Consider the following 47,053-nt stretch of genomic DNA (forward strand, 5'->3'; position numbering starts at 1 on the left):
CGTGCTGCTCTCGGCCCTGGCGGTGAGCACCGAGCACCTCGGCTTCGCGTTCACGAGCTCGGTGCTGCAGTCGCATCCGTTCGACTTCGCCCGGAAGGTCTCGACCCTCGACCACCTCTCGAAAGGGCGGATCGCCTGGAACATCGTCACCAGCGCCCTCGACGGCGCGGCCCGCAACTTCGGCTACGACCGGCTCGAGGAGCACGACGAGCGCTACGCCTGGGCGCAGGAGTACCTCGACGTGGTCTACAAGCTGTGGGAGGGCTCGTGGGACGACGGTGCGCTCCTGCGCGACAAGAGCGGCTCCTTCGCCGACCCGTCGCGCATCCACCGCATCGACCACGTCGGGAAGCGCTACCGCGTGCAGGGGCCGCACCTCTCGGCTCCGTCGCCGCAGCGCACGCCCGTGCTCTTCCAGGCCGGCTCCTCCCCCGCGGGCCGGCGCTTCGCCGCGCGGAACGCGGAGGCGCAGTTCGTGTTCTCGGGGTCGCCGGAGAAGACCCGCGAGCTGATCGAGGACACGCGGGCCCTCGCCGCGGCGGCCGGTCGCGGAGCGGGCACCCCCTCCTTCTACCTCGGGCTCTCCTTCATCACCGGCGACACGGAGGAGGAGGCGCGCCGCGCTGAGCGCGAGATCGACGAGTACCTCTCCTCCGACGCGTTCCTCGTGCACTCGAACCTCGGCTTCGACCCCGCGACGGGCGAGAAGCTCGACCCCGACCTGCCGCTCTCGGCGATCGAGACCTACGCCGGCCAGAGCCACCTGCAGTGGATCCGCGACGCCTCCCCCGACCGCGAGCCGACCGTCCGCGATCTGGCCCGGCTCTCGGCGAAGCTGCGCGGACGGGTCGTCGGCACTCCCGAGCAGATCGCCGACCACCTGGCGGGCTGGCGCGACGCGGGGATCGACGGGATCAACGTCGTCAACTGGATCCTGCCCGGCAGCTACGAGGAGTTCGTCGACCGGGTGATGCCGGTGCTCCAGGAGCGGGGCCTCGCGCAGACCGAGTACGCCGAGGGGACGCTGCGCCGCAAGCTGTTCGGGACGGACGAGCTGCCGGCGACGCACCCGGCGCGGGCGTACCGCGGGGCGTTCGCGGGCTGAGCCGTCGCGGGCCGGGCTCTGCGCGTCCGCTGCCCCTGCACGGGCCGCTCGCCTCGCCCCGCGCCCTCCGTCGGGCGGGGGATGCGAGGGCGGGTGCGGCTCCGTAGCGTCGAGGGATGATCCAGACCTGGGGAGTCCTGACCGCGCTGTACGGAGTCGTCGTGACGGCGGTCGCGGTGCTCGCGATCGTGCTGCTGGTGCTGCTGTGCCGCCTGGTGCTCGCCGCGCGCGAGAACCTGCAGGCCTCGACGCGGCTGCGCGAGCTGCAGATCGAGCGGATGCTGCTCGAGGACGAGTAGCGGGCCGCGCGTCGCCGGCCGCGACCAGGTCTCCTCGGCGAGGAGCACTCGCGGCCGACGACGCGCGGGCCGGTCAGGGCAGAGCGGGTCGCGCCTCCGGGCGGGGCGCCCGCGGGATGAGCAGGCCGAGGGCGACGGCGATCAGCGCTCCGATCGCGCCGATCACGAACGTGGTCTCGAAGCCCTGCGAACTCGGCAGCTGCACGTCGCCGACCGACACGGTCAGCTGCGCGAGCACGCCCGCGGTCACGGCGGAGGAGAGCGTCGTGCCGAGGGTGCGCATCAGCGAGTTCAGCCCGTTCGCGGCGGCGGTCTCCGAGGCGGGGACGGCGTGCATGATGAGCGTCGGCATCGCGGCGTAGGCGAGGCCCAGGCCGACCCCGATGAGGGCGTTGATCACCAGGATCTGCCACACCTCGCCGCCGAACGGGAGGATCAGCAGGTACGAGACCGCGATCAGCCCGGAGCCGGCGATCAGCACGAGCCGCGGCCCGGACTGCGCCGAGAGGCGGGCGGCGAGCGGGGACGTCGCCATCATCGCCAGGCCCGAGGGGGCGAGCACGAGGCTCGCCACGATCAGGCTCAGGCCGAAGCCGACGCCCGACGCGGCGGGCAGCTCGAGGCGCTGCGGCAGGGTGATCTGGGCGCCGAAGAACGCGAAGCCGACCGCGACCGAGGCGAGGTTGGTGAAGAGCACGGCGGGGCGGGCTGCCACCCGGAGGTCGACGAGCGGGCTCTCCTGCCGCAGCTCGTACCAGCCCCAGAGGAGCAGGACGGCGATGCCGCCGAGGCCGGAGCCGAGGATCGCGGGGCTCGTCCAGCCGGAGTCGTTGCCGCGCGAGACGGCGATCAGCACGCCGCTCAGTCCGAGGGCGAGGCCGATCGTGCCGACCACGTCGAAGGTGCCGGGCGAGCGCAGCGTCGACACCGGCACGACCAGGAGGACGAGGACGATGTCGAGGACGCCGAGGCCCGCGGACATCCAGAACAGGACGTGCCAGTCGGTGTTCTGCGCGATGAGGGCGCTGAGCGGCAGGCCGAGCGCGCCGCCGATGCCGAGGGTCGCGCTGACCAGGGCGATCGCGCCGGGGAGCCGGTCGCGGTGGAGGGTGTCGCGGAGGATCGAGATGCCGAGCGGGATGACGCCCATCACCGCGCCCTGGAGGGCCCGGCCCACGACCAGCGTCCACACGTCCCCCGCGAAGGCGCACACGATCGAGCCGATCACGAGCACGACCAGCGCGGCCACGGCCATCCGCCGCTTGCCGTAGAGGTCGCCGAGGCGGCCGGAGACCGGGGTGAGGATGCAGGCGCTCAGCAGCGTCGCGGTGATCACCCACGCGGTCTCGGTGCGGTCGGCACCGAGCAGCGTCGGCAGCTCGGACTGGATCGGGACGACCAGCGTCTGCATGAAGGAGGCGCTCATCCCCGCGAAGGCGAGGACGGCGGTGATGAGGCGCGGGTCCGGCGAGCGGGTCAGGGAGCGTCTGTCGGAGTCGGGCACGGCTGTCCTTCGTGTCGGCGGCGGACGCGCACCCGGACCGCGGCGGCGGGCGGGCCGTCGTCGGCGGGATCGTATCGCTCGGCTCTGCTTTCGACCGGCTCGGGCCTCAACAGCACGGGCCGCCGCTTTGTTCCCTCCTCCTCCTTCCCGCGCGCGTCGGGCAGGACGAGGATGGGCGGATGATCGACATCGAGAGCTGGATCGCCGGCTACGAGAAGTCCTGGGCCACGGACGACGCGGCCGACGTGGCCGCACTGTTCACCGAGGACGCCGAGTACTTCACGGCGCCGCACCGCGACGCGATCACTCCGCGCGACGCGATCGTCGAGTGGTGGCTTGCGGAGGAGGAGCCGGCCGACCCGACGTTCGCGTGGGGCCTGGTCGCGCTGACGGAGGAGACCGCCGTGGTGGAGGCGCGCACCGTCTACCCGGGCGACCGCACCTACCTGAACCTCTGGGTCATCCGCTTCGCCCCCGACGGGCGGGCGCGCTCGTTCACCGAGTGGTACATGGAGGAGCCGGCCGACTCCGTGTCCTGACCCGCGCGGGTCCTCATCGAGCGGCGAGGAGCGCTCAGCGGCGCCCGGTCAGAGCTGCGCGGCCGCGAAGGTGTCGCAGTCGATGGCGTCGCCCTCGAAGCCGGCCTGGAACCAGCGCTGGCGCTGCTCGGCAGAGCCGTGCGTCCACCCCTCCGGATCGACGGTGCCGGTGGCCTGCTCCTGGATGCGGTCGTCGCCGACGGCGGCCGCGGCGCCGAGCGCGTCCTGGTACTCCTGCGCCGTCACCGGCTTGAGGTAGGGCGTGCCGGTCTCGTCGGGCACCGTCGAGGCGTCGCCCACCCAGGCTCCGGCGAAGCAGTCGGCCTGCAGCTCGAGGCGCACCGAGTCCGACTCGGGACCCGTGCCGGAGCGGTCCGCCGACTCCATCGCGCCGGTCAGGTTCTGGATGTGGTGGCCCCACTCGTGGGCGAGGATGTACATCTGCGCGAGCGATCCGCCCGAGGTGTCGAACCGGGTGCGCAGCTCGTCGAAGAAGTCGGTGTCGAGGTAGATCGTCCGGTCCGGCGGGCAGTAGAACGGGCCGACCGCGGCGGTCGCGCTCCCGCAGCCGGTGGTGGTGCTGTCCTCGAACAGGTCGACGCCGGTCGGGGTCGTGTAGGCGACTCCGAGGGTCGGCGTCTGCTCGCCCCAGTAGCGGTCGAGCGACTCGGCCGCACCCTCGAGGCGGCAGTCGACCTGCGTGTTCGCGTCGGCGCCGCTGTCGCAGGCCACCGCGGTGGAGGTGACGCCCTCCGGCGAGGACCCGCCTCCGCCGAACACCTCGCCGAGGCCCGAGAGGTTCACGCCGAGCAGCTGCGAGAGCAGCGCGAGCACGACCACGCCCACCGCGCCCCCGCCGACGGCGATGCCGGTGGTGCGGCCGCGGCGGCGGACCTTGCCGCCGCTGAGCTGGGAGTCGTCGTTGAAGGTCATGCCGACGAAGCTAGCGCTCCGCGGACAGGCTCCGCTCGGGCTTGCGGTCAGCCCCAGCGCGACTCGCTGGCCGAGCGGATGATCTCGAGCAGCGCCTCGCGCAGGGGGCCGTGCTCGAGCGAGCCCGGGAACATGTCGACCTCGAGGCGGTGCGCCCGGCGCCAGGCTTCGCCGCCCGCGTCGGTGAGCGCGACGAGCTGCCGGCGGCGGTCCGACGGATCCGTGGTGCGCGAGACGTGGCCCTCGCGCTCGAGGCGCTCGATGGTGCGCGACATGGTCTGCACCTCGACGTGGGCCGCAGCGGCCAGCTCCTTCTGCGCGACGGGACCCGCCTGCAGGAGGTGCAGCACGATCAGGCCGGCGTGGGTGAGGCCGATCTCGGCGAGGGCGCCGTGCCAGGCGTGCTCGACCATCCGGGAGGCGGTGGAGAGCAGCCGGCCGGTGGGCCAGTCCTCCATCCCGGAGGCGTCGTCCGCGCGCATCTGATCAGGGTAGACCCGCTCCCGGGACACGACGGCACCGGGCGCGGGACGCTCAGGCACGGGCGCCCGGGCATCCCGGCCGCGAGGCGCGGACCGCCCCGCCCGTCAGGACGCGAAGCGGTCCGTCGCCTCGATCAGCGCGTCGAGGATCCCCGGCTCGTCGAAGGCGTGGCCCGCGTCGGCGATCATCCGGAAGTCGGCCTCGGGCCAGGCCCGGTGCAGGTCCCAGGCCGTGAAGGCCGGGGTGCACATGTCGTAGCGGCCCTGCACGATGACGGCCGGGATGTCGCGGAGGACGCCGGCGTCGCGTATCAGCTGCCCCTCCTCCAACCAGCCCCTGTGCACGAAGAAGTGGTTCTCGATGCGGGCGAAGGCGAGCGCGAAGACGGGATCGGACCAGTCCGCGATCAGCTCCGGCTTCTGCAGGAGGGTGATGGTCGACGCCTCCCAGGTGGTCCAGGCGACACCGGCGGGGCCGTGCACGGCGGGGTCCGCGTCGTGGAGCAGGCGGTAGTACGCCTCGATGAGGCTGCCCCGCTCGCCGGCCGGGACGACGGAGGTGTAGCCCTCCCAGAGGTCCGGGTAGACCGCGGCGGCGCCTCCCTCGTAGAACCACTCGAGCTCGGCGCGGCGGAGGGTGAAGATCCCGCGGAGGACGATCTCGCTGACCCGCTCGGGGTGGGTCTCGGCGTAGGCGAGGGCGAGGGTCGAGCCCCAGGAGCCGCCGAGCACGAGCCAGCGCTCGACGCCGAGGTGCTCGCGGAGGCGCTCGATGTCGGCGACGAGGTACCAGGTGGTGTTGGTCGAGAGGTCGGCCTCCGGCTCGCCGGCGTGCGGGGTGGAGCGGCCGCACATCCGCTGGTCGAACAGCACGATGCGGTACTTCTCGGGGTCGAACAGCCGGCGGTGGGCGGGCGAGGTGCCGGCTCCGGGGCCGCCGTGGAGGAACACGACGGGCTTGCCCTCGGGGTTGCCCGAGACCTCCCAGTAGAGCGAGTGGCCGTCGCCGACGTCGAGCATGCCGGAGTCGTGGGGCTCGATCTCGGGGTACAGAGTGCGCATGGCCCGCACCCTACCGACTGTCAGGGTCGCGGTCCGCGAGGCGGGCGGCCCGGCACCGGAGAGGGCGGGAGCGCCCGCGTCCACCCGGCGCACCCGCATCCCGCGGTCGTTACTGTGGAGCGGACCTGCACGCCCCCGTCGAAGGAGCCCCCATGCCCACCACTGTGCGCGGCGTCATCGCCCGGTCGAAGGGCGCTCCCGTGGAGCTCGTCGACATCGTCGTCCCCGACCCGGGCCCGGGCGAGGCCGTGGTCGACATCGAGACCTGCGGTGTCTGCCACACCGACTTCCACTACCGCGAGGGCGGGATCAGCGACGACTTCCCCTTCCTCCTCGGTCACGAGGCGGCCGGACGGGTCAGCGCGATCGGAGAGGGAGTCACCCACGTCGCGGTCGGCGATTTCGTGGTCCTCAACTGGCGCGCGGTCTGCGGCGAGTGCCGGGCCTGCACCCGGGCCGAGCCCTGGTACTGCTTCGACACCTTCAACGCGACGCAGCGGATGACCCTGGAGGACGGCACCGAGCTCAGCCCCGCCCTCGGGATCGGCGCCTTCGCCGAGAAGACCCTCGTGCACGCGAAGCAGTGCACGAAGGTCGATCCGGAGGCGGACCCCGCCGCGGTGGGCCTGCTCGGCTGCGGGATCATGGCCGGCCTCGGCGCGGCGATGAACACCGGGAACGTGACGCGCGGCGACTCCGTCGCGGTCATCGGCTGCGGAGGAGTCGGCACGGCCGCCGTGGTCGGCGCCGCTCTCGCGGGCGCCGGCACGGTCATCGCGATCGACCGGGACCCCAAGAAGCTGGTCGCGGCCGAGAAGCTCGGCGCCACGCACGTCATCGACTCCAGCGGCCTCGACGAGGCGGGCGTCGTCGCCGCCGTGCAGGCCCTGACGAACGGCTTCGGAGCGGACGTCGTCATCGACGCCGTGGGCCGCCCCGAGACCTGGCGCCAGGCGTTCTACGCCCGCGACCTCGCCGGGACCGTGGTGCTGGTCGGGGTGCCGACTCCCGGGATGACGCTCGAGATCCCCCTGCTCGACGTCTTCGGCCGCGGCGGCTCGCTGAAGTCGAGCTGGTACGGCGACTGCCTGCCGGAGAGGGACTTCCCGATGCTGACCGGCCTCTACCTCCAGGGCCGCCTGCCCCTGGACGAGTTCGTGAGCGAGCGGATCGGGATCGAGGACATCGAGGAGGCCTTCGCCACGATGGCCGGCGGCGACGTGCTCCGCTCAGTGGTGGTGCTCTGATGGGCGCGCGGATCGAGCAGCTCGTCACGAGCGGCACCTTCAGCCTCGACGGCGGCACCTGGGACGTCGACAACAACGTCTGGATCGTCGGCGACGACTCCGAGTGCGTCGTCATCGACGCGGCCCATGACGCGGACGCGATCCTCGCGGCCGTCGGCGAGCGCCGGCTCCTCGCCGTGCTGCTGACCCACGGGCACGACGACCACCTCGACGCGGTCGAGGTAGTCCGCGCTGCGACCGGCGCCCCGGTGCTGCTCCACGAGGCCGACCGGATGCTCTGGGACGCCGTGCACCCCGGCACGGCCCCGAGCGGCGCCCTGGTCGACGGACGGATCGTGCCCGTCGCCGGCGTCGAGCTCGAGGTGCGGCACACCCCGGGCCACACCCCCGGCGCCGTCTGCTTCGTCGCCGAGGCGCTCGGCACGGTGTTCACCGGCGACACGCTCTTCCAGGGCGGGCCGGGGGCCACCGGCCGCTCCTACAGCGACTTCCCGACGATCATCGACTCGATCACGGAGCGCCTGCTGACGCTGCCCGCCGCGACGGTCGTCCGGACCGGCCACGGCGACTCGACGACGATCGGAGCTGAGGCGCCGCACCGCGAGGAGTGGATCGCGCGCGGGCACTGACCCGGGCGGGGCGGGCTCAGAGGCGGCCGGCCCGCCCGGTGCGGTGTTCTGCTCGCCCGAGTTGCCCGACGGGTGTGGGAGTTTCGCAACTGATGGTCGTGCTCTCTTGTTACCGTGAACAATCGCCGGTACCGTGCGGAGACCACACCGCAGGCGGGATCCCCCGTCCGCCCACCGGTTCGCTGCAGAACCCGAGAGGACACGTCGACGATGACGTCACGACCCCCGGGCGGAGGCAGGCGCTCGCGCCTGCTCGCCGCCACCCTCGCCGCCTCCGCGACGATCGCCCTCGCCGCCGGCTCCGCCGTGCCGGTCGCCGTCGCCGCGACAGCGGCGACCACCCCCGCGCAGAGCCTGCTCGCGGACTTCACCTTCGACACCGCCCCGAGCGGAGGCGCCTTCACCGACCGGTCGACCCGCGCCGCCGTGAAGGGGACGCCGACCCTCGTCGCCGGGCGCACCGGGCAGGGCAGCGCCGTGTCGCTGTCGTCCTCGTTCTGGCTCGATCTCACCGCGACCGACGGGCAGCCGCTGCTGAAGGGGCGCGACTCCGTCACCCTGTCGTACGACTCCAAGCCCGCCGCCGCGAACAACGTCGGCTGGTCGGTCTTCGCCGCTCGCTCGGCCGCGACCCAGGACTACGCCCAGGAGAAGTATGTCGGCGTCCTCGACAGGACGACCGGCATCACCGTCGAGCGGTACGCCAACAGCGGCGCCCGCGACGCGTCGGGCAACCTCACCGGCCCGAGCAGCACGGAGTGGAAGCACGTCGATCTCGTCCTGAGCGCCGGCACCGCCCGTCTCTACGTCGACGCGAAGCCCGTGGCCGTCACGACGGCCGGTCCCTCGCTCGCGACGGTCCTCGGATCGACCGGCGGAGTCCTTCAGGTCGGCAAGGCCAACTGGGGCGGCGGGGAGTACTTCACCGGACTCCTCGACAATCTGCGCGTCTACGACCGCGCCCTGACCGGGGCCGAGCTGGGCGCGACGAGCAGCACCGTGGCGACCGACCTGCGCGCCGCACTCGACGTCCCCACGACCGTGCTCGGCGACCTGCCCGCGCAGGTGCTCGGGAGCACCGTGACCTGGACCGCCTCCGGCGCCGGCGCCGCGCGCGTCTCCTCCACCGGCGCCGTGGACCTCGCGGGCCTCACCGCTCCCGTCGCCGTCCGCCTCCAGGCAGCCGTCGCCGGGCAGACCTACGCGTGGGACAGCACCCTCGCCGTGCCCGGCGGACGCATCGCCACCTCCGTCAAGACCGTCACCACGACGAACGGAGTGAAGGACGACCCGCTGGCCTACAACGACGACCGTCGCGCGGACTCGCTCTTCACGGCCGCACTGCCCGCCGGCGCGACCGCCTGGGAGCCGCTGAACCGCTCGCAGTCGATCCTCTCCGTCCTCAAGGACGGCGATCAGGCGCAGCGCCCGAACGCCCAGATGGGCTCGCCGCTGCTGTTCCGCTCGAAGGACGGCTCCCTCGGCGCGGTCTCGTCGCAGAACAACGCGACGGACTCGGTCTACCTCTGGAGCTCCACCGACGGCCGCACCTTCCGCGACCAGCGCGTCCTCCGGGTCGCGCCGGGCTCGGTCGTGACCGACCCGCGGATCGTCTTCGACTCCGCCCTCGGCGTCTACAAGCTGTTCTGGACCGACCTGCTCACCACCGAGGGCCGCGTGACGCTGTTCACGGACCTGGCCTCCGGCACCGCTCCCGGAGCGACCACCCGCGCCGACGCCCGCGTCCCCGGTGTCCAGGGCTCGGGTCTCCCCGCCTGGTTCACCCAGGGCCAGGCCGGCGAGACCGCGCTGACCTCGACCGAGTTCGGCACGTTCTACCGCGAGTACGTCGACCTGAAGAACACCGGCGTGAAGGCGCTCAGCGGCTCCGTCGACTCCGGCGCCGGATCCGCGGCGATCGCCGCCGCGCTCCCGGGGCAGGCCGTGATGGAGTACAACGACGGCTCGACCAAGTCGCTCAACGTCGACTGGCAGGACGACCTGACCACTGCCGTCGACACCTCGCGTCCCGGCACCTACCGGGTCACCGGCTCCGTCCAGCAGGACCCCGAGGCGATGGTCAACGAGGCCCGCGCGGATCCGCACGTCTTCTTCAACGAGGACGACGGCTACTACTACCTCACGGGCTCGCACTACGGCCAGGACTCGCTCGGCCCGATCGAGGAGAGCTCCAGCTACCGCAAGATCGGCCTCAAGCGCTCGAAGACCATCGCCGGTCTCGACTCCGCTCCCGAGCAGATCGTGATCGACCCCGACGCCGGCACGCCCGGCCGACAGAGCCAGTACCCGAACACCTTCTACGGCTGGGGCGGATACATCTGGGCGCAGGAGTTCCACAAGATCAACGGCACCTGGTGGATCGTCGCCGGCATGAACAAGGGCTACGCGCCCGTGGGCGGCTGGTGCGACAACACCGTCCTGATCCCCTACACCGGGACCGACGCCTCGATCGCCGCGGGCGGATTCCTCGACCAGACGAAGTGGGGCGAGCCGGTCGTCCTCGAGGGCGCGGCCTTCGACGTCAGCTACATCGAGCGCCAGGAGAACGGCGCCGCCCAGGGCTACTGGGTCCTGCCCAACGGCGGCACGCTCTCGCTCGCCAAGGCGACCATGGGGCCCAAGGGCACCGTCCCGCTGATCTCCGGTGCGGTCAGCCGCATCTACGGCGAGAGCCAGCCGTGGGAGTCGGGCAAGCGCTCGCCGACGCCGTCCGACACCACCGAGGGAAGCGACCAGGGCATCGTCGAGGCGCCGTTCATCGTGTCGAAGGGGGGACGCCTGTACCTCACCTACTCGGGTGGAACGGTCGACAAGTACTACTCGCTCGGCCTGCTCACGGCCGACGCGAGCGCCGACCTCCTCAACCCCGCGACGTGGACGCAGACCGCGTTCCCCGTGCTGGACACCGAGGACACCTACCTGGGCCGCCTCGGCGCCGACGAGACGCAGTACTTCTCGCGCCAGCAGGCCGGCACCGGGCACAACTCGTTCGTCGAGGACGAGTCGGGCAACCTGCTCCTCGCCTATCACGCCCGCCCCTACCCGGACCCGCACACGGCGACCGACCCGCAGAACGCGGGCGGCCTGTTCGACTCGGACCGCAACACCTGGTTCAAGGGCGTCAACATCCGCGCGAGCGGCCGACTCGACCTCTCCCTCTCGAAGGAGCAGGAGGTGGCCTCGGCCAACCGCACCGTCACGGCGACGATCACCGTGAAGGCGCCGGCTGTGCCCGTCACCGCCACCGCCGCGGCTCGCTGCGTCGCGGGCAAGGTGGTGGTCACCCTGACCACCGTCAACAGGGCCGCGGCGACCGCCGACCTCCGCTGGAGCACCCTGTGGGGCGCGAAGACGCAGCAGATCGACGCGGGCCGGACCGCCTCGCTGGCCGTGACCACGCGGGCCGCCTCGGTCACCGCCGGGACCGTCCAGGGAGTCGCCACCGTCGGCAGTGCCTCCGCTCCCGTGAGCGCCGCCTACCCGGCGCTCCGCTGCGGATGACCTGACCCGCTTCCGCGAACGACGACGCCCGGCCGTCCCTCACACGAGGGCGGCCGGGCGTCGTCGTTCCGATCTGCGGTGATGTGCCGAACGACCGGGTCGCGACCCTCGATGATCTCTCGGCGGTGCCGCCGGCATCGCGGGAGGAGACCCACCGGATGAAGCGGCAGCGTCGCACGACCGCACCGTTGCGATCCACGAGTCACTCCTCATCGGGGGGGAGGTCGTCGCTCGACGAGGTACGGGGTGTCGTGAATCGGACTCGAATGGGCGAGCCGATCTGTCGCTTCTGCACGAACCGGCCCGCCCCTTCGGCATCGTCTCACTGGACGAGAGCGTCCTCCGCCTCGTCCCAGGCGCGGTCGAGGTCCTCCTTCCTCCCTCGGATGAGGAGGAATCCGATGGCGACGGGGGAGAACGCCGTGACCGCGACGGTCAGGGCGAGGTTCGCGAGCCCGGCCCCAGCGGTCCCGTTCCGAGAACGATCTGGAAGTGGAACGCGAGAGAGAGGACGGCCCCGATCATGACGGCGCCGTCGGCGGCATGAATCAGGATCGCGCCACCTCGCGCACGACGCAGGGTGAAGGGGCGGCAACGGCCGGCGTGGAGTCGCCGGAGCCCTGAGCGGTGACTGGTGCTCCGCGGGGGCGTCGTCACGGGCGAGCCGTGCCTGAGCGCGCGCCGGCGGCGAGCTCGCACAGCTCGTCGGGATTCGCGTCGGCAGTGCCTCCGGCTGCGGTCGGCCTCGTGATCCTGAGCGGGTGTGACGCGGTCACGAGCGAGGGGACCGCGAGGCCGGGACCTGCCTGCGACCCGGCGCGTCGGACCCCCGGATCGACGCCGAACAGACTCGACGCGCCCGCGCAGGCGCTCGGCTCGTCAGCGGGACAGCAGCGCGACGTGGATCTCCTCGGCGAGGAGGTCCAGTGCTCTGGCGTGGGAGGCCAGGAAGGCCCGGCCGTCGCGCGTGATCGAGAAGCGCTCGATGCGCTGCAGCGGGGTCCTTCGGCCTCTCTCGAGGAGCACCAGACCGTGGCGTGAGAGCCGGAGGAGGCGCTTGCGCACCTCGACGACATCGACACGGTCGCCGGAGCGGTGGTCGAGAACCTGTCGGAGGCGGGACTCGTCGCGGTTCTCGCCGGTCGCGAGCGCGATCAGGATGAAGACGTCGGTGCTGCAGTCGAGCCCGCAGGCTCCGCAGCGGTTCGTGCACCGCGCAGGGCGTGCGAGGGACACGAGGAATCGATCGAGGCGCATCACGGGTGTCTCCTGGGGAACGGCGGTCTCCTGCTGCAACGGGAGGAAGGGGCTGGGCCGGTCACCGCCGGCGCGCGTCCGGGAGTCGCCTCATGAGAGCTCCACGCATCAGCGATCGGCCCGGACAGCAGAATCCGGCCCGATCACCATCCCGGTCTGCAGCCGGTGGTGAGGTCGGCTCGGCGGGATCGTCGGGCGATCAGGGCCGTGGACCCACCCGTACCGCTCAGGGGGACTCAGGAGAGAGGGAGGGCGTTGCCGTTGATCAGCAGGAGGTCGTGTCCTCCGACGGCAGCTGTGCTCCCGGCCGCTCCGTCGTCCTTCTCCTCGGCGAGGGGGTGCGACTGCACGACCTTCGTCAGCACGAGCCCGGTGGTCGGGACGGTCCTGGTTCTCACTCTGTGGTGCATCTCGTCGGTCGTCCTCCAGAGGTGGCGGCGCTGCAGGTCGGGCGCAGTGCCGGTCGGGGCGGGACAGCGGAGGAGCGGGCGATCGTGGCGCCCGCTCCCCCGCCTTCTCAACGGCAGCTGCGTGCCGAGTAGTCGACGCTCGTCTGGGTGCTGATGGTCTTCCCGTCGACGACGGCCCTCCCGGTCGCGGCCACCGACCCCGCGGGGATCGAGACCGCGCGGGTGGTGACGGCGCTCGAGGCGGACGCTCCCGGCGCGACTCCGGTCACGGTCTTCGAGCCGAAGGCGGTGACCGTCGTGATGTCCATGATCGAGCGGCTGTCGTTCTTGACCGCAGTGGTCAGGACGACCTTCCCGCTGACGCAGCGGGTCGACGCCGTGGCTGTCACGGTCAGCGGCGACGTGACGGTGACCTTCGCGGTCACAGTCCGGTACGCGGGTGCGACCTCCTCCGTCGGCGTCAGATCGAAGACCGGCCGGCCGTCGGCGGCGTAGTGGATGCGGGCGAGACGGGTGTCGCGGCCGTCACCCCCGACTCCGTTGCCCCAGGTGTGGTAGACGTACAGGTCGTTGCCGTCCTCGTCCTGGGTCACGGCTCCGTGACCGGGACCTTGCTCGTAGGTGCGGTAGTCGACGACGCCGTCGGGCATGGGGACGCTCTGCAGGAGCGGGGCGTCGTACTTCGTCCAGCTCGCGATGTCGGTCAGGTCGCTGCCCTCCTCCGCCCAGGCGCCGCCCACGATGTACTTCGGGCTGACGGCGCTGCTGGAGTAGACGAGCGTGATCCTCCCGTTCCGCTGGATCGCGAACGCTCCCTCGGCCAGGCGGTCCTCGAACGTCAGCGAGGGCACGATGATCGGGGTCGGCTCGCCGATGACGCGGGTGGGGTTCGCGGGATCGACCTTGGCGATCCAGGTCGCCGGGTCGCTCGCTCCGTTGTCGACGTAGCGCTGGGACCAGGCGTAGTACGCGGTCCCACCGGACTCGAAGTAGCTCATGTCGAGGCTGATGTTGCGGCCCGTGCCGGGGCGTGCGAGGGCGCTCCCGTCGCTCTTCAGGACGGCGCGCGGCGCGCTCCAGTCGGAGGGGTTCGCGGGGTCTCCGCCGTCGCGCAGCTGCATGATGTGCGCCTGCACCGTGAACCACTGACCGCCCTGGTTCGACTGGTCGTTGTCCGGGTTGAAGCACGGGGCGAACAGGATCGAGAGCTTGCCGCCGATCTCGTGGATCTCGGGGGCCCAGTAGCAGCCCGCGATCACCTTGCCCTCGGCGGTGCGGTCCATCCGCGTGGTGCGGTTGAGGAGGTCCACCTCACGGGCGCGTCCACCGTTGTCGTCGCTGAGCTGGTCGATGCTGTCGGCGACCCGGATCGGCAGGTGCTGCGAGGCGACGTTGTTGTTGTTCGTGTCGTCCGTGGCGGTGAAGAGGTACTGCGTCTTCCCGTTGCGCTCGTAGCGGTGGATCGTCGGATCCGCGCGGTTGTAGGCGAACGGCTCGTTGTACTGCCGCTGGCGGACGGTCCCGGAGAGGTCGTACGTTCCCGGGCCCTTCGCGGCGAGGTCGGCGAGCTGCTGCTGGTTCCAGTCGATGCCGAGGCTGCCGGTCGAGCCGTCGTTGTACGAGAGCTGCGCCTTCACTCCGGACAGGGCGGAGGTGTCGCCCTGATCGATCGTCTGCGGTGCGACCGAGGATCCGGTGTTGACCGTGCGGCCGAACCTCTTCGCGAGCGAGTCGGCGACGGAGCCGGAGACGGTCAGCGCGCCGCCCGGCAGAGCGTCCGCGACGCGGCCCGGGACTCCGGAGAGGTCGGGAGCGGCGACGGTGGCGGGGCTTCCTCCGAGGACCGCTCCGCGGTTCCCGTCGGTCACGACGACGCTGCGACGGCCGCCGTCCTTCGGCCAGAACGCCTGCGCACGGAGCTCGGTGCGGGCGAGATCCGTGACGGTCGTGTACTTCGCAGCCCCGGAGGAGTCCGTCCAGGAGACGAGGTAGCGGTTCTGGTCGGTGTCGTAGACCGCCTTCGGCCCGACGACGCCGCCGGTGGTGCCGAGGTCGATGAGGCCGAGCTCGGTGAAGTCGGACGCGGTGGCGTCCGTGGCCTTGAAGACCAGAGCGCTCGAGGTCCCGGTGCCGTCGGACGCGCCCGACTGCAGGACGCGGGTGGCGATCACGCCGACGGTGCCGTCGGCGAAGGTGAACAGCGCGGGGTTCGCGAGGCCGCGGGCGTCGGCCTTGTCGGTCCCGGAGAAGACGCCGTCGGCGAAGAGGACTCCCGAGTTGCCCGAGAGCGGTGCCGCGTCGGCGACGGACGAGCCCAGCGCCAGGTGGAGACTGCGGGCGACCGTGTCCTGGTTCGCCTTGTCGTCGCCGGTCGGCGTCCGGGTGTACGACACCACGGTCTTCGCCGTGGAAGCGCTGAGGACGGTGGTGCGGAAGGTCTTCGTCAGCGTGGTGGTGCCGACCTTCACGGAGGCGGTGAGCGCGAGCGCCCGGTCGGTCGCCGTGTCGTTCACGAGGCGGCCGCCGGACAGGCCGGCGCCGTCCGCACTCCACGACACGGTGTAGCCGGCGACCGTGGGCAGAGCGGTTCCGGAGGCGACGGTCGGCGGGACGACGAGGGCGGTGCGCAGGCGCGCCGTGGCGTCGGCCTCGGTGTCCGCGGCGACGGTGACACTGCGCGCGGTGCCGGTGGCGGCGGATCCGGCGAAGGTCGCGGTCGGGGTCAGGGTCACGGTGGCGTTCGCCGATCCGGGTGCCGGGCGGCGCACGGAGCCGTCGGTGCCGATCACCGCGGGGTCGCTGCTCGCCCAGGTGAGGACGGAGCCGCCCGCGCCGCGGGTCGGCAGGGGGAGGTCGCTGGTGACGGGTCCGGTGACGGCGATGGTCGCCGCGGCGGCGTCCGATGCGGCGATCGCGGCGGCGGCCGGAGCCGCGTCCTCGCGCACCTGGTCCTGGGTCAGGGCGGAGGAGTAGACGTGCACGTCGTCCATCGCCCCGGCGAAGAGGGGGTCGGGGCCGTAGAACGACTTGCCGAGGAGGCCGGAGAAGGCGGAGGTGCCGACAGTCGCCGCTCCGGTCGCGGAGGTCGGGGTGGTCTGGGCGAGCCGGCCGTCGACGTAGGTCGAGACGCTGACGCCGCTGCGCAGGACCACGGCGACGTGGCTCCAGCGACCGGTGGCGGCGGGACCGGAGTCGGCCGCACGCTGCTCCGAGCCGTTCTTCACGGCGCCGATCAGGTTGCCTCCGCACTGGGGCGTGGTGAAGAGGTACCGCTCGGTCGACTGCCCGAGCGCGTACGCCCAGCTGCAGCTCTGGTTCCCCTCCCAGCGCAGCCAGGCCGACATGGTCACATCGGTGGTGGCCGCCGTGGTCAGTCCGGGCGCGATCTCGGCGTAGGCGGCGGAGCTGCCCGCGGCACCGCCGGGGAGGCGCAGTGCGCGGTCGGTGCCGCCGCGCGGACCGGCGACGGTCGTCGCTCCGGTCCCGCGCACGGTGGCGGAGCGGCCGGCAGCGGAGTCGGTCAGGGTCGTGCCCGCGCCCACGGCGGAGCCGACAGCGGCGGACGAGGAGAAGTCGTAGGAGAGGACCGGGCTGGGCACCGCGGCCTGTGCGGGTGCCGCGCCGAGCGCAGCCCCTCCCGCTGTCAGGCTCGCGGCGACCAGGAGGGCCGTCGTGCGTCGGAACCGCATTGTTCGTCTACTTCCGTGGGAGAGGTGGATCCGGGGAGAACGGACACGGGGTCCGTGCTCCCTGCTCCGGTGGCCGGAGGCCCCGGAGCGAGAGGAGATCAGGGGAGGGGCGGCTCGGAGCCGCCCCTCCCCCTGTCACCGGCCTAGCGGCAGGTGAGCGCCGAGTACGGCGCGGCGGCCGTCCTGGTGCCGTTCGCGTCCTTCGAGGCGACGCTCACCTCGCCCGCGGCGACCGAGGTCGCCCGGGTGGTGAAGGCGGCGGACACGGACTTGCCGGGAGCGACCCCGGTGAAGGTCCTGCTCCCCCACTGCGAGCCGACGGTCATCTCGACCGTGGAGCCGCTCGTGTTGGTCCCGGTCGCGGTGACCGTCACCTTGCCGGCGACGCAGCGGCTCGAGGCCGAGGCCGTCAGCGACGGTCCGGGAGGAGCCGTGGCGGTGATGGTGGCGATGGCCGGAGTCGCCGCCGAATTGGCGAGCTGTCCGCGCACCTGCACGGTGTCGCCGGCCTTCTTCAGCGAGCTGAGATCGGCCGTCTCCCACGTCACGGCGACCGTCTCGCGGTGGCCGTCCTTGAACGTCGCGCCCACCGTGGCGGGCAGGTCGACGGTGGTCGATCCGGCCTGCACGGTCCGCGCCACGGCGTCGATCGAGGTCACCAGGAGCGACGGGTTCCACTTCGCGGCCAGCGCGTCGCGCTCCTTCGCGGTGATGGAGACGACGGATCCGTGGCGGGGCGACGTCGGCAGCGAGAAGCTGCTGGGGATCGTCCACTGGATGTCGCCCTCGAGCGAGTTCGTGCCGAGCGGGATGTAGCCGCGTCCGCCGTAGTTGTCGGTCCAGAGGAAGTACTTGTAGCCCGCCCGGTCACCCTCGTTGGTCTTGAAGATCTCGGGACCCTCGACCTCCGGCGTTCCGGCGGTGCGGCCGATGCAGGTGTCGATCAGGCTCCACGCGCCGGAGGCGGTGGTGGCCCGCAGGTTCGTCGACTTCTGTCCGATGATGTCGGGCGAGGGGCAGCCGCTGGTCTCGGTCGCCTTCGTGAAGCGGTAGTAGGTGTCGCCGTCCTTGAGCATCGTGGCGTCGATCAGCCCGTTGCGGCTGTTGAGCGAGGGGACGTCGGCGGCCTTGAACCAGACCTCGGGGGTGGTGAACTCCCGGAAGTCGCGGGTGGTGGAGGTGAGGATCTGGGGTCCGTTGCCGTCCTCGACGTTGCGGGTGCTGTCGGTGAAGAGGGCCGAGGTCCAGTAGACGACGTACGCGTCGATGGTGGGGTCGTAGGTGGCCTCCGGCGCCCAGGTCATGCCCGCGTTCGGCAGGTTGACCTCGACGTGGCGCTGCTGGCCCCAGTTGACGAGGTCCGTGGACTCCCAGATCTCGAGGTAGCGGCTGCCGCGGTTGGTCGAGCCGCCGAAGCCGGTGGTGCCGACGGAGAGGTCGGTGGCCATCAGGAAGAAGCGGTCGCCCTCCTTAGAGCGGAAGATGAACGGGTCGCGCAGGCCCTTCGTGCCCAGGGTCGAGGTGAGGATCGGCTGCGCGTCGTTCAGGGTCTTCCACTTGAGCGAGTCGTTGCCGTCGGAGGTCGCGAAGCGGATCTTCTCGCCCTCGATGCTGTCGCCGGTGAAGTACGCGAACAGGTACGCGTCGAGGTCGCTCGCGGCGACGGGGGCCGCGGCCGGAACGGTGCGCGTGAGGGTCCGGACGAGGGGCGTGGTGCCGGGGACGGTGATCGTCGCGGTGAGGGTGACGGTGGTGTCGGTGGACGGACGCGTGAGCGAGCCCTTGGCGACGACGTTCGGCGCGGTGCCCTTGTCGGCGGAGGTGATGACGGCCTCGTTCGACGAGGTCCAGGTCACCACGGCGCTGGCGCTGTTCGCGCGCGCGGCGGTGGTGGCGACGTCGGCTCCGGTCGAGGGCAGGTTCAGGCTGCCGCGCACCGGTCCGGCGAGGGCGGGATCGTTGGCGATGCCGTCGGCGACGGCCCGGGCGAGCTCGGCCTCGGCGCTGTCACCGGCGGCGTACGCCGGGACGGAGACGGTGGTCGCTCGGCCGACGACGGTGATGCCGCCGTGGACGGCGGTCGGGGTCAGCGTGACGGTGGCGTCCGGGCTGCCCGCGGCGGGCCGGGTGACGACGCCGCTGGTGCTGACGACGCCGGGGGCGCTCGACGTCCAGGTGATCGTGGAGCCGTTGGCGCCGGTCGTGGGGAGAGTGAGGTTCGAGGTGACGTTCGAGGTGTCACCGAGCGAGACGGCGGCGTCCTGGTTCGCGAGCACCGAGTGCACGGACGCGGCGCTCTGCTGCACCTGGCCGGCGGTGAGCGCGGAGGTCCAGACCTGCATGTCGTCGATCGCGCCGGCCCAGTAGGCGTCCGCGCCGTAGAAGGACTTGCCGAGGAAGCCGGAGAACGTGGAGGTGCCGATCGCCGAGGCGGCGGTGAAGGTCGTGCTGCCCTGGCCGACGAGGGTTCCGTCGAAGTAGGTCGAGACCGACTGGCCGCCCTTGACGACGACCGCCATGTGCACCCAGCGGTTCGCGGCGACCGGAGTGGTGCCTGCGGCCCGCACCTCGGAGCCGCTCTTGATCGCGCCGAAGCCGGCCGGTCCGCACTTCGTGGTGGAGAGGACGTGGGAGTCGACGCTGGAGCCGAGCGTGAAGGGCCAGGTGCAGTCGGGAGCACCGCTCCAGCGCAGCCAGGCGGACATCGTGACGTCCTGCGTGCCGGCGGGGATCAGGCCCGGGGCGATCCGGACATGGGGGGCGGCCGACGTGCTGGATCCGCCCGGGAGCGAGAGAGCACGGTCGGTGGAGGCGCCGGAGGGGCCGGCGACGCTGGTCGCGCCGGAGTTGATCAGGGTCCCGGGGTGGTTGCCCGGAGCGGAGTCGGCGACGACGGCTCCGTTGGCGAGCGTCGCGCCGATGCCGTCGAACGAGTACTGCAGCGCGGGAGCGGGGACCGTCTCGGCGGCACCGGCGGCCCCGATCGGTCCGAGGACGCCGCCGAGGCAGGCGATGGCGAGCGTCAGCGCGGCGCCCGCTCGAGGGAGGCGTGAGCGCCGGGTGCGCTCCTGCCGGGGGGTTCGTGACATGGGGGGTCCTTCAGGTGAGGGGTCGGAGGGGGAGGACGGAGCCCGCGCGATCGGCCGGCGGAGTGGTGAGTCCGGCGTCCGTCTGGCGGGGAGGGAATCGCCGGAAGGCGGCCCGGGACGCGGGCCTGGCGACCCGTGATCGGGAGGCGGAGGTCGACGTGGGTGCGAGGACGAGACGTCGCGCGCTGCGGGCGCCGACCGCGGTCACCGCGTGGGAGGTGTCGGCCGGGCCGACAGTCATCGGGGCCGGGCGTGGGCCTGCGGCGGGAGGGTGCGGCGGGAGGGTGGTGCTGTCGTCATCATCGACGTTCCTCTCAGGTTCGCCTTCGAACCGGTCGGAGTGGGACGCGAGGCGCGAGGACGCGCTTGCCCACTTCAGGTGTCACCGTACCGACTTTTGTTAACGGTAACAATGGCGGATTCCCGGGCGATGCCGCAGCGACGGCGGGTGTGAGCGCTCTCTCCCTGCGAGCACGGGGATCCGCGTGGACGGATCACCCTCGCCCGGCGGGGCTCGGACCGGATCCGCTCGAGACCGGCACTTGACACCGGCTCCGCGACCGGTCGATGGTTGTCCACGTCAACATGCAGGTCGTGATCAGCTTCCCATCCCACTCGGAGCGTCGGCGCTGACGCGTCCCGCGGCGGGACGACCGGATCACCATCCCGGTCGCTCCGGCGCATCCTCTGCCGTGCTCCGACCCCTTCGGACACGGCTCCTTCCTGCGACCCTCACCCGCGTCCCTTCGGGGACGCCGGATGTCTGTGAAAGGCACCCATGTCCCGGACAACGAAGTCCCACCCCTCCAAGCGCCTGATCGGCGCCCTGATCGCGGCCGTCGTCGGCATCACGACCTTCGGCATCAGCTCGCCCGCCTCTGCAGCCACCGCCCCGGTCGGCCTCGGATCGGCGCAGGAGATCCGCAACCAGCACAGCAGCATGTGTCTCGACGACTTCGACTTCGGCACTCAGCCCGGAGCCGAGGTGCGGCAGTGGAGCTGCACCGAGGGGAGTAACCAGCGCTGGCAGGTCACCGACCTCGGCACCGGCTACGCCGAGATCAAGAACACGTTCAGCAACCTCTGCCTCGACGACTTCGACTTCGGCACCACGCCCGGTGCGGAAGTGCGCCAGTGGAGCTGCAACGGCAGCACCGCGCAGCAGTGGCGGATCACCTCCGTCGGCGGGGGCTACGCCGAGATCGCCAACCGCCACAGCAACCTCTGCCTCGATGACAAGGACTTCGGCCAGCTCGACGGCTCCCCCGTCCAGCAGTGGACCTGCACCGGCTCCAAGGCGCAGCGCTGGGCCCTGACCGACCCGACCGTGCAGAAGATCACCTACACGCTGAACCGCTCGGCGACCCCGACCGCTGACGAGGCCGACGCCTACACCCGCATCACCGCCGCCATGGACCGCGCCGTGGCCCGCTACAACCGCCTCAACAACATCTCCCGCCACCTGACCGTCTCCTACAGCCCCGGCACGCCGACGGCCGACGCGAACATCTACGGTCAGATGCGCTTCGGCTCGAACCGCACCTACATGGTGGAGGGCACGGCGCTTCACGAGATGTCGCACACCGTGGGCGTGGGCACGTCGTCCGGCTTCACCTCCAACTGCCAGAACAACGGCTGGGTCTCCTCCCAGGCACTGCTGCGCACCTGGGACGGAGCGGGCGCGACCCTCAACTGCTCCGGGGTCCACTTCTACCCCTACGGCCTCAACTACAACACCGAGTTCAGCGAGCTGAACTTCGAGCGCCACACCAAGCTGGTGCAGTCCATGCTCAGTGACGGCATGTAGCCGTCACTCGAGGCACGCCCGAACGAGCACCCCGTCGCCCCTCGCGGGCGGCCGGTCCGGCGGGGAGGGGAACCAGAGCCCCCCTCCCCGCTGGCGCCGGATGCCCGGACGCCTCCATCCGGAGGCGCTGGGCAGCGGAGCGCTCGGGAGTCGAGGAGGGCCCCTCGACCGGGTGGTCGCAGCCGACGTGCCGGACGCCGCACCCTGGGGAGGGGGCGTCCGGCACGTCTTCCTCGTTTCCGCTCCGTCCGGTCCGCCGGACGCCACGGAGGCGCAGGACGGGCGGACTCTGCGGGCGCTAGCGGTTCTGCTCGAGGGTGGTCGGAGCGGTCCGATCCGTGTCCGGCGCCTCGGTGCCGACCGGTTCCGCCTCTCCGCTCGCCGCGGCCTCCCGCAGGTACTGCGCCGACATGACGCGGTAGGAGCGGGTGAGCATCGCCGCGCCGGCCGCGATGATCATGACGACTCCGCCGACCAGGAACACCAGCGCGATCCCCCGGCCGATGCCGTCGCCGAGCAGCCCGCCGAACGCCGAGCGCCCGGCCGGCGACTCCATGTACGGGATGAGCGCGAACTCGGCGATCGGGGCGATGAGGAACGACGTGATCGGAGCGGCGGCCGACTCGAACGCCGCCGCGAAGCCGAAGACGCGCCCCTGGGTCTCGAAGGGGACGACCTTCTGGATCACCGTCTGCTCGGCGGCCTCGACCGCCGGGATCAGGGTCATGTAGATCCAGATGCCGCCGGCGTAGAGCCACCACCAGTCGCGGAGGGTGAAGACCGCGCCGATCAGGCCCATCGCCATCACGAGCAGCAGCATCGTCCGGATCGGGTTCCTCCCGAGGCCGAACCTCGCGACGAGCAGACCGCCGATGACGAAGCCGGTCGCCGTCACTCCGAGCACCACGCCCCACAGCTCGACCGGGAACAGCTCGAGGCCGTACGGGTCCATCAGCGCCATGTAGACGCCGCCGATCAGGTTGTTGAACGTCGAGAAGACGATGAGCGCGAACAGCCCGGTCGCCGCCCGCACCGCGGTGATGCTGCCGCGCAGATCGATCAGCGGCGCCCTCTCCCCCGTCGGCGCGGGCCGGTCCTCCGGGATGCGCAGGAAGAGGAGGTGCAGGAGCGCGGCGGCGGAGAGGCCGATCGCGATCACCAGCGTCCACCCCATGCCGAGCAGGCCGATGGCGAGCCCGCTGAAGACGCTCGTCACCACGAAGGCGAGGCCCTGGACCGTGCCGACGAGGCCGTTCGCGCGGGCGTGCCCCTCCACCGGGACCAGCAGGGTCACCGTCGTGGAGAGGGCGATGTTGCGCAAGTTCTCGATGACGGCGCCGAAGAGGATCGTGCCCGAGAACACCCAGAACCAGGGGGCGCGGAAGTCCAGGAGCGCCGCCTCGGGCAGCGCGAGGAAGAGACCGCCCGCGACGCCGAACGACACGAGCGTGACCGCCCCGGCGAAGACCATGACGCGGAACTTGCGGTGCCTGTCCACGATCGTGCCGAAGGCCATCGCGAAGACCGCGACGAGCAGCATGTAGGCGCCGCCGATGATCCCGGTCGCCAGGACGGAGCGCGTCTCGAGGTACACCCAGAACGTGAGCGCGAACCAGAGGAAGCTCGTCGTCACGTTCGCGACGGCGGTGTTGAGGAGGATCTGGTGGAAGTAGCGGAGCCTCGTCGAGGCGTCGACGGCGGCTCCGGGCACGGGGGCGGTCGAGGACACGGCTTCCCTCCGCTCGCGACGGCGCCGTCGGTCCCGCGGCGGGAGTCGAGGGTCGTCGCAGCCACTGTAGGACCGCGCCGTCGGCGAGTCGAGAGGGGCCGGGCGTCCGGCGGGGATGCGCTGCCGCCGCCCGCGCGGAACGAGGGCGCCGCCGCCCTCCCGGCATCGTCCGCTCCTCCTGGACGTGTGCTCCGTCGGCGCCGCGGCCTCACCGGAGGCATCCGAAGCGCCGACGAACCGGCGGTGCGGATCCGGGCGGGCGCGAGCGCCGCGCACAGCGCGACGCCGGCCCCGCGGGAGGGAGCCGGCGTCGTGCCGTCGCGGTTCCGGCTACTCGAGCAGCTTGCCCGCGGTGGCGACCTCGCCGCTGATCAGCGCCTGGATCTCCTCCGGCACCGCGGGGATCTCCTCGCGCGTGATCCCCGTGGAGGGCGACCAGACGAGGTTCACCTGGAGGGCCGGGTCGATGTCCGGGTAGTCGCTGCGGTTGTGGCAGCCGCGGCTCTCCCGGCGCTCGAGCGCTGCCTCGAGGGTGGCCCGCGCGGCCATCGCGGCCGACTTGAGGTCGAAGGCGTGGGCGAGGTCCTGGAAGCCGGCGATGTCCGGGTGCACGCCGATGTCGGCGATGCGCGCCTCGATCGCGTCCAGCTCGGCGAGCCCGGCGAGCAGGCCCTCCTCGTCGCGGACGACTCCGGCGTGCTCGGTCATCGTGTTGCGGATCGCGCGCTGCAGGGCGCGGACGTTCTCGGTGCCGTCGGCCGCGAGCAGGCCGGCGATCTCGTCGCGGGCGACCTGGACGGACGCGGCCGAGCGCGTCTGGGCGGTCAGTGAGGCGGAGTACTCCGCCGCCGCCTGCCCGACGATGCGGCCGAACACCAGCAGCTCGATCAGCGAGTTGCCGCCGAGGCGGTTGGCGCCGTGCAGTCCACTGGAGGCCTCTCCGATCGCGTAGAGCCCGGGGACGTCGGTGCTGTGGTCGTCCGAGCGCACCCAGACCCCGCCCATCGAGTAGTGCGCCGTGGGCGCGATCTCGATCGGGTCCTTCGTGATGTCGAGCATCTGCAGCTCGAGCATCGTCTGGTACACCCGCGGCAGCCGGGTCATGATCGTCTCGCGCGGCAGGTGCGAGACGTCGAGCCAGACCCCGCCGTTCGGCGTGCCGCGACCCTCCTTGATCTCGGTGTAGCAGGCGAGGGCGACGCGGTCGCGGGTCGAGAGCTCGAGGCGCTCGGCGTCGTACTTGCCCATGAAGCGCTCGCCGAGGCCGTTGCGGAGGATGCCGCCCTCGCCGCGCGCGGCCTCGGAGATCAGCGTCCCGGCCGCGTTCTCGGGCTCGATGATGCCCGACGGGTGGAACTGGACGAGCTCGGGGTCGCGCAGGCGGCCGCCGGCCTCGACGGCCAGGCGGAACGAGTCGCCCGTGTTCTCGTCGCGGCGGGAGGAGGTGCGGCGCCAGATGCGGTTGTGCCCGCCCGCGGCGAGGATCACCGCATCCGCGTGGATCAGGTAGCGGGTGCCGTCGACGAGGTCGAAGCCGTAGGCGCCGAACACGGCTCCGTCCTCGTTGACGAGGATGCGCGTGACGTACACGGTGTCCAGGATCGGGATCTCGAGTTGGGCGGCCCGGTTGACGAGCGTGCGCTGGATCTCGAGGCCGGTGTAGTCGCCCGCGAAGGCGGTCCGGCGGTAGGTGTGCGCGCCGAAGAAGCGCTGCGAGATGCGGCCGTCGTCCTCGCGGGCGAACGGCATGCCGTAGCGCTCGAGGTCCTGGATGCCGCGGGCGGCGTTGGAGGTGACGATCTCGACCGTGTGCGGGTTGGCGAGCTGGTAGGACTCGGTGATGGTGTCGGCCGCGTGCTGCTGCCAGCTGTCGTCGGGGTCCATCGTGGCGAGGGCGGCGTTGATGCCGCCGGCGGCGAGGGAGGTGTGCGCGTCCGACTTCGAGCGCTTGCCGAGCGCGAGGACGTCGACGCCCGCCTCGGCGAGCTCGATCGCGGCGCGCAGGCCCGATCCGCCGGTGCCGATGACGAGGACGGAGGTGGAGATCCGACGCTCCGGTGCGGTGGTCTCTGAAGTGGTCATGCCTCCACGCTAGGCACGGCGCTTCGATTACTCCAATGCATAATGCTGGGCACGGCCATGCGCATAGGGTATGCATGTGGATCTCGAGCAGCTCATCGGATTCGTCGAGGTCGCCCGCCTCGGCAGCTTCACCCGCGCCGCCGAGGAGCTGCATCTCGCGCAGCCCTCGCTGAGCCGCCGGATCGCCGCGCTGGAGCAGGACCTCGGCTCCGAGCTCTTCCACCGGGCGCGCTCCGGCAGCACCCTCACACCGGCCGGCGAGCTGCTGCTGCCGCTCGCCCGGCGCATGCTCGCCGACGCCGGATCGGTGCGCCGCGAGCTGGCCGAGCTGGCCGGGCTCGAGCGCGGCCGGGTGCGGTTCGGCGCGACGCCGACGCTCTGCATCAGCCTCGTCGCGGAGGTGCTGCACGCGTTCCACTCCGCGCATCCCGCCGTGGAGCTGCACCTCGCCGAGGACGGGTCGCGGAGCCTCTTCGACCGGCTGGCACGGGGCGAGCTCGACCTGGCGCTGGTGACGACCTCGACCGCGGCCGCTCCCGGCGCCTTCACGGTGACCCCGCTGCTCGTCGAGGAGCTCGTCGTGGTCTCCTCCGCCGCGGAGCCTCCCCTCGCCGCGACCGGCGCGCTCGATCTGGCGGCGGTCGCCCGCCTCCCGCAGATCGTCTTCAACTCCAGCTACGACCTGCGCCGCACGACCGACGCCGCGTTCGCCGCCGCGGGCCTGGAGCCGGACGTGGTGCTGGAGGGCGCCGAGATGGACGCGGTGCTGCGCTTCGCCGAGCGGGGCCTCGGCGTCGCGGTCGTCCCGGCGATGGTGCTGCAGGGGCGCCCGGGCCTGCGCTCGATCCGCATCGAGGAGCCGACGCTCGAGAAGCCCACGCTGACCCGGACGATCAGCCTCGCGCGCCCGGCGGACCTCGCGCCGACCGCCGCGGCGCGGGTCATGCAGCGCACCATCACGGCGACCGCCCGCGCCTTCGCCGCCCAGGCCGGCGGCACGATGCGCCTGGCCGACAGCCGCTGACCGAGCGGGGGTCTAGAGGCGCCGCTGCTCGACCAGCAGGACGGCGGACATGCTGATCGAGCAGCCCCGGAGGGCGTATCGAGATCCCCCCGCACGCGCAGGAGCGCCCCCGGCCCCGCAGGGCCGGGGGCGCTCCCCGGTGGTTCAGCCGTGCGCTACGAGCACGGGCGCGCCGCGTACGGAGCGCTCACCTCCGTCTCGACGGGGGCGCCGTTCATCGTGGCCGTGGCCTCGACGGTCACCGCACCGGCGGGCAGGTTCGCCTGACGGGTGGTGAAGGCGTGCGACACGGTCTTGCCGGGCGCCACCGAGGTGAACGACTTCGTGCCGGACGTCGACGTGAAGGTCACGCCGACGGGGACGTCGGAGCCGTTGCTCGCCTGGACGGTGACGATCGCCTTGCCCGCGATGCAGCGGGTCGCCGCGCTCGCCGTGATGTCGAGCGCCGGAGCCGCCTCGCCCTCGGTGAAGGCGAAGGTGTCGAGCTCGAACAGGTCGCCGGAGGGTCCGGAGTAGCTGAAGAACACGTCGTGCACTCCCGTCGCTCCGGTCAGCGCGGCGCTGACGTCGGTCCACTCACCGGTCGTCCCGTTCACCGCGACGGTGCCCGCGACGGGCCCGGTCTCGGAGTCGAGGCGGACGGTGATGGTGCCGCCGGCCTGCAGCGCCTTGGCCTTCGCGGTGAACGTCGCGGCTCCGGTGTCCCCGAAGTCGACGGCGGACAGCGCGGTCCAGTCGCCGTTGTCGAGGTCCTTCAGCACGAGGTTCTGCGTCGCGCCCGCGGCGGGGGTGCCGAGCGGCGCCGTGGCGATGCCCTTGCTCCAGCCGATGGTCTCGGCCGGGAAGGTGCGGTACGGATCGAAGTCCTTCACCTGGTCGACGCCCTTGTAGTCGCCGACCACCTGCTGCACCGTGCCGTCGGCGTTGAACTGCAGCTCCTGGATGTGCGGGCTGCGGTACCCCTGGGTGGTGTCGCCGTTGATCCGCTTGTTGAGCGTCGGCGCGTGGTAGGTGAAGTAGTACTTGCCGCCCAGCTCGAAGACCGACTGGTGGTTGTTGCCGCCGGTGCCGGCTCCGAAGAAGCGGCTCTGGTTCGGGAACATCACGCCGGCGTAGTTCTCCTTGGGCCAGGACATCGGGTCGTCCGAGATCATGTAGCCGATCTCGCCGCCGCCCGGGTAGCCGGGCTCGCGGGTCTGGTTGCCGCCGAAGTCGTTGCCGCCGAAGTGGGACGAGTACGAGAGGTAGTACTTGTCCTGGCGCTTGAACACCTGGGCCGCCTCGAACGCGACGGGCGCGTCCACGACGGCGGAGGTGCCCTGGGTCGAGATCATGTCGTCGCCGAGCTCGATCACGCGGATGTTCTTCGGGTTGTTGAAGCGCTCGGCCGCGGGGAGCGCGGTCGAGGCGGGTCCGCCTCCGAAGAACAGGTAGCCCTGGCCGTCGTCGTCGACGAGCGGTGCCGGGTCGAACTTCCACGCGACCGCCTCGGCGCCCGGGGTGGACGCGTTGATGAGCGTGGAGGTGCGCTGGCTGGTCCACGGGCCCACCGGCGAGTCGCCGGTGATCACGTTGCTGGAGCCGCCGCCGTTGGCGTAGTAGAGGAAGTACTTGTCGACGCCGTTCACGGTCTTCTTCGCCATGCCGGGAGCCCACGAGTTGCCGGTGTAGGGCGCGACTCCGGTGGAGCCGGCGACCTGGATCTCGCCGTGGTCGGTCCAGTTGACGAGGTCGTCCGAGGAGATCACGGTGATCTGGTTGATCTTGCCGTAGTCGATGCCCGCCGAGACGCCCGTGGCGGGGTTCGGAGCGTAGCCCTGGGTGTCGTTCGTCATGTACATGTACACGCGGCCGTTCTCGACGAAGCCGAAGCCGTCGGCGCCGAACTTCCAGCCCATGAGCGGGTTGTGGTCGCCCGGGATCTTGCCCACGACCTCGATGGTGCGCGAGGCGGGCGCGGGAGGCGCCGCTCCGACCAGCGAGACGTCGTCGAGCTTGTAGTCCATGAGGTGCGTCTCGGGCGCGGCCGACGGAGTCGCGGTCCACGGCGTCTCGAAGAAGAGGCGCGCGGTGGCGACGCTCTGCCCGGCGGGGATGGTGAACGATCCGTTGATCGTCGCCCACTGCCCCTTCGTGGCGGTGACGCTCGCGAGGTTCGTGTAGGTGCCTCCGCCGTAGTGCATGGTGGCGAAGAACTGCTTGGTCGCGGGGCTCGCGGCGTTCTCGTACTTGATCTGCGCCTTGACCTGGTAGGTCTGGCCGGCGACGACCTTGCCGCTGAGGTCCTGCATGGCGCCCGCGCCGGTGGTCGTGCGGCCGGTGACGAGCGCTGCGGCGGAGCCGGTGCGCGCGTCCGTGGTCGTCGCGATGGTGCCGGCGTCGGCGGCGTTGCCGTTGTTGACGAACCAGCTGCTGATGCCGCTCTCGAAGCCGCCGTTGACGATGAGCTCCGCCTCAGCGGCGGACGAGGTCTGGGCGGCGAAGGGTGCCACCAGGAGCGCGGTCAGCGCGGCCGTGGCCAGCAGCCTCAGCCGCAACCGCCCCTTCGGAGCGGCTTCTCGTTGTGGTGATCTCACGGATCCTCCTTGATCGTGTCGTGCAGGAGATCGTCGGCGACGGGTGCCGCTGACGCGTTCGGGGGCGGGGGCGGCCGCGCGGGCCGCCCCCGGGGTGCTCAGCCGCAGGACGCGGCCGGGTGGGGCGCTCTCACCGTGGTCGTCACCGGCTCGCCGTCGAGGGTGGCGGTCGCGGTCACGACCACCTCGGCGGCGGGGACCGAGGCCGCCCGCGTGGTGAAGGCGTGGCTCGTCGTGGCGCCGGGTGCGAGCGCGGCGACCGTCTTCGTGCCGGAGGCGCTCTCCATCCGGAGGGCGACGGGCACGTCGTCGGCGTTGGTCGCCCGCACGGTCACGACGACCTTCCCGGCGATGCAGCGGGTCGCGGCGGCGGCGGTCACATCGAGCGACGCCTCCTTCAGCGTCCCGAGGCGGGCCAGCTGGTAGCTGAGCGCGCGCTCCGGGGCGTCGATCTGGTTCTGCGTTCCCGCGGTGCCGACCGCCTGCGCCTTCGCGAGGACCGACTGGAGGTCGGACCAGGCGTCGGCCGGGTAGTCGTCGGAGCGGAGCGTCGCCGCGTGGGCGACGGCCGCGTCGAGCTGCGAGCGGTCGAGCGCCTTCCCCTCCGAGGAGAGGGTGTCGCTCAGGAGGAACTCGTCGACGTCGACGTGGCCGCCGGCGGTCTTCGTCGCGTAGCTGAACAGCCCGAGGCGGTGGCCCATGAAGTGCGTGAGCTGACCGTCGAGGGTCTGCGGGCCGACGCGGCTGCCGAGCTTCGTCCAGCTCGTCCCGTCGAGGCTGTACGAGAAGGTCGTCCAGAGCTGTCCGGCCGGGGCCGAGAGCTCGAGATCGGCCTTCAGGCGCACCTGCGAGGCGTCGCCGAGAGCGGCGGTGGAGCCGGGGAGGAAGGACTCCACGGCCGCCTGGTCGAACGTGGTCGCGAACGGCTGGCTGCGGTTCACGACGCCGACGGTGGTGACGCCGTCCACGCGCTTGACCGCGACGTAGGAGAAGCCGCGGTTGTAGGCCGCGAGGCCGGCGACGTCGCCGTCCTTCATCCCGGAGACGTCGAACGCCGCCTCCGCCGACTGCTTCGGAGCCACGATGCGCTGGGAGAGCGTGTTGCGCGCCTCCTCCAGGTACGTCATCTCGGGCGAGCCCGAGAGACGCGTGTGCGCGGCCGTTCCGCTGAGCACCTTCCCGTTGGTGAGGCGGAGCCAGCCCTCGCGCTCGGTCAGCGACCAGTAGCGGTTGTCGGGGGCGTGGTTCCACTGCCAGGGGAGGGCGAGGGTCGAGCCGTTCGGCTGGATCTCGGCGGCCGTCGGGCGCTCGAGGGTGGGGGCGGCTCCGACGAGCGAGACGTCGTCGAGCAGGTACTCGGTGCTCGAGGACGCCGGCTGCGGGTTGCCCCACGGCGTCTCGACGGCGAACTTCACGCTGCCGACGTTCGCGGTCTCGGGCACCGTGTAGGTCCCCGTGATCGTCGTCCACTGCCCCTGCGTGACGGCGGCGGAGGCCATCGTCACGGGTCCCGCGCCGAAGTCGGCGCAGAGGTTGAAGCGGACCGACGCGGGGCCGGTCGTGTACTTCACCTTCGCGGACACGGTGTAGGTCACGCCGCGCTGCAGCTTGTTCGCCAGCACCTGGCTCGGGCCTGAGCCGTTGAGCGTGCGGGTGCCCACGCGGAGCGCGGCGGTACCGGACGCCGGGTCGGTCGTGTCGGCCGACAGCGTCGCGCCGAACTGGCCTGCCCACGGCGCCGTCCCCGACTCCGCTCCCGGGTTCTGGAGCAGCTGCACGCCGAGCAGCGACGCGTCGTAGGCGGGCGCGGGCGGGATCGTCCACGACTCGTCCTGGTAGGCCTTCGCCGGGGCGTCGTTGTCGAAGTCGTCCGAGACGACGATGCTCTTCTGCCGCTCGAACAGCTCCTCCTCGGGGCTGAGGCGGATCGGCTTCGGGAAGCTCCCGCCCACCGGCACCGAGCCGTTCGTCCCGAACGTCGGCCAGCCGTCCTTCCACGTCGCCGGGATGAGCCCGGGGATGCGTCCGGTCGGGAAGCTGTCGCGGAAGAACATGCCGTGCCAGGCGGTCGAGCCGTCCTCCTTCGCGATCGGCACGAGGCTCCCCTGGGCGAACCCGCTGGAGTTCAGCACGCCCTTGCCCTCGTAGGGGTTGCTGCCGTCGGCGGTCGCGTAGCGGCCCAGCAGCTCGGACGAGCGGAACAGCGCCACCTGGCGGCCCTGGCCCGAGGGCCAGGTGATGATGACGATGTAGTACTGCCCGTCGATGTACTGCACCTGCGCGCCCTCGAACAGGCCGCCGAGGTAGCCGGCTCCCGGGTAGTCGGAGGTGCGGAGGATGTTCGGGTACTCGGCGACGACGGTCGTCAGGTCCTCGCTGAGCTTCACGGCGCTGGTGGATCCGGAGCCGTAGAAGATGTACGGCGTGCCGCCGTCCGCGTCGTCGAAGAAGAGCGACGGGTCGTGGAAGGCGCGGCCGAGGGCCGTGCGGGTCCAGGCTCCGTCCTCGATGTCGTCGGTCGAGTAGAGGTAGGAGCCGCCGAGGTTGTTGGTGTTGAAGACCGCGTAGTAGCGGCCGTCGTGGTACCGGAGCGACGAGGCCCACTGGCCGTTGCCGTAGGAGTTCTGCCCGTTCCGGAGCGAGAAGCGGTCGCCGATCTCGAGCCGGTCGAAGACGTAGTTGACGATCTCCCAGTTGACGAGGTCGTAGGACTTCATGATCGGGGCGCCCGGGCTCAGGTGCATCGTGGTGCTGATCATGTAGTAGATGTCGCGGCCCTCGTCGTTCTCGGACGCGGGCACGCGCTCGACGCTGACGTCGGGCACGTCGGCGTTCAGCAGCGGCACGGAGTAGGTGCCGTCGCCGCGGTCCGTCGACGTGTAGGAGGCCTTCGGCGACCAGGCGCCGGCCGCGGTCGCCGGAGCCGCGCCGGAGGCGAGCAGGCCCGCCGCGAGGAGGGCGCCGATCGCCGTGGAGGCGACTGCGCGCATCGGGGTCATTCGAACAGCGACAGCGTCAGGACGGAGGAGTAGTCGCCGGGGGCGACGTCGGCCTCGGTCTTCAGGGTGAGGCCCGCGGACACGGTCCAGGACCCGTCCGTCGCGGTCTCCTGCGAGTCGAGCGACAGCGCGAGCAGCTCCTGGTCGAACAGCCCCACGGCGTCGGCGCCCTCGTCGAGGATCGTGTCGACCGGGTCGCCCTCGGACACCAGGCCCGACTCGCCGCCGTCCACGAGGACGGGCGTCCAGCCGAGGTGGTCGGAGGAGATGTCCTCCTGGTCCGCGTCGCCGGTGAAGGCGCTCGCCGAGCCGAGGACGTACCAGCCGGCTCCGGCCGGGATCTCGTCGACGGTCCGGGTGTCCGTCACGGTCACGTCGGGCAGCTGCCCGGTGAACGCGCGCACGGTCGGGGTGGAGCCCTCCTCGGTGAGCGTGGATGAGGTGCCGTCGATCGACATCGAGAGGGCGCCGGGCTGCTCCAGCTCCTCGATGCTGACGTTCACGTCGACGTCGTCGGAGCCGTACTCGGTGTCGGCGGCCGCAGCCGCGGCGGCGACGCCGGACAGGAGCAGGCAGCCGGCGAGAGCGGCGCCCGAGCGGACGAGCCAGAGGGGTCGGGGGGTGCGTCGCGTGGACATGGTGTTCCTCACTCGATCGGCATCGTCGCCGATCAGGTCGAGCGCCGGACGGCGCGGAGTGGTGGCGGCCCGAGGCCGCGAGAGGACGGAGCGCGGCGCAGCCCGAGGGCGTTCGGCCGCGCCTGGAGCGCAGGACGCGCGGAGAGCGGCGGACGGCTCGTGCGCGGCGGCTTCCACAGCGTGGCCACGCGAGCTCCAGCTCTCGACCCCCTCAGCACTGAGGGGAGAAAGGCTGCCCGACACTCGTCTCTCTCGACTGCTGAGCTTTCCCTCAGCTAGTCTTGCGGGCAATGTTACCGGGAACATTCCCGATTGCAAGGACGTGTTCTCAACCGTCCGGAGCAGCGCAGCGAGGCGATCACCGCGTTCCGCCGCGGCCGGGCGGGGACGGCGGGAGGGGACGAGGATGTCCGCAGGGGCGGCGACGGCGGAGGCCGAGCAGGAGGTCGCGACGACGGAGCGCTCGGGCGTCATCGGCGTGCTCCTGGGCGACTTCGAGCCGTTCGGCACGGAGGTGCTGCAGGGAGTGGCGACGGCGCTGCGGGGGACCCGGTTCGACCTCCTCGCCGGCAGCGGGGCGAGCCGCCGGGGCCGGGGCTGGGAGCAGGAGTCCCTGCGGCGCCTCACCGAGGCGCACGTAGCGGGAGCGATCCTGGTGACTCCCTCCGGCGTGATCCCCTCGTCGGACCTGCCGCTCGTCGTCGTGGATCCGCTGACCGCGCAGACCGAGCTGCACTCGGTGGCGACCGACGACTTCGGCGGAGCGCAGCTGGCGACCAGCCACCTGATCGGGCTCGGCCACCGCCGCATCGGCTTCGTCGCGGGCCGCCCCGACCTGGAGTCGTCGCACCGGCGCGGCGCCGGCTACCAGCGGGCGCTCGCGGACGCCGGCCTCCCCTACGACCCCGCGCTCGTACGGGTCGGCTACTACCGGCACGACCCCTCCCTCGTCGCCGCTCACGAGCTGCTGCTGCTGCCCGACCGCCCGACGGCGGTCTTCGCCGCGAACGACGCCTCCGCCATCGCCGTGATCGAGGCGGCCCGGGCGCTGGGCCTCTCGGTGCCGGGGCAGCTGTCGGTCGTGGGCTACGACGACGTGCCCGACGCCTCCCGGGTGGTCCCCGCGCTCACGACGGTGAGGCAGCCGCTGCACCGCGTGGGGCGCGCGGCCGCCCGGGCACTCCTGACGCTGATCGACGGCGGGAGCGTGGCCGAGCCGCACGTGCGGCTGCGCAACAAGCTCGTGCTCCGCGGGTCGACGGCGCCTCCCGCCGAGGGCCCGCAGTCCGGCTGACTCCTCCCCCTCCCCCAGCCGGCGGGAATACGCTCGGCGCATGAACCAGCAGCGCACTCCGGTCACGGTCACGGTCACGGGAGCGGGAGGCGCCATCGGCTACGCGCTCCTGTTCCGCATCGCCTCGGGTCAGCTCCTCGGGCCGGACGTCCCCGTCCGCCTGAACCTGCTCGAGATCCCCTCCGGCCTCCGCGCGGCCGCGGGCACGGCGCTCGAGCTGCAGGACGGCGCCTTCCCCCTCCTCCGCGGGATCGAGGCGACGGACGACCCGGCCTCTGCGTTCGACGGCGCGAGCGTCGCCCTCCTGGTGGGCGCCCGGCCGCGCAGCGCGGGCATGGAGCGCGCCGACCTGCTCGCCGCGAACGCGGGCATCTTCGGACCTCAGGGCGCCGCGTTGAACGCGCACGCCGCCTCCGACATCCGCGTGCTGGTCGTCGGCAACCCGGCGAACACCAACGCCTGGATCGCGCGGCGCAGCGCCCCCGACATCCCTGCCGGCCGCTTCACCGCGATGACGCGCCTCGACCACAACCGGGCGGTCGCGCAGCTCGCCGCGAAGCTCGACGCCCCCGTCGACGCGATCGAGGGCGTCGCGATCTGGGGCAACCACTCCGCCTCGCAGTACCCGGACGCGACGCACGCCACCGTCGGCGGACGTCCGGTGCCCGAGCTGGTCGACGCCGAGTGGCTGCACACGGAGTTCGAGCCGCGGGTCGCCAAGCGCGGCGCCGAGATCATCGAGGTCCGCGGCGCCTCCTCGGCCGCGTCCGCCGCCTCCGCCGCAATCGACCACGTGCGCGACTGGGTCGACGGCACGTCGTGGACCTCGGCCGCCGTCGAGTCGGACGGCTCCTACGGGGTGGAGGAGGGGCTGATCTCCTCGTTCCCGGTCCGCTCCGTCGACGGCGAGTGGCGGATCGTCGAGGGACTCGAGATCGACGCGCACTCCCGCGCGCGGATCGACGAGTCCGTGCTCGAGCTGCGCGCCGAGCGCGACCAGGCGCTGGCGTTCCTCGCGTCCTGACGCGCCCCTGCCCGTCCTGTCTCCGCGGGATTCCACTCCGGTGCGCCTCGCGCGGCGTGTCGCGTACCGGAGCGGCATCTCGCGGAGGGGTCAGCGGCGCTTCTCCGGAGTGGGGAGGGTGCCGGAGGCGCGGGCGGCCTCGTACCAGGTGTGCGCCTCCTCCTGGCGCTCCGCCTCGGCGCCGGTCGCGATCGCCGCGCGCACGTGCTCGGGCCCGTAGCCGAACGACGCGACCAGGTCGGCGGCGTGCGGGCGGATGCGCGCGAGCAGGCGGTCGATGTAGGACGTCACCGCGACCGCTCGCTGCGACGACAGGCGCCCGTGGATGAGGTACCAGTCGAGGTGCTTCTCGATCAGGCCCAGGCCGAACAGGTCGCGGAGCCAGGTGAGGACGGTGCGCGTGCCCGCGTCCTCGACGCCGGCGAGCGCCTCCGTGAACGCCTCCCACTGCAGCAGCTCGGCGTGGGCGCGCGCCGCCTCGATGAGCTCGCTCTGGTGCGCGTTGAACAGGCGGGCCGCCTCGTCGGAGGGCAGCTTCGACGCCGGGCGCAGCCGTGAGGCGATCCCCGCGACCATGCTCTCGACGCGGCCGGTGAGCAGCTCGCGCTGGTCCTCCCGCAGCTGGCCGACCGAGCGGGCCGTCGATCCGCGATCGGCGACGACCTGGGCCAGACGGCGCAGACCCGAGTTGTCGACGGTCGCCCCCGCGACCTGCGAGGCGGCGTAGCGCGCCAGCTCCGCGGGCTGGGCGCCCTTGAAGCGGCGGCCGACGTCGGTCAGCAGGCGCTTGGCGACCAGCTGGAGGAGCACGGTGTTGTCGCCCTCGAAGGTCGCGTACACGTCGAGATCGGCGCGCAGCTGCGTGAGCCGGTTCTCGGCGAGGAAGCCCGCGCCTCCGCAGGCCTCGCGCGCCTCCTGCAGCGTGTCGAGAGCGTGCCAGGTCGAGAGCGCCTTCAGCCCCGCGGCGAGGGTCTCGAGGTCCTGCCGCGACTGCTCGGTGTCGTTCGCGCCGGAGAAGACCTCGTCGAACGCCGTCAGCAGCTTCTCGTGCGCGAAGGCGGCGGCGTAGGTGGTGGCCAGGCGCGGCAGGAGGCGGCGCTGGTGCCGCTGGTAGTCGAGCAGCACCTCCTCCCGCTCGCCGCCGCCGGTGAACTGGCGGCGCTGATCGCCGTAGGTGACGGCGACCGTCAGCGCGATCTTCGCCGCGGCGACCGAGGCTCCGTCGAGAGAGACGCGGCCCTGCACCAGCGTGCCGAGCATGGTGAAGAAACGGCGGCCCGGGCTCGCGATCGGCGAGGAGTAGGTGCCGTCGGCGGCGACGTCGCCGTAGCGGTTCAGCAGGTTCTCGCGCGGGACGCGGACGCCGTCGAAGTGGAGGCGGCCGTTGTCGATCCCGTTCAGACCGCCCTTGAGGCCGTCGTCCTCCCCGCCGACGCCGGGCAGGAACGCGCCCTGCTCGTCGCGGATCGGGACGAAGAAGGCGTGGACGCCGTGGTTCACCCCTAGGGTGACCAGCTGCGCGAAGACGACCGCCGCGCGCCCGTCCACCGCCGCGTTGCCGAGGTAGTCCTTCCAGGCCGCGCGGAACGGCGTCCGCAGCACGAACTCGCCGTCCTCGTAGGTGGCGGTCGTGGCGATCGACGCGACGTCGGATCCGTGCCCGGTCTCGGTCATCGCGAAAGCGCCCGGGATCTCGAGGCTCATGATCCCCGGCAGCCACTTCTCGTGGTGCGGGCGGGTGCCCAGGTGCAGGACCGCGGCGCCGAAGAGCCCCCACTGCACGCCGGACTTGATCTGCAGCGAGGGGTCGGCGGTGACCAGCTCCTCGAAGCCGGCGATGTTGCCGCCGTGATCGGCCTCGCCGCCGAGGTCGACCGGGAAGGCGCGGTGCACGCCGCCCTCGGCCGCGAGCACGCGCATCTGCTCCGAGACGCGGAGGCGGTGCTCCTTCATCGGGAGGCCGTCGGTGCGGTGCAGCTCGGGGCGGGCGGTCAGAGCGCGGCTGGCGAGGCGCTGCTCGCGCCAGGCGCCGAGCAGGGTCTCCCCGAGGGCGGCGACGTCGACGGAGGGGGCGCCGTCCTCGTCCAGGCGGGCGTCGACCTCGGAGCCGAGGGAGTCCACCGGCGGCGTGGGCGCGATGGAGCCCGAGCGGGAGCGCCGGGCCCGCGTGCGCCCGGTGGCCACCCGGTCGGCGGCGTCGGCGGCGGAGCGGGGGTGGGGAGCGGTGCTGACCATGGTGTTCGTGTCCCTTCGACCGTCTGCGGTTCGGGCCGCTCCCGGTGCGTCGTGCGCCGACGGGCGCGGCAGCGGAGGCGGTCCTCGCACGGTAGGTCGCTCGGCGGCGCGGCGGAAACGTTCCGTCGCCCGGGCACAAACGGCGCCGGGCGGAGGCGGAAGCGCGTTGTCGGAACCGACCAGGCGGAGACGGGGCGCCTCGTCTGTGCGCTGGACGGGCTGTCCCTGCCGACGGGAGCGGAGGAGGGGGCGGCTCGTCCGTGTGCTGAACGGGCTGCTTCTGCCGAGGAGGGCGCCTCATCGGAGGACGCGTCGCTAGTCTCTCGGCATGAGCGAGCCGCCGCTGCCTCCCCCTCCGCCCACCCGACAGCCGGCGGCCGGGCCGCCCGTGGTCGGCTCGCCCGCGTCTCTCGGGACTCCGGGTGCGCCGCCCTCGGACGTCGCGGCAGCGCCTCCCGGGCCTCCGGCCGCGCCGCAATACCGGGTGCCGGAAACCAGGACTCCCGGATCCGGGGCGCCGGGATCCGGGGTGCCGGGATCCGGGGTGCCGCATCGCCGTCCGGTCCGCGTCTGGGATCTGGTGCTGACGATCGTGCTGATCCTCGTGGCCTCCGCGGTGACGCTGCTGCTGTCGTTCTTCGGGCTGTTCTTCGCGATGGCCAGCGACTCGTGCGGCGGATCGAACGCCTGCGACATCGGCCTGATCGAGGGCGGGATGGTCCTCGCCGCAGGAGGAGTGTGGGTCCCGTTCGTCGCGGCGCTGGTCGTCTCGATCGTGCTGCTGGTGCGGCGGCGCATCGCGTTCTGGGTGCCGGTGGCGGGCCTCGCGGTGTCGTTCTGCTGCACGCTGCTCGGCGGGTGGATGGCGTCGACGGGCGCGGGCGGCTGAGGGCGCTCGCCGGCGCCTCGGACCGAGGACGCTCGCGTCGGTGCCGAGGTGGGCACGATCGCCGACGCGGGCGCCGGAACACGATCGCTCGCGCCGGCGCCCGCCTCCGTCGCGGGCGGTGAACCGCGCGCCTCAGCGATGGATCAGTAGCTGTCCCAGCCGGGCTCCCAGTCGGGCTCGTCCGGCGGCACCCAGTCGTCCTCCGGCGGCTGCGCGGCGGACACCGGCGGACCGGACGATTCGCGGCCGAACGAGGGCTTCGCCCCTTGCGAGCGGGACGACCCGCCACGGGCGGCCGGCGCACGGCGGGGAGCGGGAGCCTCCTCACCGGGTTCCGGGACGGCGATCTCGGGGCTCTCCCCCGCGACGACGGCGAGCACGGCCTCGCCGTAGGTGAGCAGCTTCTTCTGGCCGACGCCGCCGATGATGCTGAGCGCGTCCATCGTCGCCGGCTCGGCGGTCGCGATCTCGCGGAGGGTCGCGTCGTTGAAGACGATGTAGGCCGGGACCGCCTGCGCGCGGGCCTGCGCGGCGCGCCACTCCCGGAGCCGCTCGAACAGCGGCTGAGCCTCGCCCGACAGCTCGGCCACGGTGGACCGTCCGGAGCGGGAGGATCCGCTGGAGCGAGCCGGCTTCTCCGGCTCCTGCCGCAGCTCGACCTTCCGCTCGCCGCTGAGGACGGAGCCGGACGCGGGCGTGAGCACGAGCGTGCCGAAGCCGTCGTCGTTCACGCCGAGAAGGCCCTGCGCGAGGAGCTGGCGGGCGACTCCGCGCCACTGGGTGTCGCTGAGCTCGGCGCCGATGCCCCAGGTGGCGAGGCCGTCGTGCTGGTGCTGGGTGGTGCGCGGCGTGGTCTTGCCGCGGAGGACGTCGATGATGTGACCGGCGCCGAACTGCTGGTTGCGCTCCCGCTTGAGGCGGACGACCGTCGACAGGAACTTCTGCGCCGCGACCGTGCCGTCCCAGGAGGCGGGCGGCTCGAGGCAGGTGTCGCAGTTGCCGCAGGCGGTGCTCTCCTGGCCGAAGTAGGCGAGCAGGTTCACCCGGCGGCACTGGACCGTCTCGGAGAGCGCGAGCATCGCGTCCAGGTGCGCGGACATCCGCCGACGGTGCGCCAGGTCTCCCGGCGACTCGTCGATCATCCGGCGCTGCTGCACCACGTCCTGCAGGCCGTAGGCGAGCCAGGCGGTGGACGGCAGTCCGTCGCGGCCGGCGCGACCCGTCTCCTGGTAGTAGCCCTCGACCGACTTGGGCAGGTCGATGTGCGCGACGAACCGCACGTCCGGCTTGTCGATCCCCATGCCGAAGGCGATGGTCGCGCAGACGATGACGCCCTCCTCGCGGAGGAACCGCGACTGGGCGGCGGCGCGCACCCGCGAGTCGAGGCCCGCGTGGTACGCGACGGCGTCGAAGCCCGCCGAGCGCAGCGCCTCGGCCGTCGCCTCGACGCTCTTGCGGGAGAGGGCGTAGACGATGCCCGCGTCGTGCGCGTGCTCGCGCCGCAGGAAGTCGATCAGCTGCTTGCGCGGCTCGACCTTGTTGACGATCCGGTACTGGATGTTCGGGCGGTCGAAGCTCGAGACGAAGTGGCGGGCGGCGCCGAGGTGCAGGCGCGAGGTGATCTCGCGGTGCGTCGCCTCGGTGGCGGTCGCGGTGAGGGCGATGCGCGGGACGTCGGGCCAGCGCTCGGCGAGCTCGCCCAGTGCGAGGTAGTCGGGGCGGAAGTCGTGGCCCCACTGGCTGACGCAGTGGGCCTCGTCGATCGCGAAGAGGGCGATCCGGCCGCGGGCGAGGAACTGCTTCATGCCCTCGTTGCCCAGGCGCTCCGGGGCGACGTAGAGCAGGTCGAGCTCGCCGTCGAGGTAGGCGCGCTCGACGCGGCTGCGCTCGCCCGCGTCCTGAGTGGAGTTGAGGAACTCGGCGCGGACGCCGTTCGCGCGGAGGGCGTCGACCTGGTCCTGCATCAGCGCGATGAGCGGGGACACGACCACGCCGGTGCCGGGGCGCACGATGGCGGGGATCTGGTAGCAGAGCGACTTGCCGCCGCCGGTGGGCATGAGGACGACGGCGTCACCGCCTCCGATGACCTGCTCGACGATGGCCTGCTGCTCGCCGCGGAAGGAGCCGTAGCCGAAGACCTTCTCGAGGATCGCCTGCGCCTCGGAGGATCCGGAGCCCGCAGCGCCGCTCGCCGCGTCGCTCCGGACGCCGCCGCGGGACTCCGCCGAGGGGTCGGCGAGCGGCGGGGCGGGGAGGGCTGTCGCGGTGGGCTCTGTCACCCGGGGAACTCTACCCGCCGCCTCCGACGCCGCCCCGGGGGTCCGGGGAACTGTGGAGAAGGGCCGCAGGGAGGGACCTGGGGAGGCGGCTGCAAGGAGCGTCGGGGGGCTTCTGCGGCGCCCGGATCAGAGGTCGGTGAGGGTGCGGGTGTCGCCGTCCCAGAAGCGGACGCCCGCGAGGCCGACGGCGAACGGCTCGCCGAGGAGGGGGACGGCGTCGCCGAGCTGCTCGGCGCGGAGGCGGCGAGAGACGCTGATGTGCGGCGTCCAGGCGTCCGGGAGCGAGGTGTCGACGCCGCCCGGCACGAGGCGCGTGGCCCGATCGTGCAGAGCGTCGAGGGCGGGCGAGCGGACCACTCCCCAGGCGAGGACGAAGCGCCCGGCGTGCGGGAAGAGGAGGACGGCGCCCAGGTCGACCGTCGCCGGCAGCGGACCGAGAGCGCCCGGCTCCGGGGCGGTCAGCTCGGGCCCGGCGACCAGGGTGAGGTGCGGGCGGTTGCTGGCGGACGTGTGCAGCGCGAGGCTCGGGATGCCGGCCGCCTCGAGCGCCTCCCACTGGCTGCGGACGCGAGCCTCCGACTCCGGATCGAGGAGGACTTCGAGGCTGCGCATGTCCACATTCTGCCGCGGCTCCTGCGTGCGGGCCTTCGCGGGCGCGCGGCCACTCGCGGGCGCGCGCGGTCCTCGCCGGCTTCCGCGAGTGTGCAGGAGTTGTCGCACTCGAGCTCGAGTGCGACGACTTCTGCGCACTCGGCGACGACGGTGAACGGGACGGGGCCGGCGGCTCCGCGACCACGCGGAAGCGGCCGTACTGGAGCGCGAGTACGGCGACTTCGGAGCAGTGGCGACCGGCTCGAGTCTGCGGGTCCGCGAGTGCTCAGGAGTTGTCGCAGTCGACGCCGAGTGCGACGACTTCTGGACAGTGGGGGAGGCTCCGGGGTGAGGGCTTGCGAGTGCTCAGGAGTTGTCGCAGTCGAGGCCGAGTACGACGAGTTCTGGACAGTGGGGGGAGGCTCCGGGGTGAGGGCTTGCGAGTGCTCAAGAGTTGTCGCAGTCGACGCCGAGTGCGACAAGTTCTGGACAGTGGGGGAGGCTCCGGTGAGGGCTCGCGAGTGCTCGGGAGTCGTCGCAGTCGACGCCGAGTGCGACGACTTCTGGACAGTGGGCGGCGTCCGAGCAGCGTCAGGGGCCCCGGCGGCACCCGTCAGGGACCCCGGCGGCACGCATCCGGGGCCCCGGCGGCACGCGTCGCGCCCGGCGCCCGCGACCTAGGGTGAGGGAATGCATCCGCTCGACGCCCAGGACCCGCTCGCGCACTGCCCCGAGCTGTTCGTCCGCACCCCCGAGGTCCGCTCCTACCTCGACGGCAACTCGCTCGGCCGGCCGCTGCGCGCGAGCGTCGCCCGGCTCGCGCGGTTCGCGGAGGAGGAGTGGGGCGGCCGCCTCATCCGCGGCTGGGAGGAGGGCTGGCTCGACATGCCGCTCGAGGTCGGCGACGCCCTCGGCTCCGCGGTGCTGGGAGCCGCGGCCGGGCAGACTATCGTCGCCGACTCCACGACCGTCCTGCTCTACAAGCTCGCCCGCGCGGCGATCGCCCGCCAGGCGGAGCAGGGGCGCGACGAGATCGTCGTGGACACCGACAACTTCCCCACCGACCGGTACGTGCTGGAGGGCATCGCGGCCGAGACCGGCAGCACGCTCCGCTGGATCGACTCCGACCCCGGGAGCGGCGTCGGCCCCGACGACCTCGCCCCGGTGCTCGGCAAGCGGACGGCGCTGGTGCTGCTCAGCCACGTCGCGTACCGCTCGGGGTTCCTCGCCGACGCCGCGGCGATCACCGCCCAGGCGCACGAGGCCGGCGCGCTCGTGCTCTGGGACGCCTCCCACTCCGTCGGCTCGGTGCCGCTCGAGCTCGACGAGTGGGGCGCGGACCTCGCGGTCGGCTGCTCCTACAAGTACCTCAACGGAGGCCCGGGGGCGCCCGCGTGGGCGTACGTCGCGTCCCGGCACCAGGGCTCGCTCGCGCAGCCGGTGCAGGGCTGGATGGGCGTCGCCGACATGTTCGAGATGGGCCCCGGCTACCGTCCGGCCGAGGGGATGCGGCGCTTCCTCAGCGGCACCCCGCCGATCACGGGGATGCTCGCGATGCAGGACATGATCGCGCTGATCGCCTCGGTCGGCATGCCCGCGGTGCGCGCGAAGTCGGAGGCGATGACGGCGTACGCGCTGGAGCTGGCCGACGCGTGGCTGGTGCCGCGCGGGGTGCGGGTGGCGACTCCGCTCGACCCCGCCCGGCGCGGCTCGCACGTGACGATCGCGCACGAGTCGTTCGCCGGCCTGGTCCCGCGGCTGCAGGCGGAGGGGATCGTGCCGGACTTCCGTCGACCCGACGGCATCCGGATCGGCCTCTCGCCCCTGTCGACCACCTTCGCCGAGCTGGAGCTGGGCATGGCGGCCATCAGGGACGCGCTGGACTGAGCGGGCCGGGGCTCGGCGGGGCGGCTGTTCCCGACCCCGCCCCCCCCTGCCCTCACCGCGCGTCGCGCGTCCGTCGAGTGCTCTCCTTCTGCAGGGCCTCGACGAGCTCCGCCTTCGTCATGCGCGAGCGGCCGGAGACGTCCAGGCGCTTGGCGAGGTCCATCAGGTGCGCCTTCGTGGCGTTCGCGTCCACTCCGCCCGCCGTCTCGCCCCCGGGGGAGCGGCCGTGGCCCTCGGCGCGGGAGTCGGAGGGGCCGCTCTCGGCCTTGCGCTCCCAGTGGTCGCCGACCTTCTCGTACTCGTGCTTCAGTGCGGCGAAGGCCGTGCGGTGGGCGCGCTCACCGTCGCCGTAGCTGTCGACGGCCGAGTCGTGCGCGGCCGACCAGAGCTTCTGCGCGTGCTCGTCGGAGCGCTCGATGGTGGACGGGATCTGTTCCTCGCGGGGCATGGCGGCCTCCCTCTCGTCCTCCGACGCTACGTCGGGTCGGAGGCGCCGGTCACCCCGTTGACGAGCGCGCGGCGGGCGCCTCCGTCCCCGGAGCGCACTCGGGAGGCCGCTGCCGGTGTTCTCACCGGGCCGACGCCGATGATGGGGCGATGTTCATCCCGACCAGAGCCGCCGGTCTCGAGGCGCTCGACGACTTCGTCGCCCGCGCCGGCTCCGCCTACGCCCGCGACCGCAACCACGACCTCGGACCGTCCCGGGACAACGTCTCCGGACTCTCGCCCTACCTCCGCCACCGCCTCGTCACCGAGCGGGAGGTCGTCGCCGCGGTCCTCGCGCGGCACCGCCTGACCGCCGCGGAGAAGTTCGTCCAGGAGGTGTTCTGGCGCACCTACTGGAAGGGCTGGCTCGAGCAGAACCCGGACGTCTGGCGCCGCTACCGCCGCGAGGTGGCGGACTCCTCCGCGGGCGATCCTCCGCCCGGCTACCTCGACGCGATCGGCGGACGCAGCGGCATCGACGCGATGGACGCGTGGGTGAGCGAGCTCGTCGAGACCGGGTACCTCCACAACCACACCCGCATGTGGTTCGCGAGCATCTGGATCTTCACCCTCGGACTGCCCTGGCAGCTCGGCGCCGACTTCTTCTACCGGCACCTGCTGGACGGCGACGCCGCGTCCAACACCCTGTCGTGGCGATGGGTCGCCGGCCTGCAGACTCCGGGCAAGACCTACCTCGCCTCCGCGTCCAACATCTCGCGCTACACGGAGGGGCGCTTCTCGCCGAGCGGCCTCGCCACCACGGCCCGCGCGCTCACCGAGGAGCCCTTCCCGCCGCGGGCACCGCTCGAGCAGGACGACGTCGTCGGGACCGTCGGCGCCCGCCCCGGCCTCCTGCTGCACGAGGAGGACCTCGAGGCGGAGAGCCTGCTCGCCGAGCAGCCGGGTCTGGCTGAGCGCCTCGTCGCGTGCGCCGTCGCCGGGGACGCGGGCGGGCGCTCGCCGTCCGGAGTCTCCGACGCGGTCGCCGCCTTCACCGCCGCGGCGCTCGCCGACGCCGCCGAGCGCACCTCCGACTCGAGCGGCCGGCCGGCGCGGGTGCTGGCGGACGCGCGTGCCGCGACGGTCGTCGACTGGGCGGTGTCCGAGCGGATCGACACCGTGGTCGTTCCGTACGCGCCGGTCGGGCCCGTCGGAGAGCGGGTGGAGGCGCTCCGCTCGGCTCTCGCCGACGAGGGGGTCGCGCTCGTCACCGTGCGCCGCCGCTGGGACGGTGCGGCGTGGCCGTCGGCGTCGCGGGGGTTCTTCCCGTTCCGGAAGCGGATCCCGGCGCTGGTGCGCGACCTCGTCGAGCCCGCCGACGCGGCCCGCCTGTTCTGAGCGGCGTTCCGAGAGCCCCGTCCCGTGAGCTGCGTCCTGTGGGCCGTGTCCCGCGAGCTGCGTCCTGTGGGCCGCGTCCCGCGAGCCGTGTCCTGTGAGCCCCGTCCCGCGACCCACGTCCTGTGAGCCCCGTCCCGCGGAACCTGCCTGGTCCCGCGGGGCGGGTGCCGCTCAGCCGAGCAGGCGGTCGCGGAGGAAGTCGCTCGCGAAGCGGCCCGAGGGGTCCCACTCGGAGCGGAGGGTGCGCCACTCCTCGAGGTGCGGGTAGAGCGGCGCGATCTCGTCGGCTCCGGCGAGGAAGTGCTTGCCCCAGTGCGGCCGGGCGCCGAGCGGCAGCAGCGCGCCCTCGACGGCGGGGAGCACGGCGTCGACGCCGGCGCGGTCCTTCTTGAAGGTGAAGTGCACGCCGACGCTGTCGCGGCCCCCGGCGGGGGAGAGCCACTGGTCGTCGCCCGCCATGGTCCGCAGCTCCGTGATGAGCAGGACGTCGTCGATCCGCTCGCCGATCGCGCGCAGCGCCACGATCGCCTCGCGGACGTTCGCGCGCGGCACCATGTACTCGCTCTGTATCTCGTCGCCCGCGCTCGGCTCGCGGTCGAGGCGGAAGTGCGGCAGGCGCTCGGACCACGGTCCGACGGAGCCGCCGAACGGATTCAGGTTGGAGTCGACACCCTCCGAGACGGCGAAGAGGCTCGCGGAGGCGGCGACCGCGCCCAGGTGCGTCGCGTCGACGTCGGCGACGGATCCCGCCGCCACCTTGGTCTTCAGCCACAGCTGCTCCACGGTCGGCGAGGACCAGTGGGTCATGAGGCTGACGCTGTAGGCGGAGGAGGTGATCGCGTCGAAGTCGTCGAGCACGCGCTCCCAGGGCAGGTCGACGAACGCGTCCTGGCGGACGTCGAAGGTCGGCTGGATGTCGAGGGTCACGCGGGTGACGATGCCGAAGGCGCCGAGGCCTACGACGACGCCCTCGAAGCCAGGCTCCCCGCGGCGGATCGTGCGCAGCGAGCCGTCGGCGGTGACGAGCTCGAGGGCCGAGACGGCGGAGGAGAGGTTCGCGTTGCGGTCGCCCGAGCCGTGGGTGCCGGTCGCGATGGCGCCGGCGACCGAGATGTGCGGGAGCGAGCCCATGTTGTGCAGGGCGTAGCCGTTGCTGTGCAGGTGCGCGGCGACGACGCCGTAGCGGGTGGCGCCGCCGACGGTGACGGTGCTCGCCTCCGCGTCGATCACGGGGTCGGAGGCGAGGCGCCCCAGGTGCAGCAGTGCGCCGGGGGTGTCGGGCAGGGAGTTGAAGGAGTGGCGGCTGCCGAGGGCGCGGACGCGCTCGTTCTCGCGGACGAGGCGCTGCACCTCCTCGACGGACTCCGGCTCGATGATGGCGGCGGCGCGGTACTCGTAGGTGCCCGCCCAGTTGCTCCGTGAGGTCATGGGTCCATTCTGCCGGGTGCGCGGGGGATTTGTTGTTGTTTGCAACGAATGGCCCGGTGGTGCACGGGGACACCGCAGGACGGAACGGCGTGGATTTTGTTCGGGGCGCGCTCCGGGCCCCTGACGGGGAGGGCGGCGATGACCGCGCGCAGACGATCCCGCTCCGATCTGTTCCGGGTGAGCGTGAGCCTCCTGGTCACCATCGTGGTGGTGCTGCTCGTCCTGGCGACGGGGACGCTCGCTCCGGGCGACGGGGCCGTCGATGCGACGGCGACCCTCGTTCCGGTGTACCTGCTCGGCCGGCCGCTCTCCACCGCCCTCTCCGTGGGCTGGAGCGCCGCCTCGTACTCGCGCCTCGACGAGCAGGCGCTGCGGAGCACCGCCGAGGAGGAAGCGCGCGGCGAGCGGCGCCTCCTCTCGCGGATGGCGGGAGCGACCGGGGCGACCGGCACGACGCTGCCGGCGGCGGTGCCGGCGATCGTGGTCACGGTGGCGATCGCGCAGAGGACGGAGTCCCGCAGCGAGCCCCTCTCCCTCGCCGCCGCCCTGCTCGCCGTCGCGAGCTCGTGGGTGCTGATGGTCCTCTCGGTCGCACAGGCCTGCCTGCGCCTCGAGTCGCGGTCGCCCCGGCGGTCGCAGGTGCGCTTCGCCTTCGAGGAGGCGCCGCACTTCAGTGACGACGCGACCCTCGCGCTCCTGCTGTCCACGATGGCGGCCACGGTCTCGGCCGAGATCCGCTCGAGAGAGGGCTGGCGCCTGGTGCGCGCGAACGTCGTCATCGCGTTCGCCTTCGACTCGGTCGTCATCGCGATGACGGTGTCGCTGCTGTTCGGCGGACTCACGGCCTGAGACGGCGGGAGCGGAACGTCCGGCGGAGCCGGGGGCGGCGGGCGGCGGAGAACGTGAACCACGTGGAGGTCGTCCGGTCGTGATCTCTCGAGTTCGACGGCTCTCCTGCGCGGCGGGGGCGTCCGCCAGCC

At 72.5% G+C, this 47,053-nt stretch carries 32 protein-coding genes (1 of these 32 running past the window's edge); 14 read left to right on the forward strand and 18 right to left on the reverse strand.

Annotated features, from left to right (window positions below; genetic code table 11):
* On the forward strand, positions 1-1,105 hold the 3' portion of the coding sequence (locus C5B92_RS09585; RefSeq protein ID WP_374952927.1) for an NtaA/DmoA family FMN-dependent monooxygenase. The gene continues 224 nt to the left of window position 1, outside the view; the window shows 1,105 of its 1,329 coding nt (coding positions 225-1,329); its start codon lies beyond the left edge, outside the window; it ends in the stop codon at positions 1,103-1,105.
* 116 nt (positions 1,106-1,221) lie between these two features.
* Positions 1,222-1,404, forward strand: coding sequence for a hypothetical protein (locus C5B92_RS09590; RefSeq protein ID WP_104224402.1), 183 nt, complete (start codon positions 1,222-1,224; stop codon positions 1,402-1,404).
* Positions 1,405-1,477: 73 nt separating this feature from the next.
* Here C5B92_RS09590 and C5B92_RS09595 read toward each other — a convergent pair whose 3' ends face one another.
* Positions 1,478-2,908 carry an MFS transporter gene (locus C5B92_RS09595; RefSeq protein WP_258061326.1) on the reverse strand — a complete coding sequence of 477 codons (1,431 nt, stop codon included), beginning with the start codon at positions 2,906-2,908 and terminating at the stop codon, positions 1,478-1,480.
* Between the two features lie 179 nt (positions 2,909-3,087).
* Between C5B92_RS09595 and C5B92_RS09600 the strand changes: the two genes are divergently transcribed.
* Entirely contained in the window at positions 3,088-3,447 is a 360-nt protein-coding gene (locus tag C5B92_RS09600) for a hypothetical protein (RefSeq protein ID WP_104350340.1), read from the forward strand.
* Between the two features lie 48 nt (positions 3,448-3,495).
* Here C5B92_RS09600 and C5B92_RS09605 read toward each other — a convergent pair whose 3' ends face one another.
* The 3 genes from C5B92_RS09605 to pip form a co-directional block, all read right to left on the reverse strand.
* Positions 3,496-4,380 carry a neutral zinc metallopeptidase gene (locus tag C5B92_RS09605; protein ID WP_104247848.1) on the reverse strand — a complete coding sequence of 295 codons (885 nt, stop codon included), beginning with the start codon at positions 4,378-4,380 and terminating at the stop codon, positions 3,496-3,498.
* A 47-nt stretch (positions 4,381-4,427) separates the two neighbouring features.
* Entirely contained in the window at positions 4,428-4,862 is a 435-nt protein-coding gene (locus C5B92_RS09610) for a MarR family winged helix-turn-helix transcriptional regulator (RefSeq protein ID WP_104224399.1), read from the reverse strand.
* A 105-nt stretch (positions 4,863-4,967) separates the two neighbouring features.
* Positions 4,968-5,924: a prolyl aminopeptidase gene (gene pip, locus C5B92_RS09615; RefSeq protein WP_104226020.1), complete on the reverse strand. Its 957-nt coding sequence runs from the start codon at positions 5,922-5,924 to the stop codon at positions 4,968-4,970.
* 152 nt (positions 5,925-6,076) lie between these two features.
* Here pip and C5B92_RS09620 point away from each other — a divergent pair, with 152 nt between their 5' ends.
* The 3 genes from C5B92_RS09620 to C5B92_RS09630 all read left to right on the forward strand — a co-directional run bounded on the left by C5B92_RS09620 (position 6,077) and on the right by C5B92_RS09630 (position 11,322).
* Entirely contained in the window at positions 6,077-7,171 is a 1,095-nt protein-coding gene (locus C5B92_RS09620) for an S-(hydroxymethyl)mycothiol dehydrogenase (protein ID WP_104350341.1), read from the forward strand.
* Positions 7,171-7,800, forward strand: coding sequence for an MBL fold metallo-hydrolase (locus C5B92_RS09625; RefSeq protein WP_104350342.1), 630 nt, complete (start codon positions 7,171-7,173; stop codon positions 7,798-7,800). Before C5B92_RS09620 ends, C5B92_RS09625 begins: the two co-directional genes overlap by 1 nt.
* Positions 7,801-8,010: 210 nt before the next feature.
* Positions 8,011-11,322 carry a family 43 glycosylhydrolase gene (locus C5B92_RS09630; protein WP_104350343.1) on the forward strand — a complete coding sequence of 1,104 codons (3,312 nt, stop codon included), beginning with the start codon at positions 8,011-8,013 and terminating at the stop codon, positions 11,320-11,322.
* Between the two features lie 879 nt (positions 11,323-12,201).
* Here the strand turns inward: C5B92_RS09630 and C5B92_RS09635 are convergent.
* From C5B92_RS09635 to C5B92_RS09645, 4 genes are all read right to left on the reverse strand, one after another.
* Positions 12,202-12,582 carry a hypothetical protein gene (locus tag C5B92_RS09635; RefSeq protein WP_104340708.1) on the reverse strand — a complete coding sequence of 127 codons (381 nt, stop codon included), beginning with the start codon at positions 12,580-12,582 and terminating at the stop codon, positions 12,202-12,204.
* A gap of 233 nt (positions 12,583-12,815) precedes the next feature.
* Complete coding sequence (locus C5B92_RS17290; RefSeq protein WP_181028785.1) at positions 12,816-12,977, reverse strand: hypothetical protein; 162 nt, start codon at positions 12,975-12,977, stop codon at positions 12,816-12,818.
* Between the two features lie 119 nt (positions 12,978-13,096).
* Positions 13,097-16,678, reverse strand: coding sequence for a LamG-like jellyroll fold domain-containing protein (locus tag C5B92_RS09640; protein WP_104350344.1), 3,582 nt, complete (start codon positions 16,676-16,678; stop codon positions 13,097-13,099).
* 143 nt (positions 16,679-16,821) lie between these two features.
* Complete coding sequence (locus C5B92_RS09645) at positions 16,822-19,767, reverse strand: immunoglobulin-like domain-containing protein (RefSeq protein WP_104255521.1); 2,946 nt, start codon at positions 19,765-19,767, stop codon at positions 16,822-16,824.
* A 778-nt stretch (positions 19,768-20,545) separates the two neighbouring features.
* Here C5B92_RS09645 and C5B92_RS09650 point away from each other — a divergent pair.
* A complete protein-coding gene (locus C5B92_RS09650) occupies positions 20,546-21,574 on the forward strand; it encodes an RICIN domain-containing protein (RefSeq protein ID WP_104350345.1) in 1,029 nt (342 codons plus the stop codon).
* Between the two features lie 298 nt (positions 21,575-21,872).
* Here C5B92_RS09650 and C5B92_RS09655 read toward each other — a convergent pair whose 3' ends face one another.
* Both C5B92_RS09655 and C5B92_RS09660 read right to left on the reverse strand, forming a co-directional pair.
* Entirely contained in the window at positions 21,873-23,303 is a 1,431-nt protein-coding gene (locus C5B92_RS09655) for an MFS transporter (protein ID WP_104350346.1), read from the reverse strand.
* Between the two features lie 330 nt (positions 23,304-23,633).
* The gene (locus C5B92_RS09660) at positions 23,634-25,385 is read right to left on the reverse strand and encodes an L-aspartate oxidase (RefSeq protein WP_104224384.1); all 1,752 of its coding nucleotides are present in this window, start codon (positions 25,383-25,385) and stop codon (positions 23,634-23,636) included.
* Between the two features lie 70 nt (positions 25,386-25,455).
* Here C5B92_RS09660 and C5B92_RS09665 point away from each other — a divergent pair, with 70 nt between their 5' ends.
* Complete coding sequence (locus C5B92_RS09665; protein ID WP_104255515.1) at positions 25,456-26,409, forward strand: LysR family transcriptional regulator; 954 nt, start codon at positions 25,456-25,458, stop codon at positions 26,407-26,409.
* A gap of 155 nt (positions 26,410-26,564) precedes the next feature.
* Here the strand turns inward: C5B92_RS09665 and C5B92_RS09670 are convergent, their stop codons facing one another.
* From C5B92_RS09670 to C5B92_RS09680, 3 genes are all read right to left on the reverse strand, one after another.
* Positions 26,565-28,985, reverse strand: coding sequence for a family 43 glycosylhydrolase (locus C5B92_RS09670; protein ID WP_219814253.1), 2,421 nt, complete (start codon positions 28,983-28,985; stop codon positions 26,565-26,567).
* 98 nt (positions 28,986-29,083) lie between these two features.
* The gene (locus C5B92_RS09675; RefSeq protein ID WP_258061327.1) at positions 29,084-31,975 is read right to left on the reverse strand and encodes a family 43 glycosylhydrolase; all 2,892 of its coding nucleotides are present in this window, start codon (positions 31,973-31,975) and stop codon (positions 29,084-29,086) included.
* Between the two features lie 5 nt (positions 31,976-31,980).
* The gene (locus C5B92_RS09680; RefSeq protein ID WP_104350347.1) at positions 31,981-32,622 is read right to left on the reverse strand and encodes a hypothetical protein; all 642 of its coding nucleotides are present in this window, start codon (positions 32,620-32,622) and stop codon (positions 31,981-31,983) included.
* A 406-nt stretch (positions 32,623-33,028) separates the two neighbouring features.
* Here C5B92_RS09680 and C5B92_RS09685 point away from each other — a divergent pair, with 406 nt between their 5' ends.
* Together C5B92_RS09685 and C5B92_RS09690 are read left to right on the forward strand one after the other, a co-directional pair.
* Positions 33,029-33,916 (forward strand): substrate-binding domain-containing protein, encoded by an 888-nt coding sequence (locus C5B92_RS09685; protein WP_104350348.1) that lies wholly within the window; start codon positions 33,029-33,031, stop codon positions 33,914-33,916.
* 40 nt (positions 33,917-33,956) lie between these two features.
* Positions 33,957-34,940 (forward strand): malate dehydrogenase, encoded by a 984-nt coding sequence (locus tag C5B92_RS09690; RefSeq protein ID WP_104350349.1) that lies wholly within the window; start codon positions 33,957-33,959, stop codon positions 34,938-34,940.
* A gap of 90 nt (positions 34,941-35,030) precedes the next feature.
* Here the strand turns inward: C5B92_RS09690 and C5B92_RS09695 are convergent, their stop codons facing one another.
* Positions 35,031-37,175 (reverse strand): acyl-CoA dehydrogenase, encoded by a 2,145-nt coding sequence (locus C5B92_RS09695; protein ID WP_104350350.1) that lies wholly within the window; start codon positions 37,173-37,175, stop codon positions 35,031-35,033.
* A gap of 328 nt (positions 37,176-37,503) precedes the next feature.
* Here C5B92_RS09695 and C5B92_RS17535 point away from each other — a divergent pair, with 328 nt between their 5' ends.
* On the forward strand, positions 37,504-38,064 hold the full coding sequence (locus tag C5B92_RS17535; protein WP_219814346.1) for a DUF6264 family protein: 561 nt from the start codon (positions 37,504-37,506) through the stop codon (positions 38,062-38,064).
* Positions 38,065-38,207: 143 nt separating this feature from the next.
* Here the strand turns inward: C5B92_RS17535 and recQ are convergent, their stop codons facing one another.
* Both recQ and C5B92_RS09710 read right to left on the reverse strand, forming a co-directional pair.
* A complete protein-coding gene (recQ, locus tag C5B92_RS09705; RefSeq protein WP_104287760.1) occupies positions 38,208-40,343 on the reverse strand; it encodes a DNA helicase RecQ in 2,136 nt (711 codons plus the stop codon).
* 126 nt (positions 40,344-40,469) lie between these two features.
* Positions 40,470-40,955 (reverse strand): 2'-5' RNA ligase family protein, encoded by a 486-nt coding sequence (locus tag C5B92_RS09710; protein ID WP_146079291.1) that lies wholly within the window; start codon positions 40,953-40,955, stop codon positions 40,470-40,472.
* Positions 40,956-41,624: 669 nt separating this feature from the next.
* Here C5B92_RS09710 and C5B92_RS09715 point away from each other — a divergent pair.
* The gene (locus C5B92_RS09715) at positions 41,625-42,821 is read left to right on the forward strand and encodes a kynureninase (RefSeq protein ID WP_104256648.1); all 1,197 of its coding nucleotides are present in this window, start codon (positions 41,625-41,627) and stop codon (positions 42,819-42,821) included.
* A gap of 52 nt (positions 42,822-42,873) precedes the next feature.
* Here the strand turns inward: C5B92_RS09715 and C5B92_RS09720 are convergent, their stop codons facing one another.
* Entirely contained in the window at positions 42,874-43,269 is a 396-nt protein-coding gene (locus tag C5B92_RS09720) for a ChaB family protein (RefSeq protein ID WP_104225169.1), read from the reverse strand.
* A gap of 149 nt (positions 43,270-43,418) precedes the next feature.
* On the opposite strand from C5B92_RS09720, the gene C5B92_RS09725 reads away from it, so the two are divergent.
* Positions 43,419-44,645, forward strand: coding sequence for an FAD-binding domain-containing protein (locus tag C5B92_RS09725; RefSeq protein ID WP_104256647.1), 1,227 nt, complete (start codon positions 43,419-43,421; stop codon positions 44,643-44,645).
* Between the two features lie 171 nt (positions 44,646-44,816).
* On the opposite strand, the gene C5B92_RS09730 is transcribed toward C5B92_RS09725, so the two are convergent.
* Positions 44,817-46,073, reverse strand: coding sequence for an FAD-binding protein (locus tag C5B92_RS09730; protein WP_104234610.1), 1,257 nt, complete (start codon positions 46,071-46,073; stop codon positions 44,817-44,819).
* Positions 46,074-46,211: 138 nt separating this feature from the next.
* On the opposite strand from C5B92_RS09730, the gene C5B92_RS09735 reads away from it, so the two are divergent.
* A complete protein-coding gene (locus C5B92_RS09735) occupies positions 46,212-46,922 on the forward strand; it encodes a DUF1345 domain-containing protein (RefSeq protein WP_181028786.1) in 711 nt (236 codons plus the stop codon).
* Positions 46,923-47,053 lie beyond the last annotated feature (131 nt).

The sequence above is a fragment of the Rathayibacter sp. AY1A4 genome (genome assembly GCF_002930955.1).
Taxonomy (GTDB): Bacteria; Actinomycetota; Actinomycetes; order Actinomycetales; family Microbacteriaceae; genus Rathayibacter.

Bases quoted from the DNA above. Each gene is read 5' to 3' on its own strand.
- C5B92_RS09605 (WP_104247848.1), bottom strand. From the start codon at position 4,380: ATGACCTTCAACGACGACTCCCAGCTCAGCGGCGGCAAGGTCCGCCGC.
- C5B92_RS09680 (WP_104350347.1), bottom strand. From the start codon at position 32,622: ATGTCCACGCGACGCACCCCCCGACCCCTCTGGCTCGTCCGCTCGGGC.
- C5B92_RS09650 (WP_104350345.1), top strand. From the start codon at position 20,546: ATGTCCCGGACAACGAAGTCCCACCCCTCCAAGCGCCTGATCGGCGCC.
- C5B92_RS09675 (WP_258061327.1), bottom strand. From the start codon at position 31,975: ATGCGCGCAGTCGCCTCCACGGCGATCGGCGCCCTCCTCGCGGCGGGC.
- C5B92_RS09600 (WP_104350340.1), top strand. From the start codon at position 3,088: ATGATCGACATCGAGAGCTGGATCGCCGGCTACGAGAAGTCCTGGGCC.
- C5B92_RS09715 (WP_104256648.1), top strand. From the start codon at position 41,625: ATGCATCCGCTCGACGCCCAGGACCCGCTCGCGCACTGCCCCGAGCTG.
- C5B92_RS09690 (WP_104350349.1), top strand. From the start codon at position 33,957: ATGAACCAGCAGCGCACTCCGGTCACGGTCACGGTCACGGGAGCGGGA.
- C5B92_RS09640 (WP_104350344.1), bottom strand. From the start codon at position 16,678: ATGCGGTTCCGACGCACGACGGCCCTCCTGGTCGCCGCGAGCCTGACA.
- C5B92_RS17535 (WP_219814346.1), top strand. From the start codon at position 37,504: ATGAGCGAGCCGCCGCTGCCTCCCCCTCCGCCCACCCGACAGCCGGCG.
- C5B92_RS09590 (WP_104224402.1), top strand. From the start codon at position 1,222: ATGATCCAGACCTGGGGAGTCCTGACCGCGCTGTACGGAGTCGTCGTG.
- C5B92_RS09665 (WP_104255515.1), top strand. From the start codon at position 25,456: ATGCATGTGGATCTCGAGCAGCTCATCGGATTCGTCGAGGTCGCCCGC.
- C5B92_RS09695 (WP_104350350.1), bottom strand. From the start codon at position 37,175: ATGGTCAGCACCGCTCCCCACCCCCGCTCCGCCGCCGACGCCGCCGAC.
- C5B92_RS09630 (WP_104350343.1), top strand. From the start codon at position 8,011: ATGACGTCACGACCCCCGGGCGGAGGCAGGCGCTCGCGCCTGCTCGCC.
- C5B92_RS09660 (WP_104224384.1), bottom strand. From the start codon at position 25,385: ATGACCACTTCAGAGACCACCGCACCGGAGCGTCGGATCTCCACCTCC.
- C5B92_RS09735 (WP_181028786.1), top strand. From the start codon at position 46,212: ATGACCGCGCGCAGACGATCCCGCTCCGATCTGTTCCGGGTGAGCGTG.
- C5B92_RS09730 (WP_104234610.1), bottom strand. From the start codon at position 46,073: ATGACCTCACGGAGCAACTGGGCGGGCACCTACGAGTACCGCGCCGCC.
- C5B92_RS09720 (WP_104225169.1), bottom strand. From the start codon at position 43,269: ATGCCCCGCGAGGAACAGATCCCGTCCACCATCGAGCGCTCCGACGAG.
- C5B92_RS09710 (WP_146079291.1), bottom strand. From the start codon at position 40,955: ATGCGCAGCCTCGAAGTCCTCCTCGATCCGGAGTCGGAGGCTCGCGTC.
- C5B92_RS09620 (WP_104350341.1), top strand. From the start codon at position 6,077: ATGCCCACCACTGTGCGCGGCGTCATCGCCCGGTCGAAGGGCGCTCCC.
- C5B92_RS09610 (WP_104224399.1), bottom strand. From the start codon at position 4,862: ATGCGCGCGGACGACGCCTCCGGGATGGAGGACTGGCCCACCGGCCGG.
- C5B92_RS09725 (WP_104256647.1), top strand. From the start codon at position 43,419: ATGTTCATCCCGACCAGAGCCGCCGGTCTCGAGGCGCTCGACGACTTC.
- pip (WP_104226020.1), bottom strand. From the start codon at position 5,924: ATGCGCACTCTGTACCCCGAGATCGAGCCCCACGACTCCGGCATGCTC.
- C5B92_RS09685 (WP_104350348.1), top strand. From the start codon at position 33,029: ATGTCCGCAGGGGCGGCGACGGCGGAGGCCGAGCAGGAGGTCGCGACG.
- C5B92_RS09645 (WP_104255521.1), bottom strand. From the start codon at position 19,767: ATGTCACGAACCCCCCGGCAGGAGCGCACCCGGCGCTCACGCCTCCCT.
- C5B92_RS09625 (WP_104350342.1), top strand. From the start codon at position 7,171: ATGGGCGCGCGGATCGAGCAGCTCGTCACGAGCGGCACCTTCAGCCTC.